Raw genomic sequence first — 57,671 nt, 5'->3', positions numbered from 1 at the left:
CCGCGACGCTCGGCGCGTGACAGGTGCGGTTGCAGGAGTCGACGTTGTGGGTGCCCATGACCACCCGGGCGAACTTCTGCGCCACGTAGTTCATCTCGTTGGTCGCCCGCGCGCAGGAGAACATCCCGAACGCGCCGCGGGCCGCCGCCAGGCCCCGGGCCGTGCGGTCCAGGGCCTCTTCCCAGGTCGCCCGGCGGAAGGGCTCGTCGCGCGCGTCCCGCACCAGGGGGTGGGTGAGGCGGGCGTAGGTCTTGGGGGTTCGGTCGCGTTTCGTCATGCGGCGCTCCTCGACGCGAGCAGGTCCGACAGGGCGTGCACGGTGCGCAGGGTGGGCACCGGGACCCCGGTGATCTCCGCCAGTTCGACGACGGCCGCGAGCAGGACGTCGAGTTCGAGCGGCTTGCCGCGCTCCAGGTCCTGGAGCGTGGAGGTGCGGTGGTCGCCGACCCGCTCGGCGCCCGCGAGGCGGCGTTCGATGGAGACGCCGACCTCGCAGCCGAGGGCCGCGGCGACCGCCAGCGTCTCGGTCATCATGGTCTCGATGACCTCGCGGGTGCCGCCGTGCCGGCACATCTGGCGCATGGTGGCCCGGACCAGGGCGCTGATCGGGTTGAAGGAGATGTTGCCCAGCAGCTTCAGCCAGATGTCGTTGCGCAGGTCGGGCTCGACCGGGCACTTCAGGCCGCCCGACCGCATCGCCTCGCTGAGCGCCAGGCACCGGGGCGAGACCTCCCGGCCCGGCTCGCCGATCGAGAACCGGGTGCCTTCCACATGCCGTACGACGCCCGGCTGTTCCAGTTCGGTGGCCGCGTACACGACGCAGCCGACGGCCCGTTCGGGCGCGAGCACCGCGCTGACCGCGCCGGCCGGGTCCACGCTCTCCAGACGGCGCCCGTCCCAGGGGCCGCCGTGCCGGTGGAAGTACCACCAGGGGATGCCGTTCTGGGCGGCCACGACCGCCGTGCTCCCGTGTAGCAGCGGCTCGATCAGCGGCCCGCACGCCGCGTACGAGTTGGCCTTCAGACCCAGGAACACATAGTCGGCCGGGCCGACTTCGGCCGGGTCGTCGGTGGCGCGCGGATGCGCGGTGAAGTCGCCGCGCGGGCTGCGCACCCGAACTCCGTACTGCCTCATGGCCGCCAGGTGCGGTCCACGGGCGATGAGATGCACGTCGGCGCCCGCACGGTGGAGCGCGGCGCCGACGTAGGCGCCGATCGCCCCGGCGCCGAGGACTGCGACTTTCATGGCGGGGAGCTCCGTTCGGTCGAGGGATACCGCGGAACTGCCGAACGAGATGTCGACGAAATATTGTCTACAGTATGGAAGTTGTCGCAGCAAGGCTTTGTGCAGCACTAGTGGTTGTCTGCTCAACAGACTTCTCAAGTGGTCTCGCGGTCCATACGGTTGGGGACCCATGAGTCCCCCCGTCGCACCCCCGGGCTGGAGCCGTTGGCTCGTTCCCCCGGCCGCTCTCTCGGTCCACCTCTCCATCGGGCAGGCCTACGCCTGGTCCGTGTTCAAACCGCCCCTGGAGTCCGCGCTCGGCCTCAGCGGCACGCAGAGCGCGCTGCCCTTCCAGCTCGGCATCGTCATGCTCGGCCTGTCCGCCGCGTTCGGCGGCACACTCGTGGAACGGCACGGGCCGCGCTGGGCGATGACCGTCGCCCTGGTCTGCTTCTCCTCCGGCTTCCTGCTCTCCGCGCTCGGCGCGGCGGCGGAGCAGTACTGGCTGATCGTCCTCGGCTACGGCTTCGTCGGCGGGATCGGCCTCGGCATCGGCTACATCTCGCCCGTGTCGACGCTGATCAAGTGGTTCCCCGACCGGCCGGGCATGGCCACCGGCATCGCCATCATGGGCTTCGGCGGCGGCGCCCTCATCGCCTCGCCCTGGTCGGCGCAGATGCTGAAGTCCTTCGGCACCGACAACTCCGGGATCGCCCTCGCCTTCCTCGTCCACGGACTGACGTACGCCGTCTTCATGCTGCTCGGCGTGCTCCTGGTGCGGGTGCCGCGGCCCAGGGAGGGGGCGGACGGCCGGCCCGCACCGCTGGAGGGCGTGCAGGTCTCGGCGCGTTCTGCCGTGCGCACCCCGCAGTTCTGGCTGCTGTGGATCGTGCTCTGCATGAACGTCACGGCCGGCATCGGCATCCTGGAGAAGGCCGCGCCGATGATCACCGACTTCTTCGCCGACACCTCCACCCCGGTGTCCGCGACCGCGGCGGCCGGCTTCGTGGCCCTGCTGTCGGCGGCCAACATGGCGGGCCGGATCGGCTGGTCGTCGGCCTCCGACCTGATCGGACGCAAGAACATCTACCGCGTCTACCTCGGTGCCGGCGCGCTCATGTACACCCTGATCGCGCTGTTCGGCGACTCCTCCAAGCCGCTGTTCGTCCTGTGCGCCCTGGTCGTGCTCTCCTTCTACGGCGGCGGCTTCGCCACCGCCCCCGCCTACCTCAAGGACCTCTTCGGCACCTACCAGGTCGGCGCGATCCACGGGCGGCTGCTCACCGCCTGGTCGCTGGCCGGCGTCCTCGGGCCGCTGATCGTGAACTGGATCGCGGACCACCAGGAGGAGGCGGGACGGCACGGCTCGGCCCTGTACGGCACCTCCTTCCTCATCATGATCGGGCTGCTGGTCGTCGGCTTCGTCGCCAACGAACTCGTCCGCCCCGTCCACGCCCGGCACCACGAACCCGCGACCGCCACCCCCGCGCCGAAGGAGGGCAACGATGTCACCCGACCGCAGCCAGAGTCCGCCTGAGGCCGCCGAGGTGCCCGACCGGCGGCCGCTGATCGCCTTCACCTGGCTCTGGGTGGGCGCCCCGCTCGCCTACGGGCTGTACGAACTCGTGCGGAAGGCGACCCAGCTCTTCACCGGGTGAGGGCGGGCACCGGCGGGCGGACCGCCCGGGGCGGCGGAGGGTGCTGACCGAAGCCGACAAGCCCGGCGCCGGTTTCCTGTCGTATCACCTGCCGTCGTACCCGTCGGTCACTGATCACACTGGTGGATCCCGTACCCCCGAGGCAGCGAGGACTCCACCCATGCACCACGGCTCCCGCATCACCGCCGTCGGCCACTACCAGCCCGCCCGGATCCTCACCAACGAGGACCTGGCGGGCATGGTCGACACCAGCGACGAGTGGATCAGGAGCCGGGTGGGCATCCGTTCGCGCCGGATCGCCGGACCCGACGAGCCGGTCGACGAGCTGGCCGGCCACGCCGCCGCGAAGGCGCTCGCGGCGGCCGGGCTGACCCCCGCCGACGTGGACCTGGTCGTGGTCGCCACCTCCACCGCGATCGACCGCTCCCCGAACACCGCGGCCCGGGTCGCCGCCCGCCTCGGCATCCCCGGCCCCGCCGCGCTGGACCTCAACGTGGTGTGCGCGGGCTTCACCCACGCCCTGGCCACCGCCGACCACGCCGTACAGGTGGGGTCCTCCAGCCGGGCGCTGGTCGTCGGCGCGGACAAGATGTCCGAGGTCACCGACTGGACCGACCGCACCACCTGCGTGCTGGTCGGCGACGGGGCGGGGGCCGCCGTCGTCGAGGCCTGCGCGCCGGGCGAGGAGGCGGGGATCGGTCCCGTGCTGTGGGGGTCGGTGCCCGAGATGGGCAACGCGGTCCGCATCGAGGGGACGCCGCCGCGGTTCGCGCAGGAGGGGCAGAGCGTCTACCGCTGGGCGACCACCAAGCTGCCCGCCATCGCGCGCCGGGCCTGCGAGCGGTCCGGCCTCGAACCCGCCGACCTCGCCGCGGTCGTCCTGCACCAGGCCAACCTGCGCATCATCGAACCCCTCGCCGCGAAGATCGGTGCCGTCAACGCCGTGGTCGCCCGCGATGTCGTCGAGTCCGGCAACACCTCCGCGGCGAGCATCCCGCTCGCGCTGTCCAAGCTGGTGGAGCGGGGCGAGATCACCACCGGCGACCCGGTGCTGCTCTTCGGCTTCGGCGGCAACCTCTCCTACGCCGGACAGGTCGTCCGCTGCCCCTGAGGGCCCCGGCGCCCCCGATGTGACCTGGCCTACACCCCGGGCCCGCGGCCGAGCGCGCCGTAGACTGTAGACGAAAGACAATCAATACTTTGCCTGTTGATTGCTTTCCGGCTGCCGAGGGGGACTGATGTTGTCCGCAGGACTGCCCCAGGGGGCGGTGCCCAGGCTCGAACGGCCCGGCCCGCTGCGGGACCGTGTCTACGAGGCGCTGCTCGAACTCATCACCACCCGGGCCCTGCGGCCCGGCCAGCACCTCGTCGAGAGCGAACTCGCCGGGCACCTCGGGGTGTCGCGGCAGCCGGTGCGCGAGGCACTGCAACGGCTCAACACCGAGGGCTGGGTCGATCTGCGCCCCGCGCAGGGGGCGTTCGTGCACGAGCCGACGGAGGAGGAGGCGGACCAGCTCCTGACGGTGCGTACCCTCCTGGAGGCCGAGGCGGCGCGGCTCGCCGCGGCCAACGCCTCCAGTGCCGGCATCGCCGCGCTGGAGGAGCTGTGCGCGGAGGGGGAGCGGGCCGTCGCCGCCGAGGACGTGGACGCCACCGTCGCCGTCAACGCCCGCTTCCACGGCAAGGTCATGGAGCTGGCGGGCAACGCGGTGCTGGCCGAACTCGCCGCGCAGGTCGACCGCCGGGTCCGCTGGTACTACACCCCGGTCGCCCGGCAGCGCGGCCGGCAGTCCTGGATCGAGCACCGCAAGCTGATCGCCGCCATCACCGAGCGGGACGAGCAGGCGGCGTCCCGGCTGATGCGCGAGCACACCGAACACACCCGCCACTCGTACCACGAGCGCGAAGGAAGCTGAGGTCACCGCCCGTTCGGGGCGCGTTCCCAGGCCGTCCGGCACCTTGGCCGGGCGGCCTCGTCGCGTCCGGGGTCGTCGGGTGCCGCGCCCTTCTTTGTCCACTCAGAGGAGAAAGTTCGCAGCAATTCATGCGTGACTTCTTCCCACACCCGGCGCCCGCTGCTACGTTCCCTCCGAAAGCACGCCACGGGAGCAAGCCAGGGACGTGGCCGGAAACCGGCGGACTCAAGGCCGATCGAGGCGGGGAGGGGCTCGTGAGACGCATGACCGCACGACCCGCGAACGCCCACCAAGCGCGACTGCTCCAGCTGTTGCGCGACGGCGGGCCCAACTCCCGCGCCCAGCTGGGCGACCAGGTCGACCTCTCCCGGTCCAAACTGGCCGTCGAGGTGGACCGGCTGCTGGAGACCGGTCTCGTCGTGGCCGACGGACTCGCCGCCTCGCGCGGCGGGCGCCGCAGCCACAACGTCCGTCTCCATCCCGGACTGCGCTTCCTCGGCGTCGACATCGGCGCGACCTCGGTCGACGTCGCCGTCACCAACGCCGAGCTGGAGATCCTCGGGCACATCAACCAGCCCATGGACGTGCGCGAGGGCCCGGTCGCGGTCTTCGAGCAGGTGCTGTCCATGGCCGCCAAACTGCGCGCCTCCGGGCTCGCGGAGGGCTTCGACGGCGCCGGCATCGGCGTCCCGGGGCCGGTCCGCTTCCCCGAGGGCGTGCCGGTGGCTCCGCCGATCATGCCGGGCTGGGACGGCTTCCCCGTACGGGAGGCACTCAGCCAGGAACTGGGCTGCCCGGTCATGGTCGACAACGACGTGAACCTGATGGCGCTGGGCGAGCAGCACGCGGGCGTCGCCCGCACCCAGCACGACTTCCTCGTCGTCAAGATCGGTACCGGCATCGGCTGCGGCATCGTCGTCGGCGGGGAGGTCTACCGCGGGACCACGGGCAGCGCGGGCGACATCGGGCACATCCAGGCCGTGCCCGAGGGACGTCCGTGCGCCTGCGGCAACCGCGGCTGCCTGGAGGCCCACTTCAGCGGCGCGGCCCTGGCCCGCGACGCCACGGAGGCCGCCCAGCAGGGCCGGTCGGCCGAGCTCGCGAACCGGCTGGCGGCGAACGGGGGCCTCAGCGCCGCCGACGTCGCCGCCGCGGCCGCCGCGGGCGACGCCACCGCGCTGGACCTGATCAGGGAGGGCGGCCGCAGCACCGGCCAGGTCATCGCCGGCCTGGTCAGCTTCTTCAACCCGGGCCTGGTGGTGATCGGCGGCGGGGTGACCGGCCTCGGCCACAACCTGCTCGCCGCGATCCGCACCCAGGTCTACCGCCAGTCGCTGCCCCTGGCGACCGGCAACCTGCCCATCGTCCTCGGGGAGCTGGGACCCACCGCCGGAGTCATCGGCGCGGCCCGGCTGATCAGCGACCACCTCTTCTCACCCGCGTAACCGCCGTTCGGTTCACGAGCTCCACCAGCACAGCGCTCCGCACAGCCCTGCCCTGCCCTGCTCCGTACCGTCCTGTTCCGTCACCCCCCGTTCCGCCACGCCCTGCTCTGCTCTGCCCTGACACCGGCCCGCACGCCCGCCGAGGGGACCTCACATGGCACCAGAACCACCGCTGCTCAGCATGTCCGGCATCACCAAGTCGTTCCCCGGAGTCCGGGCCCTCGACGGCGTCGACCTCGACGTCCAGGCCGGCGAGGTGCACTGCCTCCTCGGCCAGAACGGCGCCGGAAAGTCCACGCTCATCAAGGTGCTGGCCGGCGCCCACCAGCCCGACACCGGCACCATCCGCTGGCGCGGCGACGAGGTCACCCTGCGCTCGCCGATCGCGGCCATGCGCCTGGGCATCGCCACCATCTACCAGGAACTCGACCTGGTCGAGCACCTGTCGGTCGCCGAGAACGTCCACCTCGGACACGAGCCGACCGCCGCCGGCTTCGTCGTCCGGGGCAGGGCGGCCAAGGCGTCCACGGCCGCACTGCTCAAACGCCTCGGGCACCCCGAGGTCGACCCGGGGCGGCTGGTCGGCGACCTGTCGGCGGCGCAGCAGCAGATCGTGTCGATGGCACGGGCGCTCTCCCACGACGTACGGCTGATCGTGATGGACGAGCCGTCCGCCGCCCTCGACCCGGACGAGGTCGACAACCTCTTCCGCATCGTCGCCGACCTCACCGCCGACGGCGTCGCCGTCGTCTACATCTCGCACCGCCTGGAGGAGATCCGCCGCATCGGCGACCGGGTCACCGTCCTCAAGGACGGCCGGGCGGTGGCCCGCGGCCTGCCCGCCGAGTCGACGCCCACCCGCGAGGTGGTGGCGCTGATGACGGGACGCAACGTCGAGTACGTCTTCCCGGACCGGCCCACCGCGCCGCCCGCCGCCGAACCCGTGCTGAGCGTGCGGGGACTGGCCCGGCAGGGCGAGTTCGCCCCGCTCGACCTGGAGGTGCGCCCCGGCGAGATCGTCGGCCTCGCGGGACTCGTCGGCTCCGGCCGGTCCGAGATCCTGGAGACGGTCTACGGAGCCCGGAAGGCGAGCGCCGGCCAGGTCCTCGTCGACGGGCGTCCGCTCAGGCCGGGCAGCGTGCGCGCCGCGGTGCGCGCCGGGCTCGGACTCGCCCCCGAGGAACGCAAGGCCCAGGCCCTGCTGATGCTGGAGTCCGTCACCCGCAACGTGTCGGTCTCCGCCATGTCCCGCTTCTCGCGCGGCGGCTGGATCGACCGCGGCGCCGAACTCGGCGCGGCCCGCGCGGCCACCCGCGAGCTGTCGCTGCGGCCCGACAACCCGTCCGTGCCCGTGCGCACCCTCTCCGGCGGCAACCAGCAGAAGGCGGTGCTCGCCCGCTGGCTGCTGCGCGGCTGCCGGGTCCTGCTGCTCGACGAACCCACCCGCGGCGTCGACGTCGGCGCCCGCGCCGAGCTGTACGCCGTCATCCGGCGTCTGGCCGACGAGGGCCTCGCCGTCCTGCTGGTCTCCAGCGAGGTGCCCGAGGTGCTGGGTCTCGCCGACCGCGTCCTGGTGCTGCGCGAGGGCCGCGTCGTGCACGAGGCCCCCGCCCGCGAACTCGACGAACACCGCGTACTCGACCTCGTGATGGAAGGAAGTCCGGCGTCATGACGCAGCACGTGTCCCCGCCGCGGGACGGCACCGGCAAGGCGGCACCCGTGGACGCTCCGCCCGCCTGGCGGGTCCGGTTGGGCCGCGCCGACGTCCGCACCCTCACCCTGCTCGGCGTGCTCGCCGTACTGGTCCTCATCGGCGGCATCACCCAGCCCGACTCGTTCCTCGACACCCGCAACCTCCAACTGGTGCTCACCCAGGCGTCCGTGATCGGCGTCGTCACCGTCGGCATGACCTTCGTCATCGTCTCCGGCGGCATCGACCTGTCGGTCGGCGCCATCGTCGCCCTCGCCTCGGTGTGGGCGACCACGGTCGCCACCCAGGAGTACGGGTTCTTCGGCATCCTCTTCACCGCGATCGTGGTGGGCGTGGGCTGCGGCCTGGTCAACGGGGTGCTCATCGCCTTCGGCCAGATGGTGCCGTTCATCGCCACCCTCGCCATGCTGGCCTCGGCCCGCGGCCTCGCGCTCCAGATCACCGACGGCCAGACCCAGGTCGTCAGCGTCTCCAGCGTCCTGGACCTCGGCGAACGCGACGCCTACATCCTCGGCATCCCGCCGCTGGTCCTGGTGTTCGCGGCCGTCACCGTCATCGGCTGGCTGGTGCTCAACCGGACCACCTTCGGACGGCGCACCGTCGCCGTCGGCGGCAACGCGGAGGCCGCCCGTCTCGCCGGCATCGACGTCCGCCGCCAGCGGCTCTACCTTTACCTGCTGTCCGGGCTGTGCTGCGGCATCGCGGCCTTCCTGCTGATCGTCCTGGCCGGCTCCGGCCAGAACACCAACGGCAACCTCTACGAACTCGACGCCATCGCCGCCGCGATCATCGGCGGAACCCTGCTGACCGGCGGCCGGGGCCACATCCTCGGCTCCGTGCTGGGCGTCCTGATCTTCACCACGATCACCAACATCTTCGCCCTGAACAACCTGCAGACCGACGTGCAGCAGATCGCCAAGGGCGCGATCATCGTCGCCGCCGTGCTGGTCCAGCGCCGTACCGCAAGCACGCATTGAGGAAAGGGTTCACCGTCATGACGAAGCTCACGAGTCGCAGAGGGCTGCTCTTCGGAGCCGCCGCCGTGTCCGCCGGTGCCGTCCTCACGGGGTGCACCAGCAACGACCCCGACAACGGCGACGACAAGGCCGCCGCCGACACCCAGCCGGCCGCGGACGACAAGCCCGGCAAGCCGATCACCATCGGCTACGCGGGTCCGCAGGCCGACCACGGCTGGCTCAACGCCATCAACGACCAGGCCAAGAAGCGCGCGGAGAAGTACTCGGAGGTCACCCTCGAGGTCACCGAGGGCTCCAACGACACCGCGCAGCAGATCGGCCAGATCGAGACCCTCATCAACAAGAAGGTCGACGTCCTGGTGGTGCTGCCCGCCGACGGCAAGGCGCTCACCCAGGTCGGCCTCAAGGCGATGCGGGCCGGCATCCCGGTCATCAACCTGGACCGCATCTTCAACAGCCCCCAGGCGTACCGCTGCTGGGTCGGCGGCGACAACTACGGCATGGGCCTCAACGCCGCCCACTACATCGGCGAGAAGCTCAAGGACAAGCCGAACGCGAAGGTCATAGAGCTGGCCGGCATCGACAACCTGGAACTGACCCAGCAGCGCACCCAGGGCTTCGACGACGGACTGAAGAACTACCCGAACATCAAGAAGGTGGCCCGCCAGGCCGCCGAGTTCACCGTCGAGTCCGGCCAGGCCAAGATGGCCCAGCTGCTCCAGGCCCAGTCGGACTTCGACGCCCTGTGGAACCACGACGACGACCAGGGCGTGGGCGCCCTGCGCGCCATCGAGCAGGCCGGACGCGACGACTTCCTGATGGTCGGCGGCGCGGGCGCGCTCTCCGCCTTCGAGGCCATCAAGGCCGACCGCGGCGTTCTGAAGGCGACGGTGCTCTACCCGCCGACCATGGCCGCCTCCGCGATCGACCTGGCCCGGGCGCTCGGCCAGAACAAGGGCATCAGCGGGCTGGCCGAGTTCGAGATCCCCTCGACCGTCACCTGCTACTCGGCCGTGGTCGACAAGGAGAACGTCGACCAGTACATGTCCACGGGCTTCAAGTGACGGACGCCGTCCCGGCGCCGGCCTGACCAGCCGGCCCGCCGGGGCGGGGCCCACCCCACCGCGCCACCACGACGAGGAGGACATCCGCATGGGACAGCCGCAGCAGCCCGAGGGGGCCGGCGCCGAGGAGGCAGCCGCCGGGACCGACAGCGGGACCGATACCGGGACCGACGCCGGGGCCGGGGCGGCGACGGGGGCGTCCGCGACCAGACCGCCCCTGCGCGTCGGCATGATCGGCTACGCCTTCATGGGCGCCGCCCACTCCCAGGGCTGGCGCACCGCCGGACGCGTCTTCGACCTGCCGCTGAACCCGGTACTGGCCGCGATCTGCGGGCGGGACGCCGACGCCGTCCGCCTCGCGGCCGACCGGCACGGCTGGGCGAGCACCGAGACCGACTGGCGGGCCCTGGTCGAACGGGACGACATCGACCTCGTCGACATCTGCACGCCCGGCGACAGCCACGCCGAGATCGCGCTGGCCGCGCTCGCCGCCGGGAAACACGTCCTGTGCGAGAAGCCGCTGGCCAACACCGTCGAGGAGGCGCAGGAGATGACCCGCGCCGCCGAGCAGGCCGGGACGCGCGGGCAGCTGGCGATGGTCGGCTTCAACTACCGCCGGGTGCCGGCCACCGCGCTGGCCCGGCGGATGGTCGCCGAGGGCCGCGTCGGCCGGCTGCGGCACCTGCGGGTGACCTACCTCCAGGACTGGCTGGTCGACCCCAAGGCCCCGCTCACCTGGCGGCTGCGCAAGGAGCTGGCCGGGTCGGGGGCGCTCGGCGACCTCGGCGCCCACATCGTCGACCTCGCCCAGTACCTGTCGGGGGAGCGGATCGCGGGCGTCTCCGCCCTCACCGAGACCTTCGTACGGGAACGCCCGCTGCCCGCCGGCGCCTCCCGGGGCCTGTCCGCGGGCTCGGCGGACGGGGTGACGGGACAGGTCACCGTGGACGACGCCGCCGTCTTCACCGGCCGCCTCACCTCCGGCGCCCTGGTCTCCTTCGAGGCCACCCGGTACGCCACCGGCCGCAAGAACGCCCTGCGCATCGAACTCAACGGCGAGCGCGGCTCCCTCGCCTTCGACCTGGAACGGCTCAACGAGCTGGAGTACCACGACGGCACCGAGCCGGGGGAGCACGCGGGCTTCCGCCGCATCCTCGTCACCGAACCCGAACACCCCTACCTGGACGCCTGGTGGCCGCCGGGCCACGGGCTCGGCTACGAGCACACCTTCGTGCACCAGGCGCGCGATCTCGTCCACGCCGTCGCCGAGGGCCGCGCGCCCGAACCCTCCTTCGCCGACGGGCTGCACGTGCAGCGCGTGCTCGCGGCCGTGGAGGAGAGCGCCGAGAAGAACTCCGTCTACACCCCGATCATGCTCTGAGGAGGCCGGCAGCGACATGCCACGCAACTTCACGCTCTTCACCGGACAGTGGGCGGACCTGCCGCTGGAGGAGGTCTGCCGCCTCGCCCGCGACTTCGGCTACGACGGCCTGGAACTCGCCTGCTGGGGCGACCACTTCGAGGTCGACAAGGCCCTGGCCGACCCCTCCTACGTCCAATCCCGGCACCAGCTGCTCGACAAGTACGGCCTCAAGTGCTGGGCCGTCTCCAACCACCTGGTCGGCCAGGCCGTCTGCGACGCCATCATCGACGAACGCCACGAGGCGATCCTCCCCGCCCGCATCTGGGGCGACGGCGACGCCGAAGGCGTACGGCAGCGCGCCGCGGCCGAGATCAAGGACACCGCGCGCGCCGCCGCCCGGCTCGGCGTCGACACCGTCATCGGCTTCACCGGCTCGGCGATCTGGCACCTGGTGGCCATGTTCCCGCCCGCCCCCGCGTCGATGATCGAGCGCGGCTACCAGGACTTCGCGGACCGCTGGAACCCGATCCTCGACGTCTTCGACGCCGAGGGCGTGCGGTTCGCCCACGAGGTGCACCCCAGCGAGATCGCCTACGACTACTGGACCACGCAGCGCGCCCTGGAGGCGGTCGACCACCGGCCCGCGTTCGGCCTGAACTTCGACCCCTCCCACTTCGTGTGGCAGGACCTCGACCCCGTCGGCTTCCTGTGGGACTTCCGCGACCGCGTCTACCACGTCGACTGCAAGGAGGCCCGCAAGCGCCTCGACGGCCGCAACGGGCGGCTCGGCTCCCACCTGCCGTGGGGCGACCCGCGGCGCGGCTGGGACTTCGTGTCGGCCGGGCACGGCGACGTCCCCTGGGAGGACGTGTTCCGCATGCTGCGCTCCATCGACTACCAGGGCCCCGTCTCCGTCGAGTGGGAGGACGCCGGCATGGACCGGCTCCAGGGCGCGCCCGAGGCCCTGAACCGGCTCAAGGCCTTCGACTTCGAGCCGCCCAGCACGTCCTTCGACGCCGCGTTCAACAGCTGACCGCGCGCCGCGCGCAGGTCGGGACGGGGACCGGAGCAGCCGCCGGTCCCCGGTCCGGGCTGCCCGTATCCCGCTTTGTCCTGAGTTGGGAAAAAGTTCAACGGGTCTCGGCCCAAGGGGTGTTGGCCGCGGAAGAACGCGGTTACCGTCCCTGAAGTGTTCAGGACACTCACGCCTCCGGGGTGACGGCGCACCCCGGCGCCCGCATCGCACGTCACCGCACCCATCCCGTACGGCCCACCCGTTCCCGGAGGGACTTCGTGCACAGAACCAGACTCAACGGCACCACGACCGCGAGGCGCCCCAGGCTTCGCACCACCCTCGCCCTGTTCACCGGCCTGCTGCTGGCCGTGGGCACCCCGGCGACCGTCGCCGGCGCCCACCCGGGCCACCCGGAGCACGACGAGACGGCGGCCGCCGCCGACGGACAGTTCCAGCAGGTACCGCTCGCCAAGGGCGAGCCCGAGATGGGCGAGCCGATGTCGCTCGCGGTGCTCCCGGACCGCAGCGTCCTGCACACCGCCCGCGACGGCACACTGCGCCTGACCGACCAGGGCGGCGTCACCAAGGTCGCCGGCAAGATCCCCGTCTACAACCACGACGAGGAGGGCCTCCAGGGCGTAGGCATCGACCCGGACTTCGAGAACAACCGGGCGATCTACCTCTACTACGCCCCGCCGCTCGACACCCCCGCGGGCGACGCCCCGGAGAACGGCACCGCCGAGGACTTCAAGAAGTTCGACGGCGTCAACCGCCTCTCCCGCTTCGTCCTGAACGCCAACGGCACGCTGGACATGGCCAGCGAGAAGAAGGTCCTGGACGTCGCGGCCTCCCGCGGCACCTGCTGCCACGTCGGCGGCGACATCGCCTTCGACGCCGAGGGCAACCTCTACCTGTCCACCGGCGACGACACCAACCCCTTCGCCTCCGACGGCTACACGCCGATCGACGAGCGCCCGGACCGCAACCCGGCCTTCGACGCCCGCCGCAGCGCCGGCAACACCAACGACCTGCGCGGCAAGCTGCTGCGCATCAAGGTCGCCGAGGACGGCTCGTACACCATCCCGGAGGGCAACCTCTTCGAGCCGGGCACGGAGAAGACCCGCCCCGAGATCTACGCGATGGGGTTCCGCAACCCGTTCCGGATCAGCGTCGACCAGAAGACCGGCACGGTCTACGTCGGCGACTACGGCCCCGACGCGGGCGCCGCCGACCCGAAGCGCGGCCCGGCGGGACAGGTCGAGTTCGCCAAGGTCACCAAGGCCGCCAACTTCGGCTGGCCCTTCTGCACCGGTGACAACGACCCGTACGTCGACTACGACTTCGCCACCAAGACCTCCGGCGAGACCTTCGACTGCGCGGCCCCGAAGAACACCTCCCCGCACAACACGGGCCTCACCGACCTGCCGCCCGCGCAGGCCGCGTGGATCCCGTACGACGACGACTCCGTGCCCGAGTTCGGCAGCGGCTCCGAGTCCCCGATGGGCGGCCCGGTCTACCGCTACGACCCCGACCTCGACTCCAAGGTCAAGTTCCCCGAGGAGTACGACGGCGACTTCTTCGCCGGCGAGTTCGGCCGCCGCTGGATCAAGCGGATCGAGCAGACCGAGGACGGCGCGGTCTCGAAGATCAACGACTTCCCGTGGACTGGCACCCAGATCATGGACATGGAGTTCGGCCCCGACGGCGCGCTCTACGTCCTCGACTACGGCCTGTCCTGGTTCCAGGGCGACAAGGACTCCGCCCTGTACCGGATCGAGAACGCCGCGGACGGCTTCTCCCCGATCGCCGAGGTGAGCGCCGACAAGACGTCGGGCGCGGCCGGGCTCAAGGTGGCCTTCACCGGCTCCGCCAAGGACGCCGACTCCCCGGACCTCACCTACAGCTGGGACTTCGGCGACGGCACCAAGGGCGAGGGCCTCACGCCCACCCACAAGTACAAGAAGGTCGGCACCTACACCGCGACCTTCACCGCCAAGGACCCCGAGGGCAACACCGGCAACGCCAGCGTCCGGATCGTGGTCGGCAACACCGAGCCCAAGGTGGTCATCGAGACCCCCGGCAACGGCACCCTTCTCCCCATGGGGGAGCCCATCCCCTTCAAGGTGAAGGTCACCGACCCCGAGGAGACCGTCGACTGCTCCAGGGTCAAGGTCGCCTACAGCCTCGGCCACGACTCCCACGCCCACGAGCTGACCAGCGAGATGGGCTGTGAGGGCACCCTCAACCCGCCGCCGGGCGACGGCGGCCACGACCCCAACGCCAACATCTACGGCGTCGTCGGCGCCAGCTACACCGACGGCGGGGCGAACGGCCAGGAGGCCCTGACCGGCACCGCCCGCACCGTGATCCAGCCGCCGCACCGCCAGGCCGAGCACTTCACCACCCAGCAGGGCGTGTCGCCGATCGACAAGACCGGCGCCAACGGCGGCAAGACCGTCGGCGACATCAACGACGGCGACTGGATCTCCTTCAGCCCCTACAAGTTCGACGGGCAGAAGAAGCTGACCGTACGGGCCTCCTCCGGCGGCGCCGGCGGCTACCTGGAGCTGCGCACCGGATCGCCCACCGGCCCGCTGCACGGCTCGGCGTACATCCCGCCGACCGGCAGCTGGGAGACCTTCCAGAACGTCGACGTGCCGCTGCGGGCCCTGCCCAAGAAGACCACCGACATCTACCTGGTCTTCAAGGGCGGCGAGGGCGCGCTGTACGACATCGACGACTTCGAGTTCTCCAAGGAGCCGTTCACGGCCGGCAAGAAGGTCCTGGTCTTCTCCAAGACCGCCGGCTTCCGTCACGACTCCATCCCGGCGGGCATCGCCGCCCTGAAGGAGCTGGGCACCCCGGCCGGCATCTCCGTCACCGCGACCGAGGAGGCCGGACAGTTCACCACGGCCAACCTCGCCAAGTACGACGCGGTCGCCTTCCTGTCCACCACCGGTGACGTCCTCAACGCCGATCAGCAGAAGGCGTTCGAGAACTACGTCAAGAACGGCGGCGGCTACCTGGGCATCCACGCCGCCGCCGACACCGAGTACGACTGGGAGTTCTACGGCGGCCTCGTCGGCGCCTACTTCCACTCGCACCCGGCCATCCAGAAGGCCACCGTCCGCGTCGAGGACCACGACCACCCGGCCACCGCGCACCTGGACGACGCCTGGGAGCACACCGACGAGCTGTACAACTACCGCACCAACCCGCGTGAGCAGGCCAAGGTCCTCGCCACCCTCGACGAGACCACCTACCAGGGCGGGAACATGAAGGGCGACCACCCGATCGCCTGGTGCCAGAACTACGGCGGCGGCCGCTCCTTCTACACCGGCCTCGGCCACACCAAGGAGTCCTACGCGGACGAGGCCTTCCGCGGCCACCTGCTCGGCGGCATGCAGTACGCCACCGGCCAGGTCAAGGCCGACTGCAAGCCGGCCAAGGGCTACCGGGACATCTTCAACGGCCAGACCCTGGACGGCTGGAAGCAGGCCGGTCCCGGAAAGTTCAACGTCAAGGACGGCGTCCTGGAGTCCGAGGGCGGCATGGGCCTGCTCTGGTACCAGGCCAAGGAGCTGAAGTCGTACTCCCTCAAGCTCGACTGGAAGATGCGGGGCGACGACAACTCCGGTGTCTTCGTGGGCTTCCCGGCCTCCGACGACCCCTGGTCCGCGGTGAACAAGGGCTACGAGGTGCAGATCGACGCCACGGACGCCGTGGACCGCACCACCGGTGCGATCTACACGTTCAAGGCGGCGAACATCAAGGCCCGCGACCAAGTTCTGCGGCCGCCCGGCCAGTGGAACTCCTACGAGATCAAGGTCCAGGGCGAACGCCTCCAGGTGTTCCTCAACGGAGTCAAGATCAACGACTTCACCAACAAGGACCCCGAGCGGAGCCTGACCGACGGCTACATCGGCCTCCAGAACCACGGCGCCGACGACCAGGTCTCCTTCCGCAACATCCAGCTGAAGGAACTGCCCTCCTAGGGCGGACCCGCCCCTGAGGGGGCGACCGGAACGGCGGCGGGCGGAGGACGCCGGACCTCCGCCCGCCGTCACCCCGAACGGAACACCCCCGGCTGCACCACCGCTCGTGTGTGCCCGACGCGCTCGACAAGGAGGCTGCCCATGTCCGCGTCCCCCTCCGCTTCCTCCCCTGGCTCCCGTACCGGTGTCTGGCTGATCGGGGCCCGCGGTTCCGTCGCCACCACGGTGGTGGCGGGCTGTGCCGCCGTGACCGCGGGGCTGAACCCCCCGACCGGCATGGTCACCGAGACCCCCGACTTCGCCGGCACCGCGCTGCCCGCGCTCTCCTCCCTCGTCTTCGGCGGTCACGACACCGTGGACTGCCCCCTGCCCAAGCGGGCGGAGGCCCTGGCCGCGGGGGGCGTGCTGCCGCACGGACTGCCCTCGGCCGTCGGCGCCGAACTGGCCGCGGCCGACCGCGAGATCCGCCCGGGCGGCCCGCTGCCCGGCGACACCCGCGACGAGGAGACGCTGATCGCCGCGTTCGCCGCGGACATCACCGACTTCGCACGACGCTCGGGAGCGGAGCGGACCGTGGTGGTGAACGTGGCCTCCACCGAACCCGCGCCCACCGGAGACGCCCTTCCCGCCAGCTCGCTGTACGCGGCCGCCGCCCTGCGCGCCGGCTGCCCGTACGTCAACTTCACCCCGTCGACCGGTCTGCACCACCCGGCGCTGGCCGCACCGGCCGCGGCGAGCGGCCTGCCCTACGCGGGCCGGGACGGCAAGACCGGGCAGACCCTGCTGCGCTCGGTGCTGGGCCCGATGTTCACGCAGCGGGCGCTGGCGGTGCGCGCCTGGTCGGGCACGAACCTGCTGGGCGGCGGTGACGGCGCCGCCCTCGCCGACCCGGCGGCCGCCGCGGCGAAGAACGCCGGCAAGGAACGCGTCCTCGCCGACACCCTCGGCGCCCCCGTCGAGGGCGAGGTCCACATCGACGACGTGCCCGCGCTCGGCGACTGGAAGACCGCCTGGGACCACATCGCCTTCGACGGCTTCCTCGGCGCCCGCATGATCCTCCAGACCACCTGGCAGGGCTGTGACTCGTCCCTCGCCGCACCGCTCGTCCTCGACCTGGCCCGCCTGGTCGCCCGCGCCCACGAGCGGGGCCTGTCCGGCCCCCTGGGCGCACTGGGCTTCTTCTTCAAGGACCCGGTGGGGGACGGACCGTCGTCCCTGGCCGAGCAGTACACGGAGCTGAAACGCTTCGCCGGGCGGCTGGCGGACGACCCCCGCACCGGCTCCGCCGCCGAAGCCCCCGACGCCGCCGACGCCGCCGCCGGGGAACGCGGGGCGCGGCGATGAACCGCACCGCCGCCACCGGCAGGGAGACGACCGCAGGGGAACCCGGAGCGCGGCGGGATTCCGGAGCGCGGCAGGAGACCGGAGCGCGGCGGGAGGCCGGAGCGCGGCCGACGGACGCCCCCGGCTCCCCGGCCACCGCACCGCCGTCCGGCCGTCCCGGGCCGAGCGCACCCGGCACCCACTCCTCCCGCGCCGGCGCCTGGGCCGAACTGCTGCGCCTGCCCGCCCTGTTCACCGTGCCCGGCGACGCCCTGGCCGGTGCGGCGGCTGCCGGTGCGCGCCCCGGGCCCCGCACCCTGCTCGCCATCGGCTCCTCCCTGTGCCTGTACGAGGCGGGTATGGCCCTCAACGACTGGGCCGACCGCGTGGAGGACGCCGCGGAACGCCCCCACCGCCCCTTGCCGTCCGGGCGTATCCGCCCCGCCGCCGCGCTGACCGCCGCCGGTGCCCTCACCGGCGCCGGGCTGGCGCTGGCGGCCGGTGCGGGGCGCCCGGCCCTCGCGGTCGCGGCGCCGCTGGCGGCCACCGTCTGGGCCTACGACCTCGCCCTGAAGCACACCCCGGCCGGTCCGGCGGCCATGGCGGCGGCCCGCGGCCTCGACCTGCTCCTGGGCGCGGCCGCCACCGGCGGCGGCACCCGCGCTGCGCTGCCCTCCGCCGCGCTGCTCGGCAGCCACACCCTCGCGGTCACGGCCGTCTCCCGCCGGGAGACCACGGGCGGCTCCGTCCTGGCCCCGCTGGCCGCCCTCGCCACGACGGGGGCGCTGACCGGCCTGGTCGCCCGCCGCCGCACCCGACTCCCGGCAGGCCGGCGGGCAGCAGCCGCCCCCGGCCTGCCGGGCTCCACCCCGGCACCCGCCGCCACCGACATCCTCGCCACCGCCCTGGGCGTCGCCTACGCCGCGACGGCCGCCCGCCCCTACGTCCACGCCGCGCTCAACCCCTCACCCCCGCTCACCCAACGCGCCGTGGGCGGCGGCATCCGGGCCACGGTCCCGCTCCAGGCCGCGCTCGCCGCCCGCTCCGGTGCGCCCGGTGCGGGGGCCGTGTCCCTCCTGGTCGCGGCCCTCGCACCGGCCGGCCGGCTGTTCGCGAGGAGGTCCGCCATGAGGAAGGTGAGCATCACATGAGCCGGAACCCGAACCACGGACGGACGCGGGGGCCGAGCCCGCGAGCGAACGAGGCCGGGACCGGGGCCGGGGCCGCGGTCCAGGTCGGGGTAGGGCTCGGGGCCAGGGCCGGGGCCGGAGGTGCCGTGCAGCCGCTCCGCTTCGGCTACGGCACCAACGGTCTCGCCGACCTCCGCCTCGACGACGCCCTCGCCCTCCTCGCCGACCTCGGCTACGACGGCGTCGGCCTGACCCTCGACCACATGCACCTCGACCCGCTCGCCGACGACCTCGCCGCCCGCACCCGCCGGGTCGCCCGGCGCCTGGACGCGCTGGGTCTGGACGTCACCGTGGAGACCGGCGCCCGCTACGTCCTCGACCCGCGCCGCAAACACGGCCCCTCCCTGCTCGACCCCGACCCGGAGGACCGCGCCCGCCGCGCCGACCTCCTGGTGCGGGCCGTCCGGGTCGCGGCCGACCTCGGGGCCCACGCCGTGCACTGCTTCAGCGGCGTGACCCCGGCGGGCACGGACGAGGACACGGCCTGGAAGCGGCTGGCCGAGGCCCTCGCCCCGGTCCTGGACGCCGCCGCCACCGCGGGCGTCCCCCTTGCGGTGGAGCCCGAACCGGGGCATCTGCTCGCCACCCTCGCCGACTTCCACACCCTGCGCCGCACCCTCGGCGACCCCGGACACCTCGGGCTCACCCTGGACATCGGCCACTGCCAGTGCCTAGAACCGCTCCCTCCCGCCGACTGCGTGCGCGCCGCCGCTCCCTGGCTGCGCCACGTGCAGATCGAGGACATGCGCCGCGGTGTCCACGAACACCTCCCCTTCGGTGACGGCGAGATCGACTTCCCGCCCGTCCTGGAGGCCCTCGCCGCCACCGGCTACCAGGGCCTGACCGTCGTCGAACTGCCCCGCCACTCCCACGCGGGACCCCACTTCGCCGAACGCTCCCTCCCCTTCCTGCGCCGGGCCGCACCGGCGCCGGACCGCACCCACCGCTCGGGCGAGCCCTCCGCCACCCACTGAAGGGAGCCACACCATGACGCAGCCCCACGCCACCCACGTCACCCCCCACACCCAGGACGCGGAAGGCACTCCCGGCGGCCAGGACCCCCAGGGCACCACCCCCGCCCACGTCCCGCCCGCCGACCTGCGCGCCGCCCTCTCCGCCCGGCTCGGCGGAGCCGCCCGCGCCTGGCTGGACCAGGCCCTCGACGAGGCCGCCGCCCACCCCGGCACCCACGGCCCCATCTCGGTGTGGGAACTGCGCCTCGCCGAGGCCGGCCGCCGCTGCGGGCCCGCCCACGCCGACGCCGCCCGTGTCCTCGTCCTGCACGCCGCCCGCGCCGACACCGACGCCCTGACCCGGGTCTACACCCAGGGCACCGCCGACGAACGCCGCGCCGTCCTGCACGCCCTGCCCCACCTGGTGCCGGGACCGGACGCCCTCCCCCTCGTCGAGGACGCCCTGCGCACCAACGACACCCGGCTCGTCGCCGCCGCCCTCGGCCCCTACGCCGCCCGCCACCTCGACGCGCACCAGTGGCGGCACGCCGTACTGAAGTGCCTGTTCACCGGCGTCCCCGTGGACAGCGTGGCGGACCTCGCCCGCCGGGCCCGCGGCGACGACGAACTCGCCCGGATGCTCGCCGACTACGCCGCCGAACGCACCGCCGCCGACCGCGCCGTCCCCGAAGACCTGCACCGCGTCCTGGCCCTGACCGAGTCCGGGCACCCCGCGCCCGGTACGGCCGGCCCCCACGGCAAGGAGTCCTGATGCGCATCTTCGACCCCCACATCCACATGACCTCCCGCACCACCGACGACTACGAGGCCATGTACGCGGCAGGCGTCCGCGCCCTCGTCGAACCGTCCTTCTGGCTCGGCCAGCCCCGCACCTCTCCCGCCTCCTTCCGCGACTACTTCGACGCCCTGCTCGGCTGGGAACCCTTCCGCGCCGCCCAGTACGGCATCGCCCACCACTGCACCATCGCCCTCAACCCCAAGGAGGCCAACGACCCCCGGTGCCTGCCCGTCCTCGACGAGCTGCCTCGCTATCTCGTCAAGGACCGGGTGGTGGCGGTCGGTGAGATCGGCTACGACTCGATGACACCGGCCGAGGACACCGCGCTGGCCACCCAGCTCCAGCTCGCCGCCGACCACGGGCTGCCCGCCCTCGTGCACACCCCGCACCGCGACAAGCTCGCCGGTCTGCGCCGCACCCTGGACGCGGTCCGGGAGTCCGCGCTGCCGACGGAACGGGTCCTGGTCGACCACCTCAACGAGACCACCGTCAAGGAGGCCAAGGACAGCGGCGCCTGGCTGGGCTTCTCCGTCTATCCGGACACCAAGATGGACGAGGCCCGGATGGTCGCCCTGCTGCGCGAGTACGGCCCGGAACAGGTGCTGGTGAACTCCGCCGCCGACTGGGGCAGGAGCGACCCGCTCAAGACCCGCAAGGTCGGCGACCTGATGCTCGCCGAGGGCTTCACCGAGGACGACGTGGACCGGGTGCTGTGGCGCAACCCCGTCGCCTTCTACGGGCTCAGCGGACGGCTGGAACTCGACGTGGCCTCCGGCGAGGCCACGCACGAGGGCAACTCCATCCTGCGCGGCGGGGAGTGAGCCATGCGCTTCCGGCACCCCGACGGCTCCACCGTCCACCTCGCCTACTGCACCAACGTGCACCCCGCCGAGACCCTGGACGGCGTCCTCGCCCAGCTCCGCGACCACTGCGAGCCGGTCCGCAAACGCCTCGGCCGCGACCGCCTCGGCATCGGACTGTGGCTCGCCCGCGCCGCCGCCCAGGCGCTGGTCACCGACCCCGCCGCCCTGCGCGGCCTGCGCACCGAACTCGACCGGCGCGGCCTGGAGGTCGTCACCCTCAACGGCTTCCCCTATGAGGGCTTCGGCGCCGAGGAGGTCAAGTACCGGGTCTACAAGCCGGACTGGGCCGACCCCGAACGCCTGGAACACACCACCTCCCTGGCCCGGCTGCTCGCCGGACTGCTGCCCGACGACGTCACGGACGGCTCCATCTCCACCCTGCCGCTCGCCTGGCGCACCGCGTACGACGAGACCCGGGCCGACAAGGCGCGCGCCGCTCTCGTCACCCTCGCCGAACGCCTCGACGCGCTCCAGGAACTGACCGGCCGCTCCATCCGCATCGGCCTGGAACCGGAACCCGGCTGCGTCGTCGAGACCACCCAGGACGCCCTCGCCCCGCTGGCCGCGATCGCCCACGACCGCATCGGCGTCTGCGTCGACACCTGCCACCTCGCCACCTCCTTCGAAGATCCGGACACCGCCCTGGACGCCCTCACGGCCGCCCGCGTGCCCGTCGTCAAGTCCCAGCTGTCCGCGGCACTGCACGCCGAACACCCCGCCGACCCCGCGGTCCGCGCAGCCCTCGCCGCCTTCGCCGAGCCGCGCTTCCTGCACCAGACCCGCGCGACCACGCCCTCCGGCGGCCTGCACGGCACCGACGACCTCGACGAGGCCCTCGCGGACGGCGGTCCGCTGCCCGGCACCGCGCCCTGGCGTGCCCACTTCCACGTCCCCCTGCACGCGGCCCCCGCCGCGCCTCTCACCTCTACCCTTCCGGTGCTGAAGGCCGCGCTGACCCGGCTCGTCGGCGGCCCGCACCCGCTCACCCGCCACCTGGAGGTCGAGACCTACACCTGGCAGGCCCTCCCGCCCGAGCTGCGGCCCCGCGCCCGCGCCCAGCTCACCGACGGCATCGCCGCCGAGCTGACCCTCGCCCGCGACCTGTTGACGGACCTCGGCCTGAAGGAGCTGCCATGACCCGGCCCACCCCCTCCGACGGACCCGCCTCCTCCGACGGACCCACCCCCCTTCTCGTCCTGGACGTCGTCGGTCTCACCCCCCGTCTCCTCGACCACATGCCCCGCCTCAAGCAGCTCGGCCAGTCCGGTTCCCGGGCGCCGCTCGGCACCGTCCTGCCCGCCGTCACCTGCGCCGCCCAGTCCACCTTCCTGACCGGCACCATGCCCTCCGAGCACGGCATCGTCGGCAACGGCTGGTACTTCCGCGAACTGGGCGACGTCCTGCTGTGGCGCCAGCACAACGGACTCGTCGCCGGCGACCGGCTCTGGGACGCCGCCCGCCGCGCCCACCCCGGCTACACCGTCGCCAACATCTGCTGGTGGTACGCCATGGGCGCCGACACCGACTTCACCGTCACCCCCCGTCCCGTCTACTACGCCGACGGCCGCAAGGAACCCGACTGCTACACCCGGCCCCCGGCTCTGCACGACGAACTCACCGACAAACTCGGCACCTTCCCGCTCTTCCACTTCTGGGGGCCCGGAGCGGACCTGGTCTCCAGTCAGTGGATCATCGACGCCACCCGGCACATCATGGCCACCCGGCATCCCGACCTGACCCTCTGCTACCTCCCTCACCTCGACTACGACCTGCAGCGCTTCGGCCCCGACGACCCGCGCTCCCTGAAGGCCGCCGCCGACCTCGACGCGGCCCTGGCCCCGCTGCTCGACGACGCCCGCGCCGAGGGCCGCACCGTCGTCGCGCTGTCCGAGTACGGCATCACCCCCGTCAGCCGGCCCGTGGACATCAACCGCGCCCTGCGCCGCGCCGGACTGCTCGAGGTGCACACCCAGGACGGCATGGAGTACCTCGATCCGATGGCCTCCCGCGCCTTCGCGGTCGCCGACCACCAGATCGCCCACGTGTACGTCCGCAGGCCGGAAGACCTCGACGCGACCCGTGCCGCCCTGGAAGGGCTGCCCGGCGTCGCCGAACTCCTCGACGACGAGGGCAAGAAGGCCCAGCATCTCGACCACCCGCGGGCCGGCGAGCTGGTCGCCGTGGCCGAGCCGGACGCCTGGTTCACGTACTACTACTGGCTCGACGACGACCGCGCGCCCGACTTCGCGCAGCTCGTCGAGATCCACCGCAAACCCGGCTACGACCCGGTCGAGCTGTTCATGGACCCGCTCGATCCCTACGTCAAGGTCAAGGCGGCCGGCGCCCTGGCCCGCAAGAAGCTCGGCATGCGCTACCGCATGGCGGTCGTGCCCCTGGACCCCTCACCTATTCGAGGCAGCCACGGCCGCCTCCCCGCGAGCGACGACGACGGTCCGCTCCTCATCTGCTCCACCCCCCGCGCTGTCGGAGACCGCGTCGCGGCCACCGACGTGAAACAACTCCTGCTCCGGCTGGCCGGACTCGGCTGACGCACCACCCGGTGCGCCCGCCGAAATCCGACTACCGAGAGTGAAACACACGGCACTGACAACGGCCCGCCCGAGCCGCATCGGCGCAGGCCACGACCCCAGAAGGCAGGCATCCGTGACCCCGTTCACCGACCCCTCCCGCACCGACGCCGGCACGGCCGCCGACGCCCCGGACGAGAGCCTGCGCCGCTCCCTCGGCGTGAACCGGCGCCGTTTCCTCAGCACCTGCACCGCCGTGGCGGCCGGAGCCGTGGCCGCCCCCGTCTTCGGGGCCTCCCCGGCCCTCGCCCACGACCGGGGCAGAGACCACGACCACGGCCACGGGCACGGCCACGGGCAGGTCCTCGTCCCCGCGGACAAGCGCGGCATCATCCTCTACACCGTCCGGGACGCCACCGCCCGCGACCCCCTCGCCTCCGACCTGCCCTCCGGTTTCCGCGAGGTGTTCAAGCAACTGTCCCGCCACGGCTACCGCCAGGTGGAGTTCGCCGGATACAACCAGCACGCCAACGCGCCGGGCGGCGCCAGCCTGGAATCCGTCCAGGGCGCCCGGCTGCTGCGCTCCTGGCTCGACGACTACGGTCTGCGCGCCCAGGGCAACCACGGCTTCATCCCGTCCTCCTGGCCGCTGACCACGGCGGACAAGGACACCTTCAAGAAGCACCTGGAGATCGCCAACATCCTCGGCATGGACCACATGGGCACCGGCGGCGACCCCACCGGCAGCTCCTATCGCGCCGACTGGGACGTGGCCGCCGACAAGTGGAACGCCCTCGGCGCGATCGCCCACCGGGAGGGCATCAAGCTCTACACCCACAACCACGACAGCGCCTACGGCTTCCTGCTCGACGGCGGCCCGCTGGACGACCAGGGCCGGCCGACCCGCAGTTCGGGCATCCGGAAGCTGGAGTACTTCCTCAAGGTCACCGACCCGAGGGTCGTCTGGCTGGAGATGGACATCTTCTGGGCGCACGTCGCCCAGTACAAGTTCCACGAGTACACCGCCCACGACGGCTCCACCCGGAAGAGCGTCTTCGACCCGGCCGGGCTGGTCGCCCGCAACAACCGGCGCTACCCGCTCTTCCACGCCAAGGACGGCGTCGTCAGCACGACCAACGGCATGGGCTACGACATGGTGCCCTTCGGGACCGGGGTCATCGACTACACGACGTTCTTCTCCCGGGTCGGGCAGCGGAACTACCACAACCCGATGGTCGAGGACGACAACTCCCCGAGCGCCACCGACCCCGCGCAGTCGCTGCGGGAGGCCAAGATCAGCTACGACGGTCTGGCCGCCCTGCGCAAGCGGCGCCACTGACCCGCGACACGGACCGGGCGGCCCCTTCCGCGTACTGCGGGAGGGGCCGCCCGGTCCGTGCGGAGGAAGGAGCGCCGGCTCACCCCTCCCCGAGCGGCCGGGGGTTGGGCGTGATGCGCTTGTCCTTCGAGCGTCCGGGCGGATGCAGGAACAGGGCCACGAACCCGGCGAAGATCGAGATGCTGCCCGCCAGACTGAAGGCGCCGTTGTAGCCCCAGACGCCGACGACCACGGACCCCATGCCCGCGCCGAGACCGGAGACGAGCTTGGAGCTGTAGACCATCCCGTAGTTGGTGGCGTTGTTGTTCTCCCCGAAGTAGTCCGCCGTCAGCGCCGCGAACATCGGGAAGATGGCACCGCCGCCGAAACCGGAGACGGCCGAGAAGAACAGGAACAGCGGCAGGTTCTCGATCGCGGCCGACCAGATGATGCCGAACTGGGCGAGGCCCAGGATCGCGCACACGTAGAGCAGGCACTGCTTGCGGCCGTAGAGGTCGGAGAGCCAGCCGATGACGCCGCGCCCGGTGCCGTTGACGATCGCCTTCAGCGACATGGCGGCGGCCACGATCCCGGCCGCGAAGCCCGCCTCCTCGCCGATGTCGACCTGGAAGGCGATGCCGAAGATGTTCACGCCGGAGGTGCAGGCCAGACAGAACCACATCAGCGCCACCCGGCCGGTCTTCCACGCCTCCATCGGGGAGTACTGCTTGACGGCCGGGGGGTTCTTCTCCAGCGAACGCCGGGCCCGCGGGTCGGCCGGCGGGTTCAGCGGGTCGATGGCGGCCGGCCACCAGTTCTTCGGCGGGTCCCGGAAGTAGAACCCGGCGATGGCCACCATCGCCGCGAGGAAGACACCGGCGGAGATGAGCACCCAGCGGAAGTTGGAGGTGTCCATGTAGCCGTGGAAGATGAAGACGAACGGCACCGAGCCGTAGGCGAAACCGCCGTTGACGAAGCCGGTCTTGCCGCCCCTGCGCTCCGGGTACCACTTGCCGACCATGTTGACGCAGGTCGCGTACACCATGCCCGCGCCCATGCCGCTGAACACGCCGAACCCGATGAAGGCGAGCGAGACGTGCGGCGCGAACGCCAGCGACAGATAGCCCAGCAGCGTGCCGGCCGAACCCAGCATCATCGCCCAGCGCGCCGGCAGTCTGCCGCTCTCCCGCAGCCGTCCCGCCGGGAACGCCACCGCGGCCTGGCAGAACACCCAGGCGGTCATCATCCAGTAGATGCTGCCGCTGGACCAGTGGTGGGCCTCGTGCAGCGTGTCCTCGGCGGACGCGAACGCGTACTCGGCGGAGGAGATGCCCATCATGCCGATCCAGGGCAGGATCACCATCCACTTGCGCTTGCGCCCCATGATGTCGATGTCGGACTCGCCCACCCGGTAGACGCGTCCGTTCCTGTCGGTCACCTCCCGGTAGGCGGCGACCCGTGTGACATCCGTGGTTGTCATGTCGTTTTGCACCCCTAGCGTCGAAAGATCTGGCCAGCGCCCCCTGTCCCATGCCTTCCGTGCGCGCGCGGGTCCCGGACCGGCCGACGCGCACCCGTCGGCCGGCCCTCGCCGTCTCACGTCATGAACCGCCCCCCAACACGCCCGCGGCACGGGCCCACCGGTACTTGGCGCCCAGGACGGCCACCGGCTTCTCGGTCGTGTACGGGTACGCCACGACCCCGCGCTCGAAGAGGTACTGGCACGCCTCCTCCACCTCCACGTCGCCCGCGAGGGAGGCCACCACCGGCTTCTCCACGCCGCGTGCGCGGAACTCGGCCACCACGCGCGCGGTGAGTTCGGCGAACACCATGGGCGGCGTGACGATGGTGTGCCAGTAACCGAGGACGAGCGCGTGGACGCGCGGGTCCTCCAGGCCCAGCCGGATCGTCGCCTCGTACGTCGACGGCGGTTCGCCCCCGGTGATGTCCACCGGGTTGCCCGCGGCGCCGAACGGCGGGATGAAGGCGCGGAACGCCCGGTCCAGGTCGGGCGGTATCTCCATGAGCGACAGCCCGTTGTCCGTCACCGCGTCGGAGAGCAGTACCCCGCTGCCGCCGGCGCCGGTGATGATGACCACGTTGTCGCCCCGGGGAGCGGGCAGCACCGGCAACGCGCGCGCGTACTCCAGCATCTCGTTCAGCCCCGGCGCCCGGATGACACCGGCCTGCCGCAGGATGTCGTCGTACACGGCGTCGTCCCCGGCGAGCGCCCCGGTGTGCGACCCGGCGGCCTTCGCGCCCGCCGCCGTACGCCCCGCCTTGAGCACCACGACCGGCTTCCTCGGCACGGTCGCCCGCGCGGCCTCGACGAAGGCCCGCCCGTCCTTGAGGTCCTCCAGGTGCATCGCGATGCACTCGGTGTGCGGGTCCTCGCCGAACCAGGTCAGCAGGTCGTCCTCGTCCAGGTCCGACTTGTTGCCCAGCCCGACGATCGCCGACACCCCGGTCTTCGTGGTCCGTGCGAAGCCCAGGATGGCCATCCCGATGCCGCCGGACTGCGAGGTCAGCGCGACGCCGCCCTTGACGTCGTACGGCGTGCAGAAGGTGGCGCACAGGTCCTGCCAGGTCGAGTAGTAGCCGTAGATGTTCGGGCCGAGCAGCCGGACGCCGTGCCGTTCGGCGATCGCCACGATCTCGTCCTGGAGCGCCTGCTCACCGGTCTCGGCGAAGCCGGAGGGGATGAGCACGGCGTTGGGGATCCGCTTGCGCCCCACCTCCTCCAGGGCCGCCGCCACGAAGCGCGCGGGGATCGCGAAGACCGCCACATCCACCTCACCGGGAACGTCGGTGACACTCTTGTACGCCTTGCGGCCCAGGATGTCATCGGCCCTGGGGTTCACCGGGTGGATCTCGCCCGCGAAGCCGCCGTCGACGAGGTTGCGCATCACCGAGTTGCCGATCTTCCCCGGCTCGCCCGACGCGCCGATCACCGCGACCGAGGAGGGCTGCATCAGGCGGCGCATCGAGGTGAGGATCTCCTCGCGCGTGTACCGGCGCCGCTCCTTCGGCGTGTCGGTCGCGAGGATCACCCGGATGTCCGCGGCGACCGCGCCCCCGGGCGTGGCGATCACCGGGTTGAGGTCCACCTCGGCGATCTCCGGGAAGTCGGCGACCAGTTCCGAGACCCGGCGGATCTGCTCCGCCACCGCCCGCCGGTCCACCCCGGCCTGCCCGCGCACCCCGCGCAGCACCTCGGCCGCCCGGATCGAGTCCAGCATGGACAGCGCCTCGCCGTCGTCCACGGGCGCGAGCCGGAAGGTGACGTCCTTGAGCACCTCGACCAGCACCCCGCCGAGCCCGAACGCCACCACCTTGCCGAACGTCGGGTCGGTGACCGCCCCGACGATGACCTCCTGCCCCTGCGGCAGCAGCTCCTGGATCTGCACCCCCTCGATCCGCGCGGAGGCGTCGTACGCGCGCGCGTTGTCGACGATCCGGCCGAACGCCGACCGCACGTCCGCCGCGCCCTCCACGCCGACGACCACACCGCCGGCGTCGGTCTTGTGCAGGATGTCCGGCGAGACGATCTTCATCACGACCGGTCCGCCGAACCGCGCCGCGCACGCCACCGCCTCGTCCACGTCCCGCGCCAGCTCCTCACCCGGTACGGCGATTCCGTAGGCGTCGGCGAGCACCTTGCCCTCGGGGGCGGTGAGCGCGGTGCGTCCCTCGGCCCGTACCGCGTCCAGGAGCCCGCGCACCCGCGCCAGGCGGTCCTCGGCCCTCACGTCAGATCACCCCGTTCGACTTGAGCAGCCGCAGTTCCTCGTCGCCGAGGCCCAGCTCGCCGACGTAGACCTCTTCGTTGTGCTCGCCGAGCAGCGGCGAACTGGTGACCCGCACCGGGGAGTCCGAGAGCTTGAGCGGGCTGCCCACGGTCACGAACTCGCCCCGCTCGGGGTGCGGGACGGTGACGACCATCCCGTTGGCGACCAGGGAGTCGTCCTCGATGATCTCCTTCGTGGACAGGATCGGCCCGCACGGGATGTTGTGGGCGTTCAGCCGCTCCAGCACCTCCCACTTGGGCAGGGTGGACGACCACTCCTCGATCAGCTGGAACATCTTGTTCAGCTTCGGCAGCCTGGCCTGCGGGGTCGCCCACTCGGGGTCGTCGGCCAGCTCGGGCCGGCCGATCAGCTCGCTCAGCGGCCGCCAGCCGACCGGCTGGACGATGACGTACACGTAGTCGTTGGGGCCGCCCGGCGCGCACTTGACCGCCCAGCCCGGCTGCCCGCCGCCGGACGCGTTCCCGGACCTGGGAACCTCGTCGCCGAAGTCCTCGTTGGGGTATTCGGCGAGTGGACCATGGCTCAGGCGCTGCTGGTCGCGCAGCTTCACCCGGCAGAGGTTGAGCACCGCGTGCTGCATGGCCACGTTCACCCGCTGACCGCGTCCGGTGTGCTCCCGCTGGTAGAGGGCGGCGAGGATGCCCGCCACGACGTGGACGCCCGTGCCCGAGTCCCCGATCTGGGCCCCCGTCGCCAGCGGCGGCCCGTCCTCGAAACCGGTGGTGGACATCGATCCGCCCATGGCCTGCGCGACGACCTCGTACGCCTTGAACGCGGTGTACGGGCCCTCGCCGAACCCCTTGATGGAGGCGTAGACGATCCGCGGATTGATCTCCTGGACGCGGTCCCAGGTGAAGCCCATCCGGTCTACCGCGCCCGGCCCGAAGTTCTCGACCATGACGTCCGAGCGCCGGATCAGCTCGGTGAGGATCTCCTTGCCGCGCTCGGTCTTGGTGTTGAGGGTGATGCTCCGCTTGTTGCAGTTGAGCATCGTGAAGTAGAGGGAGTCGACGTCCGGCAGGTCGCGCAGCTGCCCGCGCGTGACGTCGCCGCTCGGCGCCTCCAGCTTCACGACGTCCGCGCCGAGCCAGGCGAGCAGCTGGGTCGCCGAGGGCCCGGACTGCACATGCGTCATGTCCAGGACACGGACGCCCTCAAGGGCCTTCGCGGGCGTGCCTGTTGTGCCGGTCGTGCCGGTCATGGGGGTCACCTCACTTGTACATCGTCTGGTTCATGGTTCCGGGGGCGTACGCGTCCGGGTCCACCCACACGTTGATCAGGGACGGCTTGCCGGACTCGCGGGCCCGGCGCAGCGCGGGGCCGATGTCGGCGGGGTCGCGGACCTCCTCGCCGTGGCCGCCCAGCATCCGGGCGAACCGGTCGTAGGGCACGTCGCCGAGGGTGTTGCCGACCCGCTCGCGCTCCTTGCCGTACTTGGCGGCCTGGCCGTAGCGGATCTGGTTCATCGAGGAGTTGTTGCCGACGATGCCGACGAAGGGGAGGTCGTAGCGGACCAGGGTCTCGAAGTCCCAGCCGGTGAGGGAGAAGGCGCCGTCCCCGAAGAGGGCGACGACCTCCTTGTCGGGCCGGGCCTGCTTGGCGGCCAGCACGAAGGGGACGCCGACGCCGAGGGTGCCGAGCGGTCCCGGGTCCATCCAGTGGCCGGGTGCCTTGGGCTGCACGACCTGCCCGGAGAAGGTGACGATGTCGCCGCCGTCGCCGATGTAGATCGAGTCCTCGGTGAGGAAGTCGTTGATCTCGCTGACCAGCCGGTAGGGGTGGATGGGGGAGGCGTCCGACCTGAGCTGCGGCAGCCGCTTGTCCAGCGCCGCCTGCTCGGCCGCGCGCAGCTCGTCCAGCCACTCCTTGCGCCTGGCCGCCCCGCCGTTGAGCCGCCCGGACGCCGCCTCGGTCACCGACTTCAGCACCAGCCCCGCGTCGCCGACGATGCCGAGGTCGATGTCGCGGTTCTTGCCGACGGTGCGGTAGTCGAGGTCGATCTGCACGACGGTCGCGTCCGGCGAGAGCCGCTTGCCGTAGCCCATCCGGAAGTCGAAGGGCGTGCCGACGATCACGATCACGTCGGCGTTGGAGAAGGCGTAGCGGCGGGAGAGCTGGAAGTGGTGCGGGTCGCCCGGCGGCAGGGTGCCGCGGCCGGCGCCGTTCATGTACGCCGGGACGTTCAGGGCGCGGACCAGCTCGGCGGCGGCCTCGGTCGCGCGGGTCGTCCACACCTGGCTGCCCAGCAGGACGGCCGGTTTCTCCGCGTGCACCAGCAGGTCTGCGAGCTTCTCGACGGCCTCCGGGTCCCCGGCCGACCGGGTGGAGGCGCGGTAGGCACCGGCCCGCGGCACCCGCGCCCTCTCCGCCGGCACCTTGGCGTCCAGCACGTCGCGCGGGATCTCCAGGAAGGACGGCCCGGGCGCGCCGTGGTAGCACTCGCGGAACGCCATCGACACCATGTCGGCGGCGCGCGCGGTGTCCGGCACGGTGGCCGCGAACTTGGTGATCGGCGTCATCATGTCGACGTGCGGCAGGTCCTGGAGGGACCCCATCTTGTGCTGGGTGTGCGCGCCCTGACCGCCGATCAGCAGCATGGGTGACTCGGCGCGGAAGGCGTTGGCGACCCCGGTGACGGCGTCGGTGGTGCCCGGGCCCGCGGTGACCACCGCGCAGCCGGGCCTGCCGGTGACGCGGGCGTAGCCGTCGGCGGCGTGCGCGGCGACCTGCTCGTGGCGTACGTCGACCACCTCGATGCCCTCGTCGACGCAGCCGTCGTAGATGTCGATGATGTGGCCGCCGCACAGCGTGTAGATGCGGTCGACCCCCTCGGCCTTGAGTGCCTTGGCAACGAGGTGGCCGCCGGAGATGACGTCCTGGGTGTCGTCGGGCATGGCGAAGTCCTGTCCCTTCACGAGGGGTCGGGGCGCTCTCGCGGTAGATTGCATACAGTCGACGAATACTGTATGAAGCTTGTTATCCCGCATCCGGTGGGTGGTGTCCAGGGGGCGTGCGGCACTTTCAGTCAGGAGCCGGAATGGACCTGTACGAACACCAGGCAAGGGAACTCTTCGAGGAACACGGGATCGTGGTGCCGAGGGCCGAGGTGACCGACTCGCCCGGACGGGCCCGCGAGATCGCCCGCGCACTCGGCGGACGCGCGGTCGTCAAGGCGCAGGTGAAGACCGGCGGGCGCGGCAAGGCGGGCGGGGTGCGGCTCGCCGCCGACCCCGCCGAGGCCGAGGAGGCGGCACGGCACATCCTCGGCATGGACATCAAGGGCCACCGGGTCGACGCCGTCATGCTCGCCGAACCCTGCGCCGTCGAGCGGGAGTTCTACGTCTCCTACGTCCTCGACCGGGCGTCCGGGGGCTTCCTCGCCGTCGCCTCCGCGGAAGGCGGCACGGAGATCGAGGAGGTCGCCGCCCGGCGGCCCGAGGCCGTGGCCCGCATCCCCGTCGACCCCGCCACGGGCGTGCACACGGCCACCGCGGTGCGCATCGCCGACGCCGCGGGCCTGCCCCCGCAGACCGTCGACACCCTGGTGCGGCTGTGGAAGGTGCTGGTCCGCGAGGACGCCCTTCTGGTCGAGGTCAACCCGCTGGTCAGGACGGTCGAGGGCCGGATCGTGGCCCTCGACGGCAAGGTCACCCTGGACGACAACGCCCGGTTCCGGCAGTCCCGCTGGGGCGACGAGCGGCCGGCGGCCACCGACTCCCCGGAGGCGCGGGCCGCCACCAAGGGCCTCAACTACGTCAAGCTCGACGGCGAGGTCGGCGTCATCGGCAACGGCGCCGGACTGGTCATGTCGACGCTCGACGTGGTCGCCGGCTGCGGCGCCCGCCCCGCCGACTTCCTCGACATCGGCGGCGGCGCCTCCGCCCGGGTCATGGCCGACGCGCTGTCGGTCGTCCTCTCCGACCCCGACGTGAAGTCCGTCCTCGTCAACGTCTTCGGCGGCATCACCGCCTGCGACACGGTCGCCGACGGCATCGTCCGGGCCCTGGACGAGGTCCGGCTCACCAAACCGCTCGTCGTACGCCTCGACGGCAACAACGCCGCCCGGGGCCGCGCCCTGCTCGACGCCCGCGCACATCCCCTGGTCGAACAGGCCACCACCATGGACGGCGCGGCCCGCCGTGCCGCCCGACTCGCCACCGCGGCGCCCACCGCCGGATAAGGAGACAGGACCACATGGCGATCTACCTCACCAAGGAGAGCAAGGTCCTCGTCCAGGGCATGACCGGCGCCGAGGGCATGAAGCACACCCGCCGCATGCTGGCCGCGGGCACCGACGTCGTCGGCGGTGTCAACCCGCGCAAGGCGGGCCGCACCGTCGACTTCGACGTCCCCCAGTGCCTGAACGGCCTGGGAGGTGCCCCCATTGCCGTCCCGGTCTTCGGCTCGGTCCGCGAGGGCGTCGAGAGCACGGGTGCCGACGTCAGCGTCGTCTTCGTGCCGCCCGCCTTCGCCAAGGCCGCGGTCGTGGAAGCCGCCGACGCCGGCATCGGCCTCGCGGTCGTCATCACCGAGGGCGTCCCCGTGCACGACTCCGTCGCCTTCACCGCCCACGCCCGGACCAGAGGCACCCGCGTCATCGGCCCCAACTGCCCCGGCCTGATCACCCCCGGCCAGTCCAACGCGGGCATCATCCCGCCCGACATCACCAAACCCGGCCGCATCGGCCTGGTCTCCAAATCGGGCACACTCACCTACCAACTCATGTACGAACTGCGCGACATCGGCTTCTCCACCTGCGTCGGCATCGGCGGCGACCCGGTCGTCGGCACCAGCCACATCGACTGCCTCACCGCCTTCCAGGACGACCCCGACACCGAACTGATCGTCCTCATCGGCGAGATCGGCGGCGACGCGGAAGAACGCGCGGCCGCCCACATCCGCGAGCACGTCACCAAACCGGTCGTCGCCTACATCGCCGGCTTCACCGCGCCCGAGGGCCGCACCATGGGCCACGCCGGCGCGATCGTGTCCGGCTCCTCGGGCACCGCACGGGCGAAGAAGGAAGCGCTGGAAGCGGCCGGCGTACGCGTCGGGAGCACGCCGACCGAGACGGCACGGCACGTGCTCGCCGTCCTCGACCCGGCGGCGCGCGACGGAGCCCGCGCATGACGGCGGCCCGCGCGCAGGGCACCGAGGCCCTCACCCTCAAGTCCGGCACCACCTGGGCCGACGCCTGGCGGCGCTGTGGCGCCGTCGCGCCCGAGGCGTTCCGCGACGACCGCGTCCTCAACCTCTGGGACGCCGGCTGGCGGGCGGACGGCCGGGTCCTGCCGGCCACCAGCCCGGTCGACGGCACCCCGATCGCCGGACCGCCCCGGATCGACGCCGCCACCGCCCGGCACGCCGTACGCGCCTCGCTCGACCAGCACCGGGCCTGGCGCCACGTCCCCCTGCCCGAGCGCCGCGCCCGCGTCGCGGCCACCCTCGACGCCCTCGCCCAGCACCGCGACCTGCTCGCGCTGCTGCTGGTCTGGGAGATCGGCAAACCCTGGCGGTCCGCGCGGGCCGACGTCGACCGCGCCGTCGACGGCGTGCGCTGGTACGTCGACGGCATCGACGCCATGCTCGACGGGCGCGCCCCGCTGGACGGCCCGGTCTCCAACATCGCGAGCTGGAACTACCCGATGAGCGTGCTCGTTCACGCCCTGCTGGTGCAGGCACTGGCGGGCAACGCGGTCATCGCCAAGACCCCGACCGACGGCGGCGTCGCCTGCCTGACCCTGGCCTGCGCGCTCGCCGCCCGCGAGGGACTTCCCGTCACCCTCGTCAGCGGCAGCGGCGGCGAGCTGTCCCAGGCACTGGTGCGCGCGCCCGAGATCGGCTGCGTCTCGTTCGTCGGCGGCCGGGACGCGGGCGCCGCCGTCGCCACCGCCGTCGCCGACCTCGGCAAGCGGCACATCCTCGAACAGGAGGGACTCAACACCTGGGGCATCTGGAACTTCACCGACTGGGACACGCTCACCCGGGTGATCCCGAAACTCTTCGACTACGGCAAGCAACGCTGCACCGCCTACCCGCGGTTCGTCGTCCAGCGGCAGCTGTTCGACGCGTTCCTCGCGGCGTACCTCCCGGCCGTGCGCACCCTGCGCCTCGGCCACCCGCTCGCCGTCGCCGCACCGGACGACCCGTACCCGGCGCCGGACTTCGGTCCGGTGATCAACGCGGCCAAGGCCAAGGAGCTGCACGACCAGGTCGCCGAGGCCGTCGACCGCGGCGCCGTCCCGCTGCACCGCGGCAGCGCCGCCGACGCCCTCTTCCTGCCCGGCCAGGACACCTCGGCCTACGTTCAGCCGGTCACCCTGCTCAACCCGCCCCGGTCCTCGCCCCTGCACCATGCGGAACCCTTCGGCCCGGTCGACACCATCGTCCTGGTCGACACCGAGGCCGAGCTGCTCGCCGCGATGAACGCCTCCAACGGCGCGTTGGTCGCTACCCTGTCCACGGACGACCCGGCGACGTACGACCGGCTCGCGCCGCAGATCCGCGCGTTCAAGGTCGGCCACGGCGTACCGCGCTCCCGCGGGGACCGCGACGAGCTGTTCGGCGGGCACGGGGGCTCCTGGCGCGGCGCCTTCGTGGGCGGTGAGCTGCTGGTGCGTGCCGTGACGCGCGGCCCGGCGGGGGAGCGGCTGCCGGGGAACTTCCCGGACCAGCACCTCATGCCGTAGTAGGAGCCGAGGCGGCGCACCGGCCCGGTGGGCGCGTCCGCCGGTGGGCCTCCGGGGCCGGTCAGCCGATGCCCTGCCGGTCCGGCCGCAGGGCGAAGGCCCGGTCCGCCGGGGTCGGCGCGGTCCGCTCGACGGCCTGCCGCAGCAGCTCGCGGTGGCGCAGCAGCGGTGCGCGCCGTTCCGGCGGCACGAGCAGCAGCAGGTCGTCGAGACCGGCCATCAGGCGCCGCGTGACCTGCGGCGCCCCGGTGGCGCAGGCACGGACCTCGGCGAACCCCAGGTCCACCAGCTCGGCCCAGCCGGGCACGGGCCGCACCAGCCGGACCGCACCGAGCCGGTCCCGGTGCGGCACGGCGTCCAGCGGCCGCCGGGACAGCGTGGCCAGGATCTGCACGACCCGGTCCAGCGCCTGTACGGCGGTCGTCGGATCGTTCACCGCGGGGGACAGGGCGCGCAGCCCGATGTCGGACAGCTGGCGCAGCCCGAACGCCAGGTCCTGGTGGAAGGTGCGCTCCACCCCCACGGACAGGGCGTACCGCAGCGCCCGGCGCGGTGGAGCCGCCCCGCCGTGCACCGCCAGGACCGGGGTGCCCGGCACCAGGAAGTCACCGATCCGCGGGACCAGCCGCAGCACCACCCCGTGCCCCCGGGCCACCCGCACCAACCGGGCGACGTGCACGTCCCGCAGCACACCGCCCTGCCCGTCGTGGGCGACCCACGCCGTCACGGGCCCGAGCCCGGGCGCCCCGCCGTCCTCCGCCGGCAGGGGCATCAGCGCCGCCACCCGCAAGGACTCGGCGGCGATGCGGGCGATCACATGGCTGACCCGCATCAGCCGCAGGGTGGCGTTCACGTACATCACGAAGAGCAGCAGGCTCAGCGCGACCATGACCAGGGTGAGCACCGACTGCACCAGCGGGACGGACGTGGCGGTGCGGGGGTCGGCCGTGCTGTCGTAGCTGGTCAGGACGAGCAGCGTCAGCACGAAGGTGGCGAGGAAGACCGCGAAGGTCGCCTTGGTGATCCGGCTGCGGACGAAGAGCCGCACCACGCGCGGGGTGAACTGCCCGCTCGCCATCTGCACCGCGACCAGCGAGATGCTGAACACCACACCGATGAAGGTCATCATCGCCGAGCCGACCGCCGACACCACCGCCTTCGCGTCGTCCGCGAACCGCAGCAGATCGGCGAGCGTGGCGTGGTCGCCGTCGTCCTGGAGCGAACGGACGAGCGCCGCGTCGAGCTCCTGGGCCACCAGCCAGACCACCAGCACACCCACCATCGCCGCCGTGGGCGCGAACCAGAACGTGTCCCGCAGATGCTCCCTGAGCGGCGACAGCGCCCGCGGCCGACGACGCGGGACGGGGCCCTGCGTAACCATCCAGTCACTCATGGTGCGACCCTAGGCGCACCGGAGCCGCGGGCCCCGGACCGCCGCTCAGGGAGAGGACGGGGGAAGGAAACGCAGGTGAAAGGCACCGGGAAACCTTGGTATGGTGGTCCATGTCGCCGCGGGGAGCACCCCCGCACCGCGACAGACACCTGGTCCGGGTGGCGGAATGGCAGACGCGCTAGCTTGAGGTGCTAGTGCCCTTTATCGGGCGTGGGGGTTCAAGTCCCCCCTCGGACACCAGAGCAGGCAGACGAGACGCCGGCCGGGATTTTCCCCGGTCGGCGTTTTCTCGTTCCGAGGGCCGTCGAAATTGCCGTGCGCCGCCGGTACCGGCCTCCCTACACTCACCGTGACACCGAGACCGAGTGAGGGGAGCAGGGCCGTGCGCATCCGCACCGCACCCGTCGTTCCCCCGTGCCGGCACGAGGTGATCCTGGTGTCCTCGGCCGTCCGGTGCCCGCTGCGCGGCCGGCACCGGAGGCCCGCCACGCACAGCTGACAGCCGACGCCCCGCACCGGGAGCGTCCGGCGCGTGCGCCGCGGGAGATCGCGCTGCCCTTTTCCGGTCCTCCGAAAGGCTTCGGGCCATGCGCACCAACCCGCTCACCACCGTCCGCAACCTGGGCATCCTCGCCCACGTCGACGCGGGCAAGACCACCGTCACCGAGCGGATCCTCTACACCACCGGTACCACCCACAAGCGCGGCGAGGTCCACGACGGCACCACCGTCACGGACTTCGACCCGCAGGAACGCGATCGCGGCATCACGATCTTCGCCGCGGCCGTCAGCTGCACCTGGGCGGGCCACCGGATCAACCTCATCGACACCCCGGGGCACGTCGACTTCGCCGACGAGGTCGAACGCTCCCTGCGCGTGCTGGACGGCGCCGTCGCCGTGTTCGACGCGGTCGCCGGGGTGGAACCGCAGAGCGAGTCCGTGTGGCGGCAGGCCGACCGGCACGGCGTGCCCAGGATCGCGTTCGTCAACAAGATGGACCGGGCCGGTGCCGACCTCGACGCCGCCGTCGCCTCCCTCCGCGAGCGGCTGCACCCCGTACCCCTGGTCGTGCAGCTGCCCATCGGCACGGAGGACGGCTTCACCGGTGTCGTCGACCTGCCGCGCATGCGCGCCCTCGTGTGGGCCGACGGCGCGGACACGGCCGAGGAGGGGCCGGTGCCCGACGCCCTGCGCGAGGAGGCGGCACGCAGGCGGCGGCTGCTGGAGGAAGCGGTCGCCGAACGCCATCCGGGCGCGCTGGAGGAGTTCTGCGACCGGGAGACGCTCACCGCGGCCACCCTCACCGGCGCCCTGCGCGACCTGACCCGCACCGGCGACGGCGTGGTCGTGCTGTGCGGCTCGGCCTACCGCAACCGCGGCGTCGAACCGCTGCTGGACGCCGTGGTCGCGTACCTGCCCTCGCCGCTGGACGTGCCCGCGGTGCGCGGCACCCACGACGGCACGGAGCAGGAACGGTCCGCCGACCCGGCGGCGCCGATGGCGGCACTGGCGTTCAAGGTGAACGCCACCCCGACGGGACGGCTGACGTACCTGAGGGTGTACTCGGGCACGATCGAGAAGGGAGACACCGTGTGGGACGCGGGCACGCGACGCACCGAGCGCATCGGCCGCATCCTGCGGGTACGGGCCGACCGGCACGACCCCCTGGACCGTGCGGTCGCCGGGGACATCGTCGCCGTGGTCGGGCTGAAGTCGGCCCGCGCCGGCTCGACCCTGTGCGCGCCGGACGCCCCGCTGCTCCTGGAACCCCCGGGCGTGGCCGAACCGGTCGTGCACGTGGCGGTGGAGGCCCGGCGTGCCACCGACACCGACCGGCTGGCCTCGGCGCTCGCCCGGCTGACCGAGGAGGACCCCTCGCTGGCCGTGCGGACCGACCCGGAGACGGGGCAGACCGTGCTGTCGGGCATGGGCGAACTGCACCTGGAGGTCGCCGTGGAGCGCGTCCGGCGCGAGCACGGGCTGGAGGTCGCCGTCGGCCGCCCCGGTGTGGCGTACCGGGAGACGGTCGGCGAAGGCGTCACCGGCTTCGTCCACCGGCACGTCAAACAGGACGGCGGTGCCGGGCAGTTCGCGCACGTCGTGCTCGACGTGGAGCCGTGGGAGCCGGACACCGAGGGCGGCGACGGGTTCGTGTTCCGTTCGACGGTCGTGGGCGGACGCCTACCGCAGGAGTACGTCCGGGCCGTCGAGGCGGGCTGCCGGGACGCCCTCGCCGAGGGCCCGCTGGGCGGGCACCCGGTGACCGGTCTGAGGGTCACGCTCACCGACGGGCAGACCCATGTGAAGGACTCCTCGGACACGGCCTTCCGCGCCGCCGGCCGGTTCGGTCTCCGCGACGCCCTGCGCGCCTCGGAGATGGTCCTGCTGGAACCGGTCGTGGAGGTCACGGTCACCGTGCCCGAGGAGGGGCTCGGCGGCGTGCTCGGCGACCTCGCCGCGCGTCGCGGCCGGGTCACCGGCTCCGACACGCGGGGCGGCGCGGCGGTGGTCACGGCCACGGTCCCGCTGGCCGAGCTGTTCGGCTACGCGACCCGGCTGCGCAGCCGCACCCAGGGCCGCGGCACCTTCACCGCCCGGCCCACCGGCTACGCGCCGGCGCCGACCGCGACGGCCGCGCGGTAGCCGTGCCGGGTGCCCCCGTCCACCAGGGCGGGGGCACCCATGGCCGTCAGGGGTACTGCACCACCTTCGACGGCACGGTGTCCGTCCCCGACGTGGGCGCGCCCGTGTCGTTGATGACGCACTCGTACTGCCCGTTGCCGCCGAGCGACACGACGAGCAGGCCGTGGAAGCGCACCCCGGCACGGTTCGGGGCGGCGAACCCGTGGTGCTGCACGATGGACGGGTTCACGTTGTAGTAGCAGTAGCTGCCCAGGCCCCAGCCCTCGTGCTCGGTGACGTCGTCCCCGACCTTGTAGGCGGCGTACCCCTTGACCGAGCCGTTCTGGATCGCGGCCTGGTCGGGGGCGTCGTACGCCTTCTCGTTCTGGAAGAAGACCGTGCGGCCGCGCTCCCCGTTCCACTGCACGTCGTACTTGTTGAAGTGCTCCACGAACAGGCCGGTCATCAGCACGTCGTCGCCGTTGACGACCACGCCGTAGTCGGCCCGGTTGGTCTCCCAGCCGACGCCGTCGCCGTGGTCGGCGCGCCACACCCAGGTGTGGTCGACGATGGTGTGCCGGCTGTTGACGACCAGGCTGGTGGTCGCCTTGCCGGGGCCCGCCCCGCCGATCCGGACGAACACGTCCTGCACGGTGGTCGGGTTGGCCGAGTGGTCCGCCGACGCGCCCTCGGGCCCGACCTCCAGCAGGGTCGGGGAGTTGACCGGACCGGCGTCCACGAGGAAGCCGGCGAGCCGTACGCCGTCCACGTCGGCGACCCTCAGCGCGGTGACGCCGCCCTCGGGGATGAGCGTGGCGTAGCCCAGGCCCAGGACGACCGTGCCCGCGCGGTTCACCTCCACGGTCCGGTCGAGGTGGTAGATCCCCGGCGTCAGCAGCAGGTGCAGGCCCTCCTCCAGCGCCTGGTTGAGGGTGGCCGCCGGGTCACCGGGCCGGGCGACGTAGAACTCGGACAGCGGGAGCGAGGTGCCGCGCGGGGTGCCGTTGCCCCAGGAGACGCCGCGGGCGTCGGTGCGCTTCTCCGGCAGGAAGACGCGGTACTCGTCGCCGTCGAGGTACAGGAACGGCTTCTCCCGGGAGACGGGCGTTGTCTCCAGCGTCGTGTACGGCGGTTCGGGGAAGCTCTGTGCGGGCGCGCCCTCCACGCCGGAGAACACCATGTTCCACACGGCGTTGAGCCAGCCGCCGACCGAGCTGTCCCGGGTGTACCACTGCTGCTGGGAGTACGGGCCGACAGTGCCGTCGATCCGGCTGTCGGCGATGTAGCCGCCGCTGGCCCAGCCGTAGCCGTCGGGGGCGAGGTTGAGGCCGCCGCGCACGTGCATGCGCCGGAAGGGCGCCGCCTGCGAGACCGCCCAGCGGTTGGTGCCGCTGACCGGGACCAGGGCCAGGTTCTCCGCCGAACGCCAGAAGTTCTGCGTGGCGTTGCCGTCGAACCAGCCGGCGTCGACCGTGACGTCGCCGTTGATGGTGGTGTCGTCGGGGGAGAGGCCGAGGCCCGCGATGGAGGTGTAGAAGCCGAGCTGGGCGTTGAGCCCGCTGTAGGTGCCGGGCTTGAACAGCAGCGCGTAGCGGCCGGTGCCGAACTGGGCGGACTCCTGCTGCTTGAAGATCTCGTCCAGTCTGCCCTGGATGTTCGCCGTGGACGGGTCGAAGACGATGACGTTCGGCCCGAGGTCGCCACCGCCGGGTAGCGCGCGAGCGCCATCGGGGGAGTCGACGGCGGATGCCGCGGCGGAGGGGGCGGCGGATGCGGTTCCCGCGCCGGTGAGTGAAGCCAGCACGGGGGCCGCCGCGGCCGCTCCGAGGAGGCTGCGGCGCCGTACCCCGGCGGGCCGGGGCGTGGGGGAGGGTGTGGGGGAAGAGGGCATGCGGGCGGCTCTCCTTGTTCGGAAAGTGAACGAAGTGGGGGTGGGGGAGCGCTCTCTGGGTGTGCATGCTTCATCCGCCCGCCGCGAGACGTCAAGAGTCGTGACGGTTTCTGTGTGCCGCGTTCAACAAGTGGGGCAACGCCGCGCGTTGGCCCACCCGCCGCCCCTTCTGTCGAATCCCTTGACACCCTCCCGCGTGCCCTCAACACTCCGACGTGGGAGAGCGCTCTCCGAGAATTTCCCCGACCTTCTCAGGAGGTCTCCATGCCACGGAGATCGAAAGTTCTGTCCGGCACCCTCGTCGCGAGCGCGTTACTGCTGACCTCGATCGGCGTCGGCACCGTCGCCGCCAACGCGGACACCCCCGCCGCCTCCGCACCGGCGTCGGCCGCGCACACCGGGCACACCATGGCGGCCTCGACCGCCTCCTCGCCCGAGGACCCGGACGGCGACGGCTACATCCCCGCGAACCCGCCGGTCACCGGCGTCACCCCGTCCACGAAGGAGCCGCCGCACCGCTACTTCCACGAGTTCCAGGCCAACTGCGCGGTCAGTCACACGGCGCCCGACGACCCGATCGTCTACGCGCAGCAGCCCGGGAAGTCGCACGACCACACCTTCATGGGCAACACGACGACCAACGCGTACAGCACCACCGCCTCGCTCGACGCCGGGTCCACCACCTGTCTGGCGCCCGGCGACCGCTCGGGCTACTGGATGCCCACCCTGTACGACGGCGACCGCCCGGTGCTCCCGGTCGGTCCGCAGACCATCTACTACAAGGCCGGCGTCACCGACTACACCAGTGTGCGGCCCTTCCCGAAGGGGCTGCGCTACGTCGTCGCCAGCCCGATGCAGAGCGCCCAAGAGTTCCGCGACCACCCGGGCTTCGTCGAGGGCTGGGAGTGCGGCGACAGCTTCTTCAACGTCGACTTCCCGGCCGACTGCCCCGAGCGTCAGGACGTCCAGGTCAACATCCGCTTCCAGGCGCCCAGTTGCTGGGACGGCAAGAACCTGGACACGCCGGACCACAAGAGCCACATGGCGTATCCGGTGGTCAACCCGGGGACCAACAACAACATATGTCCGGCCGACCACCCGGTCGCCCTGCCGATGATCGAGTTCAAGATGGCCTTCCCGGTCAACGGTGACCTCTCCCGGGTGCGACTGGCCAGCGGTGCGAGCTACTCGTTCCACTACGACTTCTTCAACGCCTGGGACGAGCCGACCCTGGCCGCCATGGTCGGCCACTGCATCGTCGGCGGGTTGCAGTGCGACGCGCGCGGCTACGACCAGACCCACCCGGAGGCCGGAGCGGCACTCAACCAGGACTACGAACTGCCCTGACCCCGCCCCTCCCCAGCAGACCGGCCCGGCCGTCCATGCCCCACCACGGCCGGGCCGCCCCTCCACACAACGAGTCCGCCCCCCAGAAACAGGGACTCCCCACCCCCCGACCCCGCAGACCGGAGACACACCCCGATGAGCCGACCCCACACCCCCACCAGCAGACTCACCCCCACCCGCAGACTCACCGCACCCCTGACCGCCGGCCTGCTCACGCTCGGCGCCCTCACCGCCCTGCCCGCGGCGCAGGCACACGCCGCCGGCAGCGTCGTGAAGGTCACCGGCAGCCAGGGCGCCTGGCGATTGACCGTGGACGGCAGCCCCTACACCGTCAAGGGCCTCACCTGGGGGCCGTCCCCCGCCGACGCCGACCGGTACCTGCCCGACCTGGCATCCATGGGCGTCAACACCATCCGCACCTGGGGCACCGACGCGAGCAGCCGCCCGCTCCTCGACTCCGCCGCCGCCCACGACGTCAAGGTCATCGCCGGCTTCTGGCTCCAGCCCGGCGGCGGCCCGGGCAGCGGTGGCTGCGTCAACTACCTGACCGACACCGCGTACAAGGACCAGATGCTGGCCGAGTTCCCGCGCTGGGTCCAGGAGTACAAGGACCACCCGGGCGTCCTGATGTGGAACGTCGGCAACGAATCGGTGCTCGGCCTCCAGAACTGCTACAGCGGCGACGAACTGGAGCGCCAGCGCGACGCCTACACCACCTTCGTCAACGACGTCGCCAAGAAGATCCACGCCGTCGACCCGAACCACCCGGTCACCTCCACCGACGCCTGGGTCGGCGCCTGGCCCTACTACAAGAAGAACGCCCCCGACCTGGACCTGTACGCCGTCAACTCCTACGACGCCGTCTGCGACGTCCGGGCCGCCTGGGAGCAGGGCGGCTACACCAAGCCGTACATCGTCACCGAGTCAGGACCGGCCGGCGAGTGGGAGGTTCCGGACGACGCCAACGGCGTACCTAAGGAGCCCACCGACCAGGCCAAGGCGCAGGGGTACACCAACGCGTGGAACTGCGTCACCGGGCACCGCGGCGTCGCCCTGGGCGCGACCCTGTTCCACTACGGCACCGAGTACGACTTCGGCGGCATCTGGTTCAACCTGCTGCCCGCGGGACAGAAACGGCTGTCGTACTACGCCGTGAAGCGGGCCTACGGCGGCGACACCTCGCGCGACAACACCCCGCCCGTCGTCTCCGGCTTCGGTGTGGAGGGCGACGCGGGCAAGGTGCAGGCCGGCAAGGACCTGGTGCTCACCGTGCGCGCCACCGACCCGGACGGCGACCCGATCGCGTACGAGGTGCTGTCCAACAGCAACTACATCGACCAGAGCAAGCAGTTGACCCCGCTCCCGGTCACCGACCTGGGCGGCGGACGCCTCAAGGTCACCGCCCCCGACCGGCCCGGCGTGTGGAAGTTCTACGTCAAGGCCACCGACGGCAAGGGGAACGTCGGCGTCGAGACCCTCTCGGCGCGGGTCGTGCCGCCCGCCGTGGACGGCACCAATGTCGCCCTCGGCAAACCGGCCACCGCCTCCTCCTTCCAGCCCGGTTACGGCGACTGCCCCTGCACCGCCGCCAACGCCGTGGACGGAAAGGCGGACACCAGGTGGGCCAGCGACTGGAGCGACCCGCAGTGGATCCAGGTGGACCTCGGCGCGCGCACCGCGTTCCGACACGTCCAGCTGTACTGGGAGGCATCCTACGCCAAGGCCTACACCGTCCAGACCTCCGACGACGGACAGAACTGGCGGACCGTGTCCACGGTGACCGACGGCAACGGCGGCGTCGACACCCTCGATGTGTCCGGCACCAGCCGCTACGTCCGCGTCAACGGCACCGCACGCGGCACGGGTTACGGCTACTCGCTGTACGAGTTCGGCGTCTACAGCTGACACCGGGAGGCGTCGGGAGAAGGGGGAGACCCGGGTGGGGACGAGTGACGAAGAGATCGACCGGCTGCTCGGCACACTGACACCGCGCGCCCGCGCACTGCTGCTGAGCGGTGCCACGACCTGGCGCACCCGGGCGGAACCTGCCGTGGGTCTGAGGGAGTTGGTCATGTCGGACGGTCCGGCGGGCGTACGGGGTGAGGCCTGGGACGAGCGGAACACCTCCGTCCTGCTGCCCTCGGCCTCGGCGCTCGCCGCCACCTGGGACGAGGCACTGGTCGAACGCCTCGGCGGCCTGCTCGCCGCCGAGGCCCGGCGCAAGGGCGTGGACGTCCTCCTCGCCCCGACCCTCAACCTGCACCGCAGCCCGCTGGGCGGCCGGCACTTCGAGTGCCTCTCCGAGGACCCCGAGCTGACCGGCCGCATCGGCGCCGCGCTGGTCCGCGGTGTCCAGGCCCACGGCGTGGCCGCCACCGCCAAGCACTACGTGGCCAACGACTCCGAGACCGACCGCCTCACCGTCGACGTGCGGGTGGGCGAGCGGGCGCTGCGGGAGGTCTACCTCGCCCCCTTCGAGGCGGCGGTGGCCGCGGGGGTCCGGCTCGTCATGGCGGGGTACAACGCGGTCAACGGCACCACCATGACGGCGAACGCCCTGCTCACCGATCCGCTGAAGAGCGAGTGGGGCTTCGACGGCGTCGTCGTCTCCGACTGGGGCGCGGTGCGCGGCACCGCCGACACCGCCCGCGCGGGTCTCGACCTCGCCATGCCGGGGCCCGACGGACCCTGGGGCGAGGCGTTGGCACGGGCGGTGGCCGACGGCGACGTGCCCGAGGCGGCCGTCGACGACAAGGCACGGCGCCTGCTACGGCTCGCGGCATGGCTGGACGCGCTGGGCTCCCTGAGCGGGGGTCCGGCGTACGGTGCGGAGGGCTTTCCGGGCCGGGGCTCGGCGTGCGGCGCGGGGGGCTTTCCGGGCCGGGGCTCGGCGTGCGGTGCGGAGGGCTTCCCGAGCGGGGGCCCGGCGTACAGTGCGGGGCCGGTCGCCCCGGGCCCGTCGCGTACCCGCGACGTCCGGGCCCTGGCCCGGCGTGCCGTCGCCGCGGGGACCGTCCTGCTGGCCAACAGAGGCGTCCTGCCGCTCGACCCCGGGCGCCTAGGGACGGTCGCCGTGATCGGCGCGCACGCCGCGCGGACCCGTACCCAGGGAGGCGGGAGCGCGGGCGTCTTCCCGCAGGACGAGGTGTCCGTCCTGGACGGCATCCGGGCCGCCCTGCGCGGCCGGGCCCGCGTCGTCCACGTCCCGGGCCCCCGGCCGGACGGCCCCGCGCCCCCACTGGACCAGGACACCTGCGCCGACCCGCGCTCCGGACTGCCCGGCGTGCTGCTGCGGATGCTGGACGCGGACGGCCGCGAGCTGTACGCCGAACGGCGTCGCGGGGGGCGTGTGCTGGAGCCCCGCCTGGTGCCGGGCGCGCACACCGTCGAGGTCCGCGCCCGGCTCAGCCCGCGCACCGGCGGTTCCTGGACCCTCGGGGTGGCCGGCTTCGGCCGGATGAGCCTGACCCTGGACGGACGCACCCTCCTGGACGGCGACTTCCCGCCCCGCACCGACGATCCGGCGGTGGTCCACGTCAACCCGCCGGCCCAGTACGCCACCGCCGACCTCGCCGTGGGCCGGGGCACCCTGTTGGTGGCCCGCCGCGAGCTGGCCCCCGGCACCGGCCGGGCCACCGTCGTCGTCGCGGCGCCACCCGCTCCGGACGTGACCGCGTCGCTGACCGAGGCGGCCCGTACGGCGGGTGCGGCGGACGCGGCGGTCGTGGTCGTCGGCACCACCGAGCACGGGGAGTCGGAGGGCTACGACCGTTCGAGCCTGGCGCTCGGCGCCACCCAGGACACGCTGGTCCGCGCCGTCGCGGCCGCCAACCCGCGTACCGTCGCCGTCGTCAACTGCGGTGGACCGGTGGAGCTGCCCTGGCGAGAGGAGGCGGGCGCGGTCCTGCTGGCCTGGTTCCCCGGGCAGGAGGGCGGCGACGGTCTCGCCGACGTGCTCTTCGGCCGTGCCGAGCCGGGCGGGCGGCTGCCCACCACCTGGCCGGCCGTCCTAGGCGACGCCCCGGTCACCCGCACCCGCCCGGACGGTGGCCGCCTCGACTACGACGAGGGCCTGCACCTCGGCTACCGGGGCTGGCTGCGCCACCACCGCAGCCCCGCCTACTGGTTCGGTCACGGGCTCGGCTACACGACGTGGACGTACGAGGCGCTGACCGTTCCACCGGTGACCCGCGCGGGCGACGACCTCACCGTGCGCGTGCGGGTGCGCAACACCGGTGCCCGGGAGGGCCGGGAGGTCGTGCAGGTATACCTGGCCCGGCCCGGGTCGGCGCTGGACCGCCCCGCGCGGTGGCTCGCCGGGTACGCGGCGGTGCGGGCGCGCCCGGGAGAGACGGTGACGGCGACGGTACGGGTCCCGGCGCGGTCGCTGTGCCACTGGTCGGTGGCGGAGCACGCCTGGCGCACCGAGGCGGGGCCCTGCCGGGTGCTGGCCGGGAGGTCGGCGGGGGACCTGCCGCTGGTCGCGGACCTGGAGGTGGTGCACGCGCCTCCGGCGTGAGGGGCGGGGAGAGCGCTCTACCACGCGTCTCACCCCGCCGGTTAAGGTGCGGGCATGAGCAGACAGGCCCCGACCCTGGAGGACGTGGCCCGGGAGGCCGGCGTCTCCCGGGCCACCGTCTCGCGGGTGGTCAACGGCGTCCGCAACGTGGACCCGGCCATCCAGGACCTGGTCCGCCGGGCCATCGAACGGACCGGGTACGCGCCCAACCAGGCCGCCAGACAGCTGGTCACCCGGCGCACGACGACCGTCGCCCTGGTCGTCTCGGGCGCGGGTGACGCCTCGGACTCGGAGCAGAACGCGTTCGCCACGCGGGTGTTCGCCGACCCCTTCTTCGGCCGCGTCGTCGGCGGCGTCGTCGGACATCTGCGGCCGCGCAGGATGCATCCGGTGCTGATGTTCGCCGAGACGCCCGAGGCCCGGCAGGAGGTCGTGGCCTACCTCAGGCAAGGCGGCGCGGACGGTGCGCTGGTGGTGTCCACGCATCCCGACGACCCGCTGCCCGCCCTGCTCGCCGGGGCCGGACTGCCGGCGGTGCTGTTCGCCCGTCCCGGCCGCCCGGTGCCGCTCAGCTACGTCGACCTGGCCCACCGCGACGGCGGCCGGCTCGCCGCCGAGCACCTGCTGGACCGGGGGTGCCGCCGGATAGCCACCGTCACCGGTCCGCTGGCGGTCGCGGCCAGCCAAGAACGCCTGGCGGGCTTCCGCGACACCCTCGCCCGGCATGGGCACCCCTACGTGCCGGTGGCCGAGGGCGGCTTCACCGTGGACAGCGGCATGGCCGCGATGACCTCACTGCTCGCCGAACACCCCGACACCGACGGCGTGTTCACCGCCAACGACCTGATGGCCCAGGGCGCCGTCCAAGTGCTGCGCGACCACGGCCGCCGGGTGCCGCACGACGTCGCGGTCATCGGCTTCGACGACTCCAGCGTGGCCGTCACCTGCCGGCCCCGGCTGACCACCGTACGGCAGCCGGTGGAGGAGATGGCGGCCACGATGGCCCGCCTCCTCGACGACCACATCAAGGGCACGCGCACCGAACCCACGTCGGTGATCTTCGACCCGGAACTGGTGGTACGGGACTCGGCGTAGCGCCGGGGTCCGCGGGGAAGCCCCGCGTCGAGGGCGGTCAGGGAAGCGCGGCCTCGATGTGGGCGAGGTGGGCGGCGAGGATCTCCTCGAAGGCGGCGACCCGGTCCGCACCGAGCGGGCGGATCTCGCGGGCGAAGTGGGCGAGGGCGGGGAAGCGCTCGGGATCGGCGCCCAGCACCGCGACCCGGAACTGCTCCATGCCCTGCTCGTGCTCCTCGGCGCCCACGGCACCGAATGCGCCTTCGGCGGTGATCAGCGAAGCGATCAGGACCACGAACCGGTGATAGCGCGCCGGAATCTCGTGGTCGGGCAGCCCCGAGGCGCGCAGGGTCTGCAGCACCTCCTCCATCATCAGCCGGGAACCCGTGCCACCCGATCCGTGGCGGCCCCAGACCGCCGCGAGTTGAGGCTGCTGCCCGAAGGCGTCACGCAGGCGCAGGGCCACGGCGGTGAGCCGCTGCTTCCAGTCGCCCGCGGGCCGGTAGCCGTCCATGGCGGACAGCAGAATCCGGTCGGCGACCGCGCGCAGCAACTCGGTCTTGTTGCGGAAGTGCCGGTAGAGGCTGGAGGAGTCCGTCCCCAGCGCGGCGGCCAGCTTGCGCACGCTGAACGTCTCGGCGTCGCCCGCGAGCAGCAGTTCCGCCGCCGCATCCAGGATCTGCTCGGTCGACCAACGCCTGCGGCCTGCCATCTCGTCCCTCTCGTCGCTCCTGTCCGGACCAGACTAGCTTATGCACTTGCCATTGCACGCGGTGCGTGCATACTGAGGACACATGCTTGCCGGACGAACGGGGCGGCAAGCGTAACGACGGGGAGAGGCGTGGACATGCGCGAGACCACTGCTGTGACACGGCCGCCGCAGCCGGACTTCGAGGCGATCACGACCGAGGAGCTGATCGCCTACCGCGAGGCGGAGAACCGTTACCGGGCGTCCGGCGCGGCGCGGGCGATCCTCGGTGAACCCGATCCCGGAGCCGCGATCGAGTGGCAGGACGTCGCGCTGCCCGGCCGCGTCCTCCCGGTCCGGGTCTACCGGCCGGTGCCGACGGGCGACGGCGAGACCGCCGTCCGGAGCGGCCTGCCGCTCGTGGTCCACGTCCACGGCGGCAGCTTCGTCGGCACGGCGGCGCAGTGCGACTGGACCAACAGCCACCTCGCCGTCCGGCTGCCCGCGGTCGTCGTCTCGGTCGAGCACCGCCTCGTCGCTCCGGGGAGCCCGCTCGGGGACGCCGCCGACGACGGCTGGGACGTGCTGCGGCACGTGCTGCGACACGCCGCGCGGTGGGGAGTCGATCCGGAACGCACGGCCGTCTTCGGCGAGAGCTTCGGCGGGCTGATCAGCGCACTGACCGCGATCCGTGCCCGGGACGCCGGCCTGCGGCTCAAGGCGCAGGTGCTGGTCAACCCCGCCGTCGACATGACCCCGACGATGTACGACTACCCCTCGATCGCCGAACACGCGGACACCCCGACCCTCGCCATGCCCCAACTCAGGCTCCTCGAGCGGCTCGCCGTCCCGCCGGGGACCGACGCCCGCGCCTTCTCACCGCTGTACGCGGAGGACCTGAGCGGGCTCGCCCCCGCGCTGATCGTGGTGCCGACCCATGACCCGCTCGCCGATCACGGACGCCGTTACGCCGATCGGCTGCGCGCGGCCGGGACGCCCGTACGGCTCGACGAACACGTGGGAGCGGGGCACGCGTTCCTCACGCTGCCCGGTGTGGATCCGCGGGCCGCGGCGGCCCGGTCCGGGATCCACGCATTCCTCCGCGCGGTTCTGACGGCGTGACACCGGAATGGCATCGGAGGAGGGCACAGTGAAGAGCATCGGCGTCATCGGGGTGGGCGAGATCGGCAGGGCCATCGTGACGGGTCTGCGTCACGGCGGCGACGCCGCGCCGGAGGTGTTCCTCTCCCCGCGGGGAGCCCGCACGGCCACGGAGCTGTCCGAGCGCCACGAGGGCGTACACGTGTGCGCCGACAACCAGGAGGTGGTGGACCGCTCCGAGATCGTGGTCCTCGCCGTGCGCCGCGAACAATGGCGCGAGGCCCTGGCGGGAGTGCACGTGGGCGGCGACCGGATCGTGGTCAACGTGATGGCGGGCGTGGGCAACGACGAGCTGGGCGAGACCCTGGGCACCGGCGCCGCGCTGGTCCGGGCCATCCCCCTGCCCACCATCCGCGAACGCCGCTCCGTCACGGTGGTGCACCCCTCGCACCCGGAGGTGAACTCCTTCTTCGCCCGGCTCGGCGGAGCGCTCCCCGTCGCGGACGAGGCAGCCTTCGACGTCCTCTCCGCGCTGACCGGGACGCTGACCACGCACTACGCCTACCTCGCCACGCTCGCCTCGTGGGCCACCCGCCACGGCATCGCCCCCGACGACGCGGACCGCTACGTCCGCGGGCTCTTCGAGGGCGTCGGCCGCTCCCTGGGCGACGCGTCCCGCTCCCTGGACCGGCTCGCCGCCGACCACGAGACGCCGAACGGGAACAACGAACGGATCCGCACCACCTGGTTCGACCCGGCCAACGCGCGGGCGCTCACGATGGCACTCGACGGCCTGCTCGCCCACCTCGCACCGCCGCGGCGGTCCTGACGACGGGCAGCACGGTGCGCACGGCCGCCGTCGGGGACGGGCAGCGGACCGGCGACGGCGTGCCGCACCCGCGCCCGCCCGCACCCGCGCCCTACCGCCCCGCCAGCCTCCCCCCGAGCGCCGCCCGCCACGCAGGGACCGGCGCGGGGGAGTCGACCGGCAGGCGTCGACCGCCGCGGGCGAAGAACGCCGCCAGGGGCAGGATCGCGGCGCCCACCGTGACCGCGTCGGGGCCGAGGCGGCCCAGCGCGATGCCCACCCGTCCGGCGGGGTGCCGCAAGGCGTGGGCCAGGGTGTGGGACCGTACCGACTCCAGGAAGGCGGGGCCGAGTTGGAGCCCGGCCCAGCCGCCCACCAGGATCCGCTCGGGCTGGAAGAGGTTGACCAGGTCGGCCAGTCCCGCGCCCAGGTACTCCGCGGTCTCCGCGAGCACCCGCGCCGCCACCGGGTCCGGTGCGCTCCCGTCCCCGGGCCGGGCCGCAGACAGCATGGCGGTCAGCGCGGCCTCCTCGTCGGCGCCGGGCGGTGGCTCGCCGCCCGCCTCCCGCCACCGCGCGAGCAGCGCCTCCGCACCGGCGTACGCCTCCAGGCACCCCCGCGCACCGCACCGGCAGCGGCGCCCCCGCACCCGTACCGTCAGATGCCCCCACTCCACCGCACGCCCCTGCTCCACCTCGTCGGTCACGACACACGCGCCGACGCCGGAGCCGAAGAGCACCACCACGGCGTTGTGCGCGCCGCGCCCGCCGCCGAACCACATCTCGGCCTGCCCCAGCGTCCTGGCGCCGTTCTCGATGAACAGCGGTACGTGCGGGGGCAGCCGGCCCGAGCGGCGCAGCAGCGCCTCCAGCGGGACCGCGTCCCAGCCCACGGTCTGGCCGTGCACCACGGTGCCGTCGGCGGTGCGCTCGACGATGCCGGGGACACCGATGCCGACGCCCAGCAGCTCGCCGGGGTCCGGCGCCGGGCCGTCGGCGGCGAGCACTTCCGCGACGCCGTCCAGGATGTGCCCGGCGACCACGCCGATGTCGTAGGAGCGCGACCGGTGACCGGGCAACGCGCGCTCGGTGCGGGCCCGTTCGGACATCGCCAGGTCGAACAGCTCGACGCGTACGCGGGTCTCGCCGACGTCGACCCCGACGAGGCGCCCCCGGTCCGCCACGACCCGGACGAGGGTGCGCGGCCGGCCGCCGTCCGCGCCGAGGCTGCCCGCCTCCTCCACCAGTCCGTCGGCCATCAGCTCGGCGACCACGTTGCTGACCGAACCCGAGCTCAGGCCCGCCGCCGAGCCCAGCGCGAGCCGGCTCATCGGCCCGTCGAAATACAACCGTTGCAGAACGGTGCTGCGGCTCTCCCGCCGCAGGTCACGGACCGTACGCCCGCCGTGCCTGGCCATCCGGAGCCTTCCTTCCGTGCCCTCGCGCGAGCGCCGACCCTGCGCGAGACCTTGACGAGTCTTTCTCTCGGGGTTTAACTCACGTCCTAAATTAAGCCATGAGGGGCTTCGGAAGGGAAACAGCCGAAGCCGCCGTCGGGACTTCCCGACCGACTCCCGGAAGGAACCCAGGAGCCATGCGCAGCATCCGAGCCGCGGCCGTAGGCGCCGTCACCCTGTCTCTCGCACTCGCCGCCACGGCCTGCGGAGGAGGCTCCTCCTCGGGCGGCGGATCCAACGACTCGCCGAAGGAACTCACCTACTGGGCGTCCAACCAGGGCGCCAGCGTCGAGGTCGACAAGAAGGTCCTCCAGCCCGAACTCGACAAGTTCGAGAAGGAGACCGGCATCAAGGTCAAGCTGGAGGTCGTGCCCTGGTCCGACCTGCTGAACCGGATCCTCACCGCCACCACCTCGGGCCAGGGCCCCGACGTCCTGAACATCGGCAACACCTGGAGCGCCTCCCTCCAGGCCACCGGTGCCCTGCTGCCCTGGGACGCGAAGAACTTCGACAAGATCGGCGGCAAGGACCGCTTCGTCTCCTCCGCGCTCGGCTCGACCGGCGTCGAGGGCCAGGACCCGGCCGCGGTCCCGCTGTACTCGATGGCGTACGCGCTCTACTACAACAAGCAGATGTTCGCCGACGCCGGCATCACCAAGCCCCCGGCCACCTGGGACGAACTGGTCGCGGCCGGCAAGAAGATCTCCCGGGACGGCAAGTGGGGCCTGGGCGCCGAGGGTTCCAACCTGTCCAACAACATCCACCAGGTCTTCGTCCTCGCCAAGCAGCACGGCGCCGACTTCTTCACCGCCGACGGCAAGCCCGACTTCACCTCCGACGGCGCCGTCGCCGCCGTCAAGCAGTACGTCGACCTGATGGCCGAGGACAAGGTCATCGCCCCCGGCAACGCCGAGTACGCGCAGAACCAGTCCCTCAGCGACTTCGCCAAGGGCAAGACCGCGATGGTGCTGTGGCAGACCGCCTCCGCCACCTTCAAGACCATGGGCATGAAGGACGACGAGTGGGGCGTCGCCCCCGCCCCCGTCCCCTCCGGCACCCCCGGCGCCGGCAAGGCCACCAACTCCATGGTCGCCGGCATCAACATGGCCGTCTTCAAGAACAGCGACAACGTCGACGGCGCCACGAAGTTCGTGAAGTTCATGACCAGCGACGCCGAGCAGAAGCTCCTCAACAAGGCCTACGGCTCCATCCCGCCGGTCAAGGCCGCCCAGACCGACCCGGCGTTCAACACCCAGGCCACCGCCGTGCTGCGCGAGACCCTCGCCACCAGCGCCGCCGCGCTGCCCCAGGTGGCCGACGAGTCGCAGTTCGAGACCGCGGTCGGCACCGCCGTCAAGGAACTGTTCGCCGACGCCGCGGCCGGCCGCGAGGTGACCACCGAGTCCGTCGAGGAGAAGCTCGCCAAGGCACAGCAGCAGATGCCCAACAAGTGAGCATCTCGACCTTCGTCCAAGCCCCACCGACTCCGACACGGACACGGACCCAGCCATGACCACCACGACCGCCTCGACGCGGCCCGGCGAGCGGACGGTCGGCGAGAGTTCCCCCGGGACGGCGCGCGGACCCCGCCGCCGCCCCGGGCGGATCCGCCGCATCGGCCTGCCCTACCTGCTGCTCCTGCCGGCCCTGCTCCTCGAACTCCTCGTCCACCTGGTGCCGATGGTCATCGGCATCGTGATGAGCTTCAAGGAACTCACCCAGTTCTACATCCGCGACTGGACCACCGCCCCGTGGACCGGCCTCGACAACTTCACCCTGTCGGTGGACTTCGACGCCCCCGTCGGCGAGGCACTGCTCCACTCCTTCCTCGTCACCTGCGCGTTCACGGTCCTCTCCGTCGGCCTGTGCTGGCTGATCGGCACCGCCGCCGCGATCTGCATGCAGGACGCCTTCCGCGGCCGGGGCCTGCTCCGCGCGGTCTTCCTGGTGCCGTACGCCCTGCCGGTCTACGCCGCCGTCATCACCTGGGCGTTCATGTTCCAGCACGACAACGGACTGGTGAACCACATCCTGCACGACCAGCTCGGCCTCACCGACAAGCCGTCCTTCTGGCTGATCGGCGACAACAGCTTCGTCGCGCTGCTCGTGGTGTCGGTCTGGAAGGGCTGGCCGTTCGCCTTCCTGATCGTCATGGCCGGACTCCAGAACATCCCCAAGGAGCTGTACGAGGCCGCCGCCCTGGACGGCGCCGGCGTCTGGCAGCAGATCCGCCGCATCACCCTGCCGTCGCTGCGTCCCGTCAACCAGGTCCTGGTCCTGGTGCTGTTCCTGTGGACGTTCAACGACTTCAACACACCGTTCGTCCTGTTCGGCAAGGCCGCACCCGAAGCCGCCGACCTGATCTCCCTCCACATCTACCAGTCGTCGTTCGTCACCTGGAACTTCGGCACCGGCTCCGCGATGTCGGTCCTGCTGCTGCTCTTCCTGCTGCTGGTGACGGGCGTGTACCTGTTCCTGACCTCCCGGACCACGCGGGCGCCCCGCAGCGCCCCGGAAAGGAAGCCGGCCGATGTCTAGCTCCCCGATGGCGGCGCCGCGCTCCTTCACGTGGACCCGCCGCGTCTTCCTCACCCTGCTCACCGGCTTCGTCCTGCTGCCGGTGTACGTCATGGTCTCCAGCTCGCTGAAGCCGCTCGAGGACGTCTCCGGCCAGTTCCACTGGCTGCCGAGCAACCTGACCGTCCGCCCCTACATCGACATCTGGTCGACGGTCCCGCTGGCCAAGTACTTCGTGAACTCGCTGATCGTGGCGGGCGCGGCGACCGTCTGCTCCGTCGTCATCGCCGTGTTCGCCGCCTACGCCGTCAGCCGCTACGAGTTCCGCGGCAAGCGCGTCTTCTCGGTGACCGTCCTGTCCACGCAGATGTTCCCGGGCATCCTCTTCCTGCTGCCCCTGTTCCTGATCTACGTCAACATCGGCAACGCCACCGGCATCGCCCTGTTCGGTTCCCGCGGCGGCCTCATCCTCACCTACCTGACCTTCTCCCTGCCCTTCTCCATCTGGATGCTGATCGGCTACTTCGACTCGGTGCCCCGGGACCTGGACGAGGCGGCCCTCGTGGACGGCTGCGGGCCGCTGCGCGCCCTGTTCAAGGTCGTCGTACCCGCCGCGATCCCCGGCATCGTCGCGGTCGCCGTCTACGCCTTCATGACCGCCTGGGGCGAGGTCCTGTTCGCCTCCGTCATGACCAACGACGCCACCCGTACCCTCGCCGTCGGACTCCAGGGCTACTCCACGCAGAACGACGTGTACTGGAACCAGATCATGGCCGCCTCACTGGTCGTGAGCGTCCCCGTGGTCGCGGGCTTCCTCCTCCTTCAGCGCTACCTCGTGGCGGGCCTGACGGCCGGAGCCGTCAAGTGACCGCCGGCCCCGCGCGCACCCTCCGCCAACCCGAAAGGACCTTCGTGACCATCGACTTCGCCGCACTCCCGGACGACTTCCTGTGGGGCACGGCCACCTCGGCGTACCAGATCGAGGGAGCCGTGGCGGAGGACGGACGTGCGCCGTCGATCTGGGACACCTTCTCGCACACCCCCGGGAAGATCGACAACGACGACCACGGCGACGTCGCCTGCGACCACTACCACCGCACCCGCGAGGACATCGAGCTGATGCGGCGGCTGGGCACCAACGCCTACCGCCTTTCCGTCGCCTGGCCCCGCGTCCTGCCGGGCGGCGATGGACCGGTCAACGCCAAGGGCCTGGCCTTCTACGACCGGCTCGTCGACGACCTGCTGGCGGCCGGCATCACCCCGTCCGTCACCCTCTACCACTGGGACCTGCCGCAGGTGCTCCAGGACCGGGGCGGCTGGCCCGAGCGCGCGACCACCGAGCACTTCGCCGCGTACGCCTCCGTCGTCGCCGAACGCCTCGGCGACCGTGTCGGCCACTGGGCCACCCTCAACGAGCCGCTGTGCTCGGCCTGGATCGGGCACCTGGAGGGCAAGATGGCCCCCGGATGGACCGACCTGACGGCGGCCGTCCGCGCCTCCTACCACCTGCTGCTCGGCCACGGCCTGGCGATGGAGGCCATCCGCGCGGCGGCCCCGAACGCCCAGGTGGGCATCGTCAACAACCTCTCCACCATCCACGCCGCCACCGACCGCGACGAGGACCTGGCCGCCGCCCGCCGCATGGACGGCCACACCAACCGCTGGTGGCTCGACCCGGTCCACGGTCGGGGCTTCCCCGCGGACATGCGCGAGGTCTACGGCGTCGAACTCCCGGAGCAGCCAAGCGACATGCGGCTCATCGGCGCCGAACTGGACTGGCTGGGCCTGAACTACTACTTCCCCCAGACCGTCGCCGCCGACCCCACCGGACCCGCCCCGCACGTCCGCACCGTCCGCCGCGCCGGCGTCCCGCGCACCGGCATGGACTGGGAGATCGACGCCGGCGGCATCGAGGACCTGCTGCTGCGCCTGACCGACGAGTACCGGGCGCGCAAGCTGTACGTCACCGAGAACGGCTCCTCCTTCCCCGACACGGTCCGCCCCGACGGCACCATCGACGACCCCGAGCGCCAGGAGTACCTGACGGCCCACCTCGCGGCCTGCGCCTCCGCCGCCCGCAGGGGAGCCCCGCTGGCCGGCTACTTCGCCTGGTCGCTGCTGGACAACTTCGAGTGGGCGTACGGCTACGACAAGCGCTTCGGCCTGGTCCACGTCGACTACGCGACACAGGTCCGCACCATCAAGGGCAGCGGACACCACTACGCCGACCTCATCGGCCGGGCGCGGGGGAGGGAGCGCAGGGCCGCCTGAGCCCCGTGGGGGGGGGGGGGGGGGGCCCCCCCCCCCCCCCCCCCCCCCCCCCCCCGGCGGGGGGGGGGGGGGGGGCCGCCCCCCGGGGGGGGGGGCGGGGGGGGGGGGGGGGGGGGGGCGGCCCCCCCGGGCCCCCCGGGGGGCG

43 protein-coding genes and 1 tRNA gene (1 of these 44 running past the window's edge) are annotated in these 57,671 nt (G+C 72.4%); 34 read left to right on the top strand and 10 right to left on the bottom strand.

All coding sequences use genetic code 11. The annotated features are described in order from the left end of the window. Positions 1-277, bottom strand: the 5' end (the start) of a protein-coding gene (locus ACIRGB_RS06945; protein WP_403859423.1) for a molybdopterin oxidoreductase family protein. Its footprint begins 1,652 nt before the window's first position; 277 of the gene's 1,929 nt are visible here — the first part of the coding sequence; the start codon lies at positions 275-277; its stop codon lies beyond the left edge, outside the window. Further along, positions 274-1,245, bottom strand: coding sequence for a 2-dehydropantoate 2-reductase (locus tag ACIRGB_RS06940; protein WP_403859421.1), 972 nt, complete (start codon positions 1,243-1,245; stop codon positions 274-276). The genes ACIRGB_RS06945 and ACIRGB_RS06940 overlap by 4 nt, the downstream gene beginning before the upstream one ends. A gap of 169 nt (positions 1,246-1,414) precedes the next feature. On the opposite strand from ACIRGB_RS06940, the gene ACIRGB_RS06935 reads away from it, so the two are divergent. The 19 genes from ACIRGB_RS06935 to ACIRGB_RS06845 all read left to right on the top strand — a co-directional run bounded on the left by ACIRGB_RS06935 (position 1,415) and on the right by ACIRGB_RS06845 (position 25,363). Then, entirely contained in the window at positions 1,415-2,761 is a 1,347-nt protein-coding gene (locus tag ACIRGB_RS06935) for an OFA family MFS transporter (protein WP_403859419.1), read from the top strand. Further along, entirely contained in the window at positions 2,730-2,882 is a 153-nt protein-coding gene (locus tag ACIRGB_RS06930; protein WP_403859417.1) for a hypothetical protein, read from the top strand. The genes ACIRGB_RS06935 and ACIRGB_RS06930 overlap by 32 nt, the downstream gene beginning before the upstream one ends. A gap of 160 nt (positions 2,883-3,042) precedes the next feature. Continuing rightward, positions 3,043-3,993 (top strand): beta-ketoacyl-ACP synthase III, encoded by a 951-nt coding sequence (locus tag ACIRGB_RS06925; protein ID WP_403859415.1) that lies wholly within the window; start codon positions 3,043-3,045, stop codon positions 3,991-3,993. A 127-nt stretch (positions 3,994-4,120) separates the two neighbouring features. Then, a complete protein-coding gene (locus ACIRGB_RS06920) occupies positions 4,121-4,798 on the top strand; it encodes a GntR family transcriptional regulator (protein WP_403859413.1) in 678 nt (225 codons plus the stop codon). Positions 4,799-5,061: 263 nt separating this feature from the next. Further along, on the top strand, positions 5,062-6,243 hold the full coding sequence (locus ACIRGB_RS06915) for an ROK family protein (protein WP_403859411.1): 1,182 nt from the start codon (positions 5,062-5,064) through the stop codon (positions 6,241-6,243). Between the two features lie 154 nt (positions 6,244-6,397). Next, positions 6,398-7,915: a sugar ABC transporter ATP-binding protein gene (locus ACIRGB_RS06910; RefSeq protein ID WP_403859409.1), complete on the top strand. Its 1,518-nt coding sequence runs from the start codon at positions 6,398-6,400 to the stop codon at positions 7,913-7,915. After that, on the top strand, positions 7,912-8,931 hold the full coding sequence (locus ACIRGB_RS06905; protein ID WP_403859407.1) for an ABC transporter permease: 1,020 nt from the start codon (positions 7,912-7,914) through the stop codon (positions 8,929-8,931). Before ACIRGB_RS06910 ends, ACIRGB_RS06905 begins: the two co-directional genes overlap by 4 nt. Before the next feature lie 17 nt (positions 8,932-8,948). Next, positions 8,949-9,995: a substrate-binding domain-containing protein gene (locus tag ACIRGB_RS06900; RefSeq protein WP_403859405.1), complete on the top strand. Its 1,047-nt coding sequence runs from the start codon at positions 8,949-8,951 to the stop codon at positions 9,993-9,995. A gap of 88 nt (positions 9,996-10,083) precedes the next feature. Continuing rightward, on the top strand, positions 10,084-11,376 hold the full coding sequence (locus ACIRGB_RS06895) for a Gfo/Idh/MocA family protein (protein WP_403859403.1): 1,293 nt from the start codon (positions 10,084-10,086) through the stop codon (positions 11,374-11,376). Positions 11,377-11,392: 16 nt separating this feature from the next. Then, entirely contained in the window at positions 11,393-12,391 is a 999-nt protein-coding gene (locus tag ACIRGB_RS06890; protein WP_403859401.1) for a sugar phosphate isomerase/epimerase family protein, read from the top strand. Positions 12,392-12,651: 260 nt separating this feature from the next. Further along, positions 12,652-16,368, top strand: a complete 3,717-nt coding sequence (locus ACIRGB_RS06885; protein WP_403859399.1) for a ThuA domain-containing protein — start codon at positions 12,652-12,654, stop codon at positions 16,366-16,368. 141 nt (positions 16,369-16,509) lie between these two features. Next, positions 16,510-17,712 (top strand): inositol-3-phosphate synthase, encoded by a 1,203-nt coding sequence (locus ACIRGB_RS06880; protein WP_403859397.1) that lies wholly within the window; start codon positions 16,510-16,512, stop codon positions 17,710-17,712. Then, positions 17,709-18,842 (top strand): SCO3242 family prenyltransferase, encoded by a 1,134-nt coding sequence (locus ACIRGB_RS06875; protein ID WP_403859395.1) that lies wholly within the window; start codon positions 17,709-17,711, stop codon positions 18,840-18,842. The genes ACIRGB_RS06880 and ACIRGB_RS06875 overlap by 4 nt, the downstream gene beginning before the upstream one ends. Continuing rightward, positions 18,839-19,855 carry a sugar phosphate isomerase/epimerase family protein gene (locus ACIRGB_RS06870; RefSeq protein WP_403859393.1) on the top strand — a complete coding sequence of 339 codons (1,017 nt, stop codon included), beginning with the start codon at positions 18,839-18,841 and terminating at the stop codon, positions 19,853-19,855. Before ACIRGB_RS06875 ends, ACIRGB_RS06870 begins: the two co-directional genes overlap by 4 nt. Before the next feature lie 13 nt (positions 19,856-19,868). After that, positions 19,869-20,606, top strand: a complete 738-nt coding sequence (locus ACIRGB_RS06865) for an EboA domain-containing protein (protein WP_403859391.1) — start codon at positions 19,869-19,871, stop codon at positions 20,604-20,606. Continuing rightward, the gene (locus ACIRGB_RS06860) at positions 20,606-21,454 is read left to right on the top strand and encodes a TatD family hydrolase (RefSeq protein WP_403859389.1); all 849 of its coding nucleotides are present in this window, start codon (positions 20,606-20,608) and stop codon (positions 21,452-21,454) included. Before ACIRGB_RS06865 ends, ACIRGB_RS06860 begins: the two co-directional genes overlap by 1 nt. 3 nt (positions 21,455-21,457) lie before the next feature. Beyond that, a complete protein-coding gene (gene eboE / locus ACIRGB_RS06855) occupies positions 21,458-22,633 on the top strand; it encodes a metabolite traffic protein EboE (RefSeq protein ID WP_403859387.1) in 1,176 nt (391 codons plus the stop codon). After that, positions 22,630-24,045, top strand: a complete 1,416-nt coding sequence (locus ACIRGB_RS06850; protein ID WP_403859385.1) for a nucleotide pyrophosphatase/phosphodiesterase family protein — start codon at positions 22,630-22,632, stop codon at positions 24,043-24,045. The genes eboE and ACIRGB_RS06850 overlap by 4 nt, the downstream gene beginning before the upstream one ends. 115 nt (positions 24,046-24,160) lie before the next feature. Beyond that, the gene (locus ACIRGB_RS06845) at positions 24,161-25,363 is read left to right on the top strand and encodes a sugar phosphate isomerase/epimerase family protein (RefSeq protein ID WP_403859383.1); all 1,203 of its coding nucleotides are present in this window, start codon (positions 24,161-24,163) and stop codon (positions 25,361-25,363) included. A gap of 79 nt (positions 25,364-25,442) precedes the next feature. Here ACIRGB_RS06845 and ACIRGB_RS06840 read toward each other — a convergent pair whose 3' ends face one another. From ACIRGB_RS06840 to ACIRGB_RS06825, 4 genes are all read right to left on the bottom strand, one after another. Then, entirely contained in the window at positions 25,443-26,822 is a 1,380-nt protein-coding gene (locus ACIRGB_RS06840) for an OFA family MFS transporter (protein ID WP_403859381.1), read from the bottom strand. Between the two features lie 121 nt (positions 26,823-26,943). Continuing rightward, on the bottom strand, positions 26,944-29,091 hold the full coding sequence (locus ACIRGB_RS06835; protein ID WP_403859379.1) for an acetate--CoA ligase family protein: 2,148 nt from the start codon (positions 29,089-29,091) through the stop codon (positions 26,944-26,946). 1 nt (position 29,092) lies between these two features. Then, positions 29,093-30,352, bottom strand: a complete 1,260-nt coding sequence (gene frc, locus ACIRGB_RS06830) for a formyl-CoA transferase (RefSeq protein WP_403859377.1) — start codon at positions 30,350-30,352, stop codon at positions 29,093-29,095. Positions 30,353-30,362: 10 nt separating this feature from the next. Further along, positions 30,363-32,045 (bottom strand): thiamine pyrophosphate-binding protein, encoded by a 1,683-nt coding sequence (locus ACIRGB_RS06825; RefSeq protein ID WP_403859375.1) that lies wholly within the window; start codon positions 32,043-32,045, stop codon positions 30,363-30,365. Between the two features lie 143 nt (positions 32,046-32,188). Here ACIRGB_RS06825 and sucC point away from each other — a divergent pair, with 143 nt between their 5' ends. Genes sucC through ACIRGB_RS06810 form a run of 3 tightly spaced genes read left to right on the top strand, consistent with a single transcriptional unit; the run spans position 32,189 to position 35,840 of the window. Further along, positions 32,189-33,331, top strand: coding sequence for an ADP-forming succinate--CoA ligase subunit beta (sucC, locus tag ACIRGB_RS06820; protein WP_403859373.1), 1,143 nt, complete (start codon positions 32,189-32,191; stop codon positions 33,329-33,331). Between the two features lie 14 nt (positions 33,332-33,345). Further along, positions 33,346-34,281 carry a succinate--CoA ligase subunit alpha gene (gene sucD / locus ACIRGB_RS06815; RefSeq protein ID WP_403859371.1) on the top strand — a complete coding sequence of 312 codons (936 nt, stop codon included), beginning with the start codon at positions 33,346-33,348 and terminating at the stop codon, positions 34,279-34,281. After that, complete coding sequence (locus tag ACIRGB_RS06810) at positions 34,278-35,840, top strand: aldehyde dehydrogenase family protein (RefSeq protein WP_403859369.1); 1,563 nt, start codon at positions 34,278-34,280, stop codon at positions 35,838-35,840. The genes sucD and ACIRGB_RS06810 overlap by 4 nt, the downstream gene beginning before the upstream one ends. Positions 35,841-35,901: 61 nt before the next feature. On the opposite strand, the gene ACIRGB_RS06805 is transcribed toward ACIRGB_RS06810, so the two are convergent. Further along, entirely contained in the window at positions 35,902-37,233 is a 1,332-nt protein-coding gene (locus tag ACIRGB_RS06805; protein ID WP_403859368.1) for a DUF2254 domain-containing protein, read from the bottom strand. Between the two features lie 152 nt (positions 37,234-37,385). Here ACIRGB_RS06805 and ACIRGB_RS06800 point away from each other — a divergent pair. Both ACIRGB_RS06800 and fusA read left to right on the top strand, forming a co-directional pair. Next, positions 37,386-37,473, top strand: a tRNA-Leu gene (locus tag ACIRGB_RS06800). Between the two features lie 347 nt (positions 37,474-37,820). Further along, entirely contained in the window at positions 37,821-39,875 is a 2,055-nt protein-coding gene (gene fusA / locus ACIRGB_RS06795) for an elongation factor G (RefSeq protein WP_403859366.1), read from the top strand. A gap of 46 nt (positions 39,876-39,921) precedes the next feature. Here the strand turns inward: fusA and ACIRGB_RS06790 are convergent, their stop codons facing one another. Next, positions 39,922-41,745, bottom strand: coding sequence for a coagulation factor 5/8 type domain-containing protein (locus tag ACIRGB_RS06790; protein ID WP_403859364.1), 1,824 nt, complete (start codon positions 41,743-41,745; stop codon positions 39,922-39,924). A gap of 264 nt (positions 41,746-42,009) precedes the next feature. Between ACIRGB_RS06790 and ACIRGB_RS06785 the strand changes: the two genes are divergently transcribed. The 4 genes from ACIRGB_RS06785 to ACIRGB_RS06770 all read left to right on the top strand — a co-directional run bounded on the left by ACIRGB_RS06785 (position 42,010) and on the right by ACIRGB_RS06770 (position 48,706). After that, positions 42,010-43,092, top strand: a complete 1,083-nt coding sequence (locus ACIRGB_RS06785; RefSeq protein ID WP_403859362.1) for a DUF1996 domain-containing protein — start codon at positions 42,010-42,012, stop codon at positions 43,090-43,092. A gap of 135 nt (positions 43,093-43,227) precedes the next feature. After that, positions 43,228-44,997: a discoidin domain-containing protein gene (locus ACIRGB_RS06780; RefSeq protein ID WP_403859360.1), complete on the top strand. Its 1,770-nt coding sequence runs from the start codon at positions 43,228-43,230 to the stop codon at positions 44,995-44,997. Positions 44,998-45,031: 34 nt separating this feature from the next. Continuing rightward, positions 45,032-47,611, top strand: coding sequence for a glycoside hydrolase family 3 C-terminal domain-containing protein (locus tag ACIRGB_RS06775; RefSeq protein WP_403859358.1), 2,580 nt, complete (start codon positions 45,032-45,034; stop codon positions 47,609-47,611). Between the two features lie 54 nt (positions 47,612-47,665). After that, a complete protein-coding gene (locus tag ACIRGB_RS06770; protein ID WP_403859356.1) occupies positions 47,666-48,706 on the top strand; it encodes a LacI family DNA-binding transcriptional regulator in 1,041 nt (346 codons plus the stop codon). A gap of 37 nt (positions 48,707-48,743) precedes the next feature. On the opposite strand, the gene ACIRGB_RS06765 is transcribed toward ACIRGB_RS06770, so the two are convergent. Next, positions 48,744-49,397, bottom strand: a complete 654-nt coding sequence (locus ACIRGB_RS06765) for a TetR/AcrR family transcriptional regulator (RefSeq protein ID WP_403859354.1) — start codon at positions 49,395-49,397, stop codon at positions 48,744-48,746. 135 nt (positions 49,398-49,532) lie between these two features. On the opposite strand from ACIRGB_RS06765, the gene ACIRGB_RS06760 reads away from it, so the two are divergent. After that, the gene (locus ACIRGB_RS06760; protein WP_403859352.1) at positions 49,533-50,495 is read left to right on the top strand and encodes an alpha/beta hydrolase; all 963 of its coding nucleotides are present in this window, start codon (positions 49,533-49,535) and stop codon (positions 50,493-50,495) included. Between the two features lie 28 nt (positions 50,496-50,523). Then, the gene (locus ACIRGB_RS06755; protein ID WP_403859350.1) at positions 50,524-51,303 is read left to right on the top strand and encodes an NAD(P)-binding domain-containing protein; all 780 of its coding nucleotides are present in this window, start codon (positions 50,524-50,526) and stop codon (positions 51,301-51,303) included. Positions 51,304-51,394: 91 nt separating this feature from the next. Here ACIRGB_RS06755 and ACIRGB_RS06750 read toward each other — a convergent pair whose 3' ends face one another. Beyond that, entirely contained in the window at positions 51,395-52,699 is a 1,305-nt protein-coding gene (locus ACIRGB_RS06750) for an ROK family protein (RefSeq protein ID WP_403859348.1), read from the bottom strand. Between the two features lie 176 nt (positions 52,700-52,875). Between ACIRGB_RS06750 and ACIRGB_RS06745 the strand changes: the two genes are divergently transcribed. Genes ACIRGB_RS06745 through ACIRGB_RS06730 form a run of 4 tightly spaced genes read left to right on the top strand, consistent with a single transcriptional unit; the run spans position 52,876 to position 57,526 of the window. After that, complete coding sequence (locus tag ACIRGB_RS06745; protein ID WP_403859346.1) at positions 52,876-54,192, top strand: ABC transporter substrate-binding protein; 1,317 nt, start codon at positions 52,876-52,878, stop codon at positions 54,190-54,192. 55 nt (positions 54,193-54,247) lie between these two features. Continuing rightward, a complete protein-coding gene (locus tag ACIRGB_RS06740) occupies positions 54,248-55,276 on the top strand; it encodes a carbohydrate ABC transporter permease (RefSeq protein WP_403859344.1) in 1,029 nt (342 codons plus the stop codon). A gap of 7 nt (positions 55,277-55,283) precedes the next feature. Further along, a complete protein-coding gene (locus tag ACIRGB_RS06735) occupies positions 55,284-56,123 on the top strand; it encodes a carbohydrate ABC transporter permease (protein WP_403860605.1) in 840 nt (279 codons plus the stop codon). Between the two features lie 44 nt (positions 56,124-56,167). Next, positions 56,168-57,526 (top strand): GH1 family beta-glucosidase, encoded by a 1,359-nt coding sequence (locus tag ACIRGB_RS06730; protein ID WP_403859342.1) that lies wholly within the window; start codon positions 56,168-56,170, stop codon positions 57,524-57,526. Positions 57,527-57,671: the final 145 nt, after the last annotated feature.

It is taken from the genome of Streptomyces sp. NPDC102490, assembly GCF_044765285.1.
Classification (GTDB): Bacteria; Actinomycetota; Actinomycetes; order Streptomycetales; family Streptomycetaceae; genus Streptomyces.
Note: the sequence above shows the minus strand (reverse complement) of the source record. Positions and strands in the feature narration are given on the sequence as shown.

Coding starts and splice junctions, on each gene's coding strand:
- sucD (WP_403859371.1), top strand. CDS start 33,346: ATGGCGATCTACCTCACCAAGGAGAGCAAGGTCCTCGTCCAGGGCATG.
- ACIRGB_RS06880 (WP_403859397.1), top strand. CDS start 16,510: ATGTCCGCGTCCCCCTCCGCTTCCTCCCCTGGCTCCCGTACCGGTGTC.
- ACIRGB_RS06865 (WP_403859391.1), top strand. CDS start 19,869: ATGACGCAGCCCCACGCCACCCACGTCACCCCCCACACCCAGGACGCG.
- ACIRGB_RS06745 (WP_403859346.1), top strand. CDS start 52,876: ATGCGCAGCATCCGAGCCGCGGCCGTAGGCGCCGTCACCCTGTCTCTC.
- ACIRGB_RS06875 (WP_403859395.1), top strand. CDS start 17,709: ATGAACCGCACCGCCGCCACCGGCAGGGAGACGACCGCAGGGGAACCC.
- ACIRGB_RS06850 (WP_403859385.1), top strand. CDS start 22,630: ATGACCCGGCCCACCCCCTCCGACGGACCCGCCTCCTCCGACGGACCC.
- frc (WP_403859377.1), bottom strand. CDS start 30,352: ATGACCGGCACGACCGGCACAACAGGCACGCCCGCGAAGGCCCTTGAG.
- ACIRGB_RS06860 (WP_403859389.1), top strand. CDS start 20,606: ATGCGCATCTTCGACCCCCACATCCACATGACCTCCCGCACCACCGAC.
- ACIRGB_RS06765 (WP_403859354.1), bottom strand. CDS start 49,397: ATGGCAGGCCGCAGGCGTTGGTCGACCGAGCAGATCCTGGATGCGGCG.
- ACIRGB_RS06920 (WP_403859413.1), top strand. CDS start 4,121: ATGTTGTCCGCAGGACTGCCCCAGGGGGCGGTGCCCAGGCTCGAACGG.
- ACIRGB_RS06940 (WP_403859421.1), bottom strand. CDS start 1,245: ATGAAAGTCGCAGTCCTCGGCGCCGGGGCGATCGGCGCCTACGTCGGC.
- ACIRGB_RS06805 (WP_403859368.1), bottom strand. CDS start 37,233: ATGAGTGACTGGATGGTTACGCAGGGCCCCGTCCCGCGTCGTCGGCCG.
- sucC (WP_403859373.1), top strand. CDS start 32,189: ATGGACCTGTACGAACACCAGGCAAGGGAACTCTTCGAGGAACACGGG.
- ACIRGB_RS06790 (WP_403859364.1), bottom strand. CDS start 41,745: ATGCCCTCTTCCCCCACACCCTCCCCCACGCCCCGGCCCGCCGGGGTA.
- ACIRGB_RS06925 (WP_403859415.1), top strand. CDS start 3,043: ATGCACCACGGCTCCCGCATCACCGCCGTCGGCCACTACCAGCCCGCC.
- ACIRGB_RS06900 (WP_403859405.1), top strand. CDS start 8,949: ATGACGAAGCTCACGAGTCGCAGAGGGCTGCTCTTCGGAGCCGCCGCC.
- ACIRGB_RS06905 (WP_403859407.1), top strand. CDS start 7,912: ATGACGCAGCACGTGTCCCCGCCGCGGGACGGCACCGGCAAGGCGGCA.
- ACIRGB_RS06870 (WP_403859393.1), top strand. CDS start 18,839: ATGAGCCGGAACCCGAACCACGGACGGACGCGGGGGCCGAGCCCGCGA.
- ACIRGB_RS06915 (WP_403859411.1), top strand. CDS start 5,062: ATGACCGCACGACCCGCGAACGCCCACCAAGCGCGACTGCTCCAGCTG.
- ACIRGB_RS06930 (WP_403859417.1), top strand. CDS start 2,730: ATGTCACCCGACCGCAGCCAGAGTCCGCCTGAGGCCGCCGAGGTGCCC.
- ACIRGB_RS06825 (WP_403859375.1), bottom strand. CDS start 32,045: ATGCCCGACGACACCCAGGACGTCATCTCCGGCGGCCACCTCGTTGCC.
- ACIRGB_RS06740 (WP_403859344.1), top strand. CDS start 54,248: ATGACCACCACGACCGCCTCGACGCGGCCCGGCGAGCGGACGGTCGGC.
- ACIRGB_RS06735 (WP_403860605.1), top strand. CDS start 55,284: ATGGCGGCGCCGCGCTCCTTCACGTGGACCCGCCGCGTCTTCCTCACC.
- ACIRGB_RS06910 (WP_403859409.1), top strand. CDS start 6,398: ATGGCACCAGAACCACCGCTGCTCAGCATGTCCGGCATCACCAAGTCG.
- ACIRGB_RS06890 (WP_403859401.1), top strand. CDS start 11,393: ATGCCACGCAACTTCACGCTCTTCACCGGACAGTGGGCGGACCTGCCG.
- fusA (WP_403859366.1), top strand. CDS start 37,821: ATGCGCACCAACCCGCTCACCACCGTCCGCAACCTGGGCATCCTCGCC.
- ACIRGB_RS06785 (WP_403859362.1), top strand. CDS start 42,010: ATGCCACGGAGATCGAAAGTTCTGTCCGGCACCCTCGTCGCGAGCGCG.
- ACIRGB_RS06750 (WP_403859348.1), bottom strand. CDS start 52,699: ATGGCCAGGCACGGCGGGCGTACGGTCCGTGACCTGCGGCGGGAGAGC.
- ACIRGB_RS06780 (WP_403859360.1), top strand. CDS start 43,228: ATGAGCCGACCCCACACCCCCACCAGCAGACTCACCCCCACCCGCAGA.
- ACIRGB_RS06770 (WP_403859356.1), top strand. CDS start 47,666: ATGAGCAGACAGGCCCCGACCCTGGAGGACGTGGCCCGGGAGGCCGGC.
- ACIRGB_RS06935 (WP_403859419.1), top strand. CDS start 1,415: ATGAGTCCCCCCGTCGCACCCCCGGGCTGGAGCCGTTGGCTCGTTCCC.
- ACIRGB_RS06760 (WP_403859352.1), top strand. CDS start 49,533: ATGCGCGAGACCACTGCTGTGACACGGCCGCCGCAGCCGGACTTCGAG.
- ACIRGB_RS06895 (WP_403859403.1), top strand. CDS start 10,084: ATGGGACAGCCGCAGCAGCCCGAGGGGGCCGGCGCCGAGGAGGCAGCC.
- ACIRGB_RS06840 (WP_403859381.1), bottom strand. CDS start 26,822: ATGACAACCACGGATGTCACACGGGTCGCCGCCTACCGGGAGGTGACC.
- ACIRGB_RS06810 (WP_403859369.1), top strand. CDS start 34,278: ATGACGGCGGCCCGCGCGCAGGGCACCGAGGCCCTCACCCTCAAGTCC.
- eboE (WP_403859387.1), top strand. CDS start 21,458: ATGCGCTTCCGGCACCCCGACGGCTCCACCGTCCACCTCGCCTACTGC.